At 70.7% G+C, this 54,342-nt stretch carries 56 protein-coding genes and 1 pseudogene (2 of these 57 cut by a window edge); 21 read left to right on the top strand and 36 right to left on the bottom strand.

The window, feature by feature from the left end; translation table 11 throughout:
* Window positions 1-412: the 3' portion of an NAD(P)-dependent oxidoreductase gene (locus tag ASG71_RS12585; RefSeq protein WP_056739708.1), read on the top strand. Its footprint begins 482 nt before the window's first position; only the last 412 of its 894 coding nucleotides appear in the window; its start codon lies beyond the left edge, outside the window; its stop codon occupies window positions 410-412.
* Between the two features lie 19 nt (window positions 413-431).
* Here the strand turns inward: ASG71_RS12585 and ASG71_RS12580 are convergent, their stop codons facing one another.
* The gene (locus ASG71_RS12580) at window positions 432-1,217 is read right to left on the bottom strand and encodes an isocitrate lyase/PEP mutase family protein (protein WP_056739706.1); all 786 of its coding nucleotides are present in this window, start codon (window positions 1,215-1,217) and stop codon (window positions 432-434) included.
* 136 nt (window positions 1,218-1,353) lie between these two features.
* Here ASG71_RS12580 and ASG71_RS12575 point away from each other — a divergent pair, with 136 nt between their 5' ends.
* Window positions 1,354-2,187, top strand: a complete 834-nt coding sequence (locus tag ASG71_RS12575) for a chitosanase (protein ID WP_056739704.1) — start codon at window positions 1,354-1,356, stop codon at window positions 2,185-2,187.
* Between the two features lie 51 nt (window positions 2,188-2,238).
* Here ASG71_RS12575 and ligD (ASG71_RS12570) read toward each other — a convergent pair whose 3' ends face one another.
* Window positions 2,239-3,462, bottom strand: a complete 1,224-nt coding sequence (ligD, locus tag ASG71_RS12570; RefSeq protein WP_056739702.1) for a non-homologous end-joining DNA ligase — start codon at window positions 3,460-3,462, stop codon at window positions 2,239-2,241.
* Window positions 3,463-3,546: 84 nt separating this feature from the next.
* Complete coding sequence (locus ASG71_RS12565; protein ID WP_056739700.1) at window positions 3,547-4,713, bottom strand: cytochrome P450; 1,167 nt, start codon at window positions 4,711-4,713, stop codon at window positions 3,547-3,549.
* A gap of 201 nt (window positions 4,714-4,914) precedes the next feature.
* On the opposite strand from ASG71_RS12565, the gene ASG71_RS12560 reads away from it, so the two are divergent.
* The 6 genes from ASG71_RS12560 to ASG71_RS12535 all read left to right on the top strand — a co-directional run bounded on the left by ASG71_RS12560 (window position 4,915) and on the right by ASG71_RS12535 (window position 8,043).
* Window positions 4,915-5,226: a rhodanese-like domain-containing protein gene (locus tag ASG71_RS12560; protein WP_056739698.1), complete on the top strand. Its 312-nt coding sequence runs from the start codon at window positions 4,915-4,917 to the stop codon at window positions 5,224-5,226.
* 2 nt (window positions 5,227-5,228) lie between these two features.
* Window positions 5,229-5,549 (top strand): metal-sensitive transcriptional regulator, encoded by a 321-nt coding sequence (locus tag ASG71_RS12555; RefSeq protein ID WP_056739696.1) that lies wholly within the window; start codon window positions 5,229-5,231, stop codon window positions 5,547-5,549.
* Window positions 5,550-5,613: 64 nt separating this feature from the next.
* Window positions 5,614-5,916, top strand: a complete 303-nt coding sequence (locus tag ASG71_RS12550) for a rhodanese-like domain-containing protein (protein WP_082575109.1) — start codon at window positions 5,614-5,616, stop codon at window positions 5,914-5,916.
* A gap of 152 nt (window positions 5,917-6,068) precedes the next feature.
* The gene (locus ASG71_RS12545; protein ID WP_056739694.1) at window positions 6,069-6,677 is read left to right on the top strand and encodes a rhodanese-like domain-containing protein; all 609 of its coding nucleotides are present in this window, start codon (window positions 6,069-6,071) and stop codon (window positions 6,675-6,677) included.
* On the top strand, window positions 6,674-7,438 hold the full coding sequence (locus ASG71_RS12540) for a sulfite exporter TauE/SafE family protein (protein WP_056739692.1): 765 nt from the start codon (window positions 6,674-6,676) through the stop codon (window positions 7,436-7,438). Before ASG71_RS12545 ends, ASG71_RS12540 begins: the two co-directional genes overlap by 4 nt.
* A gap of 158 nt (window positions 7,439-7,596) precedes the next feature.
* A complete protein-coding gene (locus ASG71_RS12535; protein ID WP_056739690.1) occupies window positions 7,597-8,043 on the top strand; it encodes a universal stress protein in 447 nt (148 codons plus the stop codon).
* A 109-nt stretch (window positions 8,044-8,152) separates the two neighbouring features.
* Here ASG71_RS12535 and ASG71_RS12530 read toward each other — a convergent pair whose 3' ends face one another.
* Window positions 8,153-9,577 carry an MBL fold metallo-hydrolase gene (locus tag ASG71_RS12530; protein ID WP_056739688.1) on the bottom strand — a complete coding sequence of 475 codons (1,425 nt, stop codon included), beginning with the start codon at window positions 9,575-9,577 and terminating at the stop codon, window positions 8,153-8,155.
* Window positions 9,578-9,833: 256 nt separating this feature from the next.
* On the opposite strand from ASG71_RS12530, the gene ASG71_RS12525 reads away from it, so the two are divergent.
* A complete protein-coding gene (locus ASG71_RS12525; protein WP_056739686.1) occupies window positions 9,834-10,244 on the top strand; it encodes a DUF302 domain-containing protein in 411 nt (136 codons plus the stop codon).
* A 232-nt stretch (window positions 10,245-10,476) separates the two neighbouring features.
* On the opposite strand, the gene ASG71_RS16720 is transcribed toward ASG71_RS12525, so the two are convergent.
* The 5 genes from ASG71_RS16720 to arsB form a co-directional block, all read right to left on the bottom strand.
* Entirely contained in the window at window positions 10,477-10,638 is a 162-nt protein-coding gene (locus tag ASG71_RS16720; protein ID WP_157366412.1) for a hypothetical protein, read from the bottom strand.
* Entirely contained in the window at window positions 10,635-10,829 is a 195-nt protein-coding gene (locus ASG71_RS12520; protein ID WP_056739684.1) for a hypothetical protein, read from the bottom strand. The genes ASG71_RS16720 and ASG71_RS12520 overlap by 4 nt, the downstream gene beginning before the upstream one ends.
* 18 nt (window positions 10,830-10,847) lie before the next feature.
* A complete protein-coding gene (locus ASG71_RS12515) occupies window positions 10,848-12,236 on the bottom strand; it encodes an FAD-dependent oxidoreductase (RefSeq protein ID WP_056739682.1) in 1,389 nt (462 codons plus the stop codon).
* A 96-nt stretch (window positions 12,237-12,332) separates the two neighbouring features.
* A complete protein-coding gene (locus tag ASG71_RS12510) occupies window positions 12,333-12,752 on the bottom strand; it encodes an arsenate reductase ArsC (RefSeq protein ID WP_056739680.1) in 420 nt (139 codons plus the stop codon).
* A 24-nt stretch (window positions 12,753-12,776) separates the two neighbouring features.
* On the bottom strand, window positions 12,777-13,868 hold the full coding sequence (gene arsB, locus ASG71_RS12505) for an ACR3 family arsenite efflux transporter (RefSeq protein WP_414826676.1): 1,092 nt from the start codon (window positions 13,866-13,868) through the stop codon (window positions 12,777-12,779).
* Between the two features lie 126 nt (window positions 13,869-13,994).
* On the opposite strand from arsB, the gene ASG71_RS12500 reads away from it, so the two are divergent.
* The 3 genes from ASG71_RS12500 (at window position 13,995) to ASG71_RS12490 (ending at window position 15,173) form a co-directional block, all read left to right on the top strand.
* Entirely contained in the window at window positions 13,995-14,345 is a 351-nt protein-coding gene (locus ASG71_RS12500; RefSeq protein ID WP_056739676.1) for an ArsR/SmtB family transcription factor, read from the top strand.
* Window positions 14,342-14,866, top strand: coding sequence for an N-acetyltransferase family protein (locus ASG71_RS12495; protein WP_414826671.1), 525 nt, complete (start codon window positions 14,342-14,344; stop codon window positions 14,864-14,866). Before ASG71_RS12500 ends, ASG71_RS12495 begins: the two co-directional genes overlap by 4 nt.
* 73 nt (window positions 14,867-14,939) lie before the next feature.
* Window positions 14,940-15,173 carry a hypothetical protein gene (locus ASG71_RS12490; RefSeq protein WP_056739674.1) on the top strand — a complete coding sequence of 78 codons (234 nt, stop codon included), beginning with the start codon at window positions 14,940-14,942 and terminating at the stop codon, window positions 15,171-15,173.
* Between the two features lie 14 nt (window positions 15,174-15,187).
* On the opposite strand, the gene ASG71_RS12485 is transcribed toward ASG71_RS12490, so the two are convergent.
* The 4 genes from ASG71_RS12485 to ASG71_RS12470 all read right to left on the bottom strand — a co-directional run bounded on the left by ASG71_RS12485 (window position 15,188) and on the right by ASG71_RS12470 (window position 20,110).
* Complete coding sequence (locus ASG71_RS12485; RefSeq protein ID WP_056740013.1) at window positions 15,188-16,750, bottom strand: long-chain-fatty-acid--CoA ligase; 1,563 nt, start codon at window positions 16,748-16,750, stop codon at window positions 15,188-15,190.
* Window positions 16,751-16,773: 23 nt separating this feature from the next.
* Complete coding sequence (locus ASG71_RS12480; protein ID WP_056739672.1) at window positions 16,774-17,970, bottom strand: acetyl-CoA C-acetyltransferase; 1,197 nt, start codon at window positions 17,968-17,970, stop codon at window positions 16,774-16,776.
* Window positions 17,971-18,020: 50 nt separating this feature from the next.
* Window positions 18,021-19,277, bottom strand: a complete 1,257-nt coding sequence (locus ASG71_RS12475; RefSeq protein ID WP_056739670.1) for an acyl-CoA dehydrogenase family protein — start codon at window positions 19,275-19,277, stop codon at window positions 18,021-18,023.
* A gap of 128 nt (window positions 19,278-19,405) precedes the next feature.
* Window positions 19,406-20,110 carry a TetR family transcriptional regulator gene (locus tag ASG71_RS12470; RefSeq protein ID WP_056739668.1) on the bottom strand — a complete coding sequence of 235 codons (705 nt, stop codon included), beginning with the start codon at window positions 20,108-20,110 and terminating at the stop codon, window positions 19,406-19,408.
* Window positions 20,111-20,427: 317 nt separating this feature from the next.
* On the opposite strand from ASG71_RS12470, the gene ASG71_RS12465 reads away from it, so the two are divergent.
* The gene (locus ASG71_RS12465; RefSeq protein WP_056739665.1) at window positions 20,428-20,928 is read left to right on the top strand and encodes a mycothiol transferase; all 501 of its coding nucleotides are present in this window, start codon (window positions 20,428-20,430) and stop codon (window positions 20,926-20,928) included.
* Window positions 20,929-20,946: 18 nt separating this feature from the next.
* Here the strand turns inward: ASG71_RS12465 and ggt are convergent, their stop codons facing one another.
* From ggt to ASG71_RS12435, 6 genes and pseudogenes are all read right to left on the bottom strand, one after another.
* Window positions 20,947-22,773 (bottom strand): gamma-glutamyltransferase, encoded by a 1,827-nt coding sequence (gene ggt, locus ASG71_RS12460; protein ID WP_056739663.1) that lies wholly within the window; start codon window positions 22,771-22,773, stop codon window positions 20,947-20,949.
* Window positions 22,774-22,869: 96 nt separating this feature from the next.
* On the bottom strand, window positions 22,870-23,343 hold the full coding sequence (locus ASG71_RS12455) for an NUDIX domain-containing protein (protein WP_056739661.1): 474 nt from the start codon (window positions 23,341-23,343) through the stop codon (window positions 22,870-22,872).
* Window positions 23,344-23,603: 260 nt separating this feature from the next.
* Window positions 23,604-24,539: pseudogene (locus ASG71_RS12450) on the bottom strand (hypothetical protein).
* A gap of 52 nt (window positions 24,540-24,591) precedes the next feature.
* On the bottom strand, window positions 24,592-25,095 hold the full coding sequence (locus ASG71_RS12445) for a GNAT family N-acetyltransferase (protein ID WP_157366411.1): 504 nt from the start codon (window positions 25,093-25,095) through the stop codon (window positions 24,592-24,594).
* Window positions 25,096-25,362: 267 nt separating this feature from the next.
* Window positions 25,363-26,406, bottom strand: a complete 1,044-nt coding sequence (locus tag ASG71_RS12440; protein WP_056739656.1) for an NAD(P)-dependent alcohol dehydrogenase — start codon at window positions 26,404-26,406, stop codon at window positions 25,363-25,365.
* 280 nt (window positions 26,407-26,686) lie between these two features.
* Entirely contained in the window at window positions 26,687-26,956 is a 270-nt protein-coding gene (locus ASG71_RS12435; protein ID WP_056739654.1) for a hypothetical protein, read from the bottom strand.
* A gap of 137 nt (window positions 26,957-27,093) precedes the next feature.
* Between ASG71_RS12435 and hrpB the strand changes: the two genes are divergently transcribed.
* The gene (gene hrpB, locus ASG71_RS12430; RefSeq protein ID WP_056739652.1) at window positions 27,094-29,769 is read left to right on the top strand and encodes an ATP-dependent helicase HrpB; all 2,676 of its coding nucleotides are present in this window, start codon (window positions 27,094-27,096) and stop codon (window positions 29,767-29,769) included.
* 15 nt (window positions 29,770-29,784) lie between these two features.
* Here hrpB and ASG71_RS12425 read toward each other — a convergent pair whose 3' ends face one another.
* From ASG71_RS12425 to ASG71_RS12415, 3 genes are read right to left on the bottom strand one after another with little or no spacing between them, the layout of a single operon-like run.
* On the bottom strand, window positions 29,785-30,006 hold the full coding sequence (locus ASG71_RS12425) for a hypothetical protein (protein ID WP_056739650.1): 222 nt from the start codon (window positions 30,004-30,006) through the stop codon (window positions 29,785-29,787).
* Entirely contained in the window at window positions 29,990-30,967 is a 978-nt protein-coding gene (locus tag ASG71_RS12420) for an amidohydrolase family protein (RefSeq protein ID WP_056739648.1), read from the bottom strand. The genes ASG71_RS12425 and ASG71_RS12420 overlap by 17 nt, the downstream gene beginning before the upstream one ends.
* The gene (locus ASG71_RS12415) at window positions 30,964-31,656 is read right to left on the bottom strand and encodes an alpha/beta family hydrolase (RefSeq protein ID WP_056739646.1); all 693 of its coding nucleotides are present in this window, start codon (window positions 31,654-31,656) and stop codon (window positions 30,964-30,966) included. The genes ASG71_RS12420 and ASG71_RS12415 overlap by 4 nt, the downstream gene beginning before the upstream one ends.
* A gap of 229 nt (window positions 31,657-31,885) precedes the next feature.
* Between ASG71_RS12415 and ASG71_RS12410 the strand changes: the two genes are divergently transcribed.
* The 3 genes from ASG71_RS12410 to ligD (ASG71_RS12400) are packed head-to-tail and all read left to right on the top strand — an operon-like array spanning window position 31,886 to window position 36,781.
* Window positions 31,886-33,169, top strand: coding sequence for an SAM-dependent methyltransferase (locus ASG71_RS12410; protein ID WP_056739643.1), 1,284 nt, complete (start codon window positions 31,886-31,888; stop codon window positions 33,167-33,169).
* On the top strand, window positions 33,169-35,715 hold the full coding sequence (locus tag ASG71_RS12405; protein WP_056739641.1) for a cation-translocating P-type ATPase: 2,547 nt from the start codon (window positions 33,169-33,171) through the stop codon (window positions 35,713-35,715). The genes ASG71_RS12410 and ASG71_RS12405 overlap by 1 nt, the downstream gene beginning before the upstream one ends.
* 43 nt (window positions 35,716-35,758) lie before the next feature.
* Window positions 35,759-36,781, top strand: a complete 1,023-nt coding sequence (gene ligD, locus ASG71_RS12400; protein WP_056739638.1) for a non-homologous end-joining DNA ligase — start codon at window positions 35,759-35,761, stop codon at window positions 36,779-36,781.
* Window positions 36,782-36,814: 33 nt separating this feature from the next.
* Here the strand turns inward: ligD (ASG71_RS12400) and ASG71_RS12395 are convergent, their stop codons facing one another.
* Complete coding sequence (locus ASG71_RS12395) at window positions 36,815-37,288, bottom strand: cupredoxin domain-containing protein (protein ID WP_082575105.1); 474 nt, start codon at window positions 37,286-37,288, stop codon at window positions 36,815-36,817.
* Window positions 37,289-37,485: 197 nt separating this feature from the next.
* On the opposite strand from ASG71_RS12395, the gene ASG71_RS12390 reads away from it, so the two are divergent.
* Window positions 37,486-38,154: a DedA family protein gene (locus tag ASG71_RS12390; protein ID WP_056739635.1), complete on the top strand. Its 669-nt coding sequence runs from the start codon at window positions 37,486-37,488 to the stop codon at window positions 38,152-38,154.
* 162 nt (window positions 38,155-38,316) lie between these two features.
* On the opposite strand, the gene ASG71_RS12385 is transcribed toward ASG71_RS12390, so the two are convergent.
* A complete protein-coding gene (locus ASG71_RS12385) occupies window positions 38,317-39,609 on the bottom strand; it encodes a Y-family DNA polymerase (protein ID WP_056739633.1) in 1,293 nt (430 codons plus the stop codon).
* Window positions 39,602-40,033: a LexA family protein gene (locus ASG71_RS12380; RefSeq protein WP_056739631.1), complete on the bottom strand. Its 432-nt coding sequence runs from the start codon at window positions 40,031-40,033 to the stop codon at window positions 39,602-39,604. Before ASG71_RS12380 ends, ASG71_RS12385 begins: the two co-directional genes overlap by 8 nt.
* Before the next feature lie 224 nt (window positions 40,034-40,257).
* Here ASG71_RS12380 and ASG71_RS12375 point away from each other — a divergent pair, with 224 nt between their 5' ends.
* Window positions 40,258-40,968, top strand: coding sequence for a class I SAM-dependent methyltransferase (locus ASG71_RS12375; protein WP_056739629.1), 711 nt, complete (start codon window positions 40,258-40,260; stop codon window positions 40,966-40,968).
* 74 nt (window positions 40,969-41,042) lie between these two features.
* Here ASG71_RS12375 and ASG71_RS12370 read toward each other — a convergent pair whose 3' ends face one another.
* From ASG71_RS12370 to ASG71_RS12325, 10 genes are all read right to left on the bottom strand, one after another.
* Window positions 41,043-41,663 (bottom strand): L-threonylcarbamoyladenylate synthase, encoded by a 621-nt coding sequence (locus ASG71_RS12370; RefSeq protein ID WP_056739627.1) that lies wholly within the window; start codon window positions 41,661-41,663, stop codon window positions 41,043-41,045.
* 89 nt (window positions 41,664-41,752) lie between these two features.
* A complete protein-coding gene (locus tag ASG71_RS12365; protein WP_056739625.1) occupies window positions 41,753-42,898 on the bottom strand; it encodes an XdhC family protein in 1,146 nt (381 codons plus the stop codon).
* A 9-nt stretch (window positions 42,899-42,907) separates the two neighbouring features.
* A complete protein-coding gene (locus ASG71_RS12360) occupies window positions 42,908-43,702 on the bottom strand; it encodes an SRPBCC family protein (protein ID WP_056739623.1) in 795 nt (264 codons plus the stop codon).
* Window positions 43,702-45,021: a vWA domain-containing protein gene (locus tag ASG71_RS12355; protein ID WP_056739621.1), complete on the bottom strand. Its 1,320-nt coding sequence runs from the start codon at window positions 45,019-45,021 to the stop codon at window positions 43,702-43,704. The genes ASG71_RS12360 and ASG71_RS12355 overlap by 1 nt, the downstream gene beginning before the upstream one ends.
* The gene (locus ASG71_RS12350) at window positions 45,014-45,937 is read right to left on the bottom strand and encodes an AAA family ATPase (RefSeq protein ID WP_200947986.1); all 924 of its coding nucleotides are present in this window, start codon (window positions 45,935-45,937) and stop codon (window positions 45,014-45,016) included. Before ASG71_RS12350 ends, ASG71_RS12355 begins: the two co-directional genes overlap by 8 nt.
* Window positions 45,934-46,563, bottom strand: a complete 630-nt coding sequence (locus ASG71_RS12345; RefSeq protein WP_056739619.1) for an NTP transferase domain-containing protein — start codon at window positions 46,561-46,563, stop codon at window positions 45,934-45,936. The genes ASG71_RS12350 and ASG71_RS12345 overlap by 4 nt, the downstream gene beginning before the upstream one ends.
* Window positions 46,547-47,509: an XdhC family protein gene (locus ASG71_RS12340; protein ID WP_056739616.1), complete on the bottom strand. Its 963-nt coding sequence runs from the start codon at window positions 47,507-47,509 to the stop codon at window positions 46,547-46,549. Before ASG71_RS12340 ends, ASG71_RS12345 begins: the two co-directional genes overlap by 17 nt.
* 1 nt (window position 47,510) lies before the next feature.
* Window positions 47,511-49,904 carry an aerobic carbon-monoxide dehydrogenase large subunit gene (locus ASG71_RS12335; RefSeq protein WP_056739615.1) on the bottom strand — a complete coding sequence of 798 codons (2,394 nt, stop codon included), beginning with the start codon at window positions 49,902-49,904 and terminating at the stop codon, window positions 47,511-47,513.
* Complete coding sequence (locus tag ASG71_RS12330; RefSeq protein ID WP_056739613.1) at window positions 49,901-50,461, bottom strand: (2Fe-2S)-binding protein; 561 nt, start codon at window positions 50,459-50,461, stop codon at window positions 49,901-49,903. The genes ASG71_RS12335 and ASG71_RS12330 overlap by 4 nt, the downstream gene beginning before the upstream one ends.
* A gap of 5 nt (window positions 50,462-50,466) precedes the next feature.
* Window positions 50,467-51,369: an FAD binding domain-containing protein gene (locus ASG71_RS12325; RefSeq protein ID WP_056739610.1), complete on the bottom strand. Its 903-nt coding sequence runs from the start codon at window positions 51,367-51,369 to the stop codon at window positions 50,467-50,469.
* 118 nt (window positions 51,370-51,487) lie between these two features.
* Between ASG71_RS12325 and ASG71_RS12320 the strand changes: the two genes are divergently transcribed.
* Window positions 51,488-52,468, top strand: coding sequence for a LysR family transcriptional regulator (locus ASG71_RS12320; protein WP_056739608.1), 981 nt, complete (start codon window positions 51,488-51,490; stop codon window positions 52,466-52,468).
* Window positions 52,469-52,599: 131 nt separating this feature from the next.
* The gene (locus tag ASG71_RS12315; protein ID WP_056739606.1) at window positions 52,600-52,917 is read left to right on the top strand and encodes a DUF6457 domain-containing protein; all 318 of its coding nucleotides are present in this window, start codon (window positions 52,600-52,602) and stop codon (window positions 52,915-52,917) included.
* A 354-nt stretch (window positions 52,918-53,271) separates the two neighbouring features.
* On the opposite strand, the gene ASG71_RS12310 is transcribed toward ASG71_RS12315, so the two are convergent.
* Window positions 53,272-54,342 carry the end of an FdhF/YdeP family oxidoreductase gene (locus ASG71_RS12310; RefSeq protein WP_056739603.1) on the bottom strand. 1,287 nt of this gene lie beyond the right edge of the window, so only the last 1,071 of its 2,358 coding nucleotides appear in the window; its start codon lies off the right edge, out of view — the gene reads right to left on this strand; its stop codon occupies window positions 53,272-53,274.

Below are 54,342 nucleotides of genomic sequence, written 5' to 3'. Positions count from 1 at the left end.
CGGACAGGACCCGGCCGCTGGCTCGGCAACCCGGCTCAAGCTTGTCGTCAACAGCTGGGTGCTCGCTGCTTCCAACGCGGCAGGGGAGGTCGTCGCCCTCGCCAAGGCCCTGGACGTCGACCCGGGCCAGTTCTTCGAACTGCTGGACGGCGGTGTGCTCGACCTGCCATTCCTGCGCGCCAAGGCGGACCTGATCCTCGAGGACCGGCTGGAGCCGGCGTCCTTCGCCGTCGATACCTCCCTCAAGGACGCCCACCTGATCCTGGCTGCGGCCCGCGAGCACGGCCTGCGGCTCGACGGTGCCGAGGCGTCCGCCGCGCGCCTGGAGCGGGCCGCCGCCCAGGGCCGCGGCAAGCAGGACCTGGCCGCCGCCTACTTCGCCAGCACCGGAACGGACCCCGGGCCGGCATAGCCGCCCTATTCCGGCCCGGTCAGTCCGCGGGCTGCTGGTGGAACGCTACGAGCCGCGCCTGCATCTCCCAGTACGACGTCGCTCCCGGCGCCGGCCTGCCGTCCCGCAGCGCGGTGGCCACGTTCACGGCAGCGTCGACGGCGGCCCGGTACGGCAGTGAGCCGGAACTGACCCGGCGGACCCCGAGCTCGCCCAGCTCCGCGACCGTCAGTACGGGATGAGCCAGCACGTTGACCGGCAGCCCGACGCCGGCGGTGACGCGTCGGATGTCCTCCGGAACCGCCAGCCCCGGGACGAAAATTCCGTCCGCGCCGGCGTCGGCGTACATCGCGGCGCGCTCCAGGACCGCCTCCACGGTGGCCTGCTCGCCGAACCAGATGTTGTCCACCCGGGCGTTGAGGAAAACCTCGGGGCTGCGGCGCTTCACGGCAGCCAGCTTCCCGGCGGCCACCACCGGATCCACCAGGTGCCCGTCCGCACTGTCCTCCAGGTTGACCCCGGCGACGCCGACGGCCGCCAGCCGGGCCACGAGGCCGGCGACCTCGTCCGGATCATCGGAGTACCCGTCCTCGATATCCGCGGTGATGTGGACCGGCAGGCGGCACAGCTGCGGCACCAGCGCGGCGGTCGCCGTCTGGCTGGCGCGGCCGCCGTCCGGGGCGCCGGCGCTGGCGGCGATCCCGAAGCTGGTGGTGCCGACGGCCGGGAACCCCGCCGCGGCGAAGGCCAGCGCGGAACCGACGTCCCAGGCGTTGGGAAGCACCAGCGGTTCACCGAGGTAATGAAGGTCCCGGAAAGTTGCCATCGTCGTGCCCCGTCTCTGCCGGCCAGGAGGTGGATTCCTGATCAGTGTAGCCGCGCTGCACAGGGCCGGAAGGTCCCTGTCGCCGGTGCCGGCGGGGCTGCTAGCCTCGCTGTCACAACGAACTCGGGAGGCCCTGATGTGGGAACGGTTGTGGGGACGAAAGAGCGGTCCGGAAAACGCTGAAACGCAGGGCGAGGAAACGCAAGGCCAAGAAGTCCAGGGCCGGGCCGGGCTCGCCGATCCGGTCTACAAGGAGATCGCGCTGCAGCTGACCTCCACCGCGGAAAACTCCACACCGGACTGGACCACCGCCTTCGCCTACATCGAGGACATCGACGACGGCAGGGGCTACACCGGCGGGCTGGTGGGCTGGTGTAGCGGCACCGGGGACATGCTCGAGCTGGTGCAGGCCTACACGGCCGCTGCCCCGGGCAACCCGCTGGCGCGCTACCTGCCGCAGCTTGAACAGATCATGGACGCGCCAGACAAGAAACGCCCCGCGCTGAGCCACCGGCTCCTGGACCCGTCCTTCCCGGCCGACTGGCAGGCTGCCGCTGAGGACCCGGCGTTCCGGCGGGCGCAGCAGGAAGAACGGGACCGCGTCTACTGGGGGCCGGCACTGGAAGCGGCGGCGCGGGATGGCGTCGGGCCCCTGGGGCTGGCCATCTACTACGACGTCTCGGTCAACCACGGACCGGGCGACGACGACGAATCGTTCGGCGGCATCCTGGCCACGGCCCGGAAAGCCCACCGGCCGCCCGCCGAGGGCGGGGACGAAGCGGCGTACCTTGCCGCCGTGGTGGACGCCCGGGTGGCGGTGCTCAAGAGCTGGGGCGACTACCAGAAGCACGGGCGGCAGGACATCCACAAGGGACTCCTGGAAGCCGGCAACCTCGGACTGGTCCCGCCCTTCAGCTGGTCCGTCTACGGCGACCGCTTCGAGCTCAGCTCAGCGCCGGCGCCCCGCTAGCCCCGCAAACCGCGAGCCTCAGGGCGCGCCGGACGGCCCTGCAGGCGCCGGCTACTCCTTGCCCGCCCACGGGTCGTAATCGGCGATGAGCGGCTCCTGCGCCGGCCGGTTGCCCTCGGGCACGTGCTGGAGATTCACCCGGACCCGGTACCAGAGCGAACTCGATCCGCGCATGCCGTCGATGAGGACGTCGGCCGGATGCAGGTCCGGGACGACGTCGGCGTGCAGGCCCTTCCATTCGTCGAGGGCCGCGAGGGCTTCCGGTTTCGTCTTGGTGCGCGCCACCTCGATGAGCGGCATCACCGACTGCCGGCGTCCGGAACCGTCGGCGCCGCGGGGCGGCTTCTCGGCCGGTCCGAGCTCGGCGGCCAGGGCGAGCAACGCGTCAAGTGAGCCGGCGGCGTCGTCGATGCCGCTGTGGGGGTCGCCGGCGTCGGCGTACCGTCCGGGAACGGTCAGGACCGTGAACTGCTCCGGCCGGGCCGAGCGGACCTCGGCCCAGGTCAGCGGCGCCGAGACCCGCGCGTCGGGCAGCGGCCGGATCGAATACGCGGAGGCCACGGTGCGGTCCTTGGCATTCTGGTTGAAGTCCACGAACACGCTCTCGCCGCGCTCTTCCTTCCACCAGCGCGCGGTGGCGAGGCCGGGTGCCCGGTTTTCGATCTCGCGGGCAAGGGTCTCGGCGGCAAGGCGCACGTCCCGGTAGGACCACCGGGGCGCGATCCGCACCAGGATGTGGAGGCCCCGCGAGCCGCTCGTTTTTGGCCAGCCCACCAGGCCGACGTCGTCGAGCACCTCCCGCGCCACGTAGGCGACGTCGACAATCTGGGACCAGCCGACGCCCGGCATCGGGTCGAGATCGACGCGGAGCTCGTCGGGGTGTTCCAGGTCCTCGGCGCGGACGGGGTGCGGGTTGAGGTCCAGGCAGCCCAGGTTCACGACCCACGCCAGGCCCGCGGCATCCCGGATGACGGCCTCTTCGGCAGAGGTCCCCGAGGCGTAGTGCAGCGTCGCCGTGTCGATGAACGCCGGGTGGTTTTCCGGGACGCGCTTTTGGAAGAACGGTTCGGCGTCGATCCCTTTGGGGAAGCGCTTGAGCACCATGGGCCGGCCGCCGGCGCCGCGCAGCGCACCATCGGCGACGGAGAGGTAGTAGCGGACCACATCGAGCTTGGTCAGCCCCGGCTCCGGGAAGAGCACCTTGTCCGGGCTGGAGATGCGCACCTCGCTGCCGGCCAGAGTGAGGATCTCCGCGGGCGTCTTTGACGGGCTCATGCCGCCACGCTAACAACCATCCACGGTCCGGGCCAGAGCCGCTGCGCCGGAAGCCGCCCGGTCCCGGGCGGGGGAGCGGTGCGCTCAGGCCGCCTGCCAGTTGACCGGCAGCGCCTTCAGGCCGTAGACGATGGTGCTGTCCATGCGTTCGAGGGGCGGGGTCGGGGCGACGGCCAGCCCGGGCAGCCGGGCGAGCGTGGCCTGCAGCGCGGTCCTGGCCTCGAGCCGGGCAAGCGGGGCGCCCAGGCAGAAATGGACGCCGTGGCCGAACGCGAGGTGCCGGTTCGGGGCCCGCTCGACGTCGAACTCGGCCGCCTGCGGAAACTGGCGTTCGTCCCGGTTCGCGGAGCCGATCCAGGCCACCATCGGGGCTCCGGCCGGGATGCGGACCCCGCGCAGCTCTGTAGCGGCGGCTGTTATCCGGTACATCGACTGGACCGGTGAGCGGTAGCGGAGCACTTCCTCGATGGCCTGGGGCAGCAGGGCCGGATCACGGCGGAGCCGTTCCATGGTGCCCGGAACCTCGGTGAAGCACAGCACGGCATTGCCGATCAGGTTGGTGGTGGTTTCGTTGCCGGCAACCAGCAACAGGCTGCAGAACCCGAGCAGTTCCGGGACGCTGAGCTTCTGGCCGTCGATGTCGGCGGCGAGCAAGCCGCTGACCAGGTCCGTCCCGGGCCGGCTGCGGCGCTGCTCGATCAGGGCCAGGAAGTACTCCGTCATCTCCCGGTTGGCCGCCTCGTGCTCCGCGGTCGGGGCGCCGGTGCGCGTCTGGCTGACGATCACATCCGACCACAGCTTGAAGCGGTCACGGTCCTCCGCGGGGACGCCGAGCAGCTCGGAGATGACAATGACCGGCAGCGGGTAGGCCAGCTCCTCGATCAGGTCGGCCGTGCCGCGGGCAGCGATCCCGTCCAGCAGGTCGTCGGCGAGCCGGGCGATGCGGGGCGCCAGGGCATCCACCGCCTTGGGGGTGAACGCCTGGGTCACCAGCGAGCGCAGCTGCCGGTGCCGGGGCGGGTCGGTGGTGATCAGGCTGGATTCGAAGAGGTGGCCGGACTCGGAAGGCTCGTCCGGACGCATCCGCGAGGAGAATGCGGCGTGGTCGGAGAGGACCCGCTGCACGTCCTCATACCGGAAGACGTGCCAGCTGCCGGACTCCTCGTCGTGGAAGACGGGGGCGGTATCCCGCATCCGTTGGTAGCGGGGAAACGGATCCAGCGGGTGTTCCCGGTCGGGGGTGGGGTCCATGGCCGGCCTTTCTGGCCTGCCGGGCGCGCCGCACCCGGCGGTGAAACCACTCAGCGGATCGGATGACCCGCGGTCCCGAGTCTACCGAGGGCCGGCGGCGGGGGACAGTGCCGCGGGCTGCCGGGTTTGCATAAATACCCCCAGGGGTATCACAATGGAGGGGTAGGCCCGGGCAGCCGGACAACAGGGAAGGACACCAGCATGAAGAGTATCTCCGTGGACGATCTGGCAGCACTCGGGCCCGACGTCTCCATCATCGACGTGCGCGAAGCGGAGGAGTATTCCGAAGCCTTCGTGCCCGGTACGCGGAACGTTCCGCTGTCCCGATTCCAGGAGTCCATGGGGGATGTCCCGATCGGGCGCACGGTTTACGTGATGTGCGCCTCCGGGGGCCGCAGCTCCCGTGCCACGGCGCAGCTCGGCCAGGCCGGCTACGACGCGGTCAACGTCATGGGCGGCATTACCGAGTGGTACCGCAACGGCCACCCGGTCACTTACCAGGCAGGCCGGTGAGCATGTCCGCCACCGTCAGCCTCCCGCCGTCGGCGCCTGGCGCCGGCCCGCGCCGCACCGTCAACCGCCTCAAGCGCGCCCGCGGGCAGCTCTCCGCCCTGATCGACGCCGTCGAGTCCGGCGCCGACTGCCGCAGCGTCGTCACCCAGCTGGCGGCCGTGCGCGGGGCCCTGGACAAGGCGGGCTTCGAACTGATTTCTTCGGCCATGCGCGAATGCCTGACCTTGCCGGCTGAGCCCGGCGCGGACGGGCAGGATCCCGACGGCGACGGCGGGCGGCCCACGCTCGAGGAAATCCGCGCCCTCTTCCTGCGCCTGACCTGACCCCGGCCGCCCCTCCCGACTTTCCCCTCCAGAGCAGCAGTCCTCCTACCGAAAGGCCCAGCCCATGGACATGACCCCTCAGCGGCTTGCAGAACAGCTCAAGACCGAAGGCACCCTCCAGATCGTCGATGTCCGTGAAAGTGGGGAGGTCGCCGAAGGCATGATCCCGGGTGCCAAGCACATCGCGCTGGGCGAACTGCCCGGCCGCATGGGCGAGCTCGACAAGACCGTCCCCGTCGTCGCCGTCTGCCGGAGCGGGCGCCGCAGCGCCGCAGCCGCGGACCAGCTCACGACCCAGGGCTTCACCGCCTACACCATGCCCGGCGGGATGCTCGACTGGACCGCTGCCGGCCTGCCCACCTCCTGATCCCCTGACGGTCCGGGCGGCGCGAACAGCGCACCGCCCGGGCTTCCACACGCCCGGCGCCGCCCCTGACAGGGCACGCCCGGCGGTGGATGGCGGACCCGCACCGCGGGACCGCCACTGCAATTGCTCCACGAGATATACCGAAAGAGATTATGACTTCTGTGAACACGACCAATGCCGTTGAGTCCCTGCCCCAGTCGATTGACGCAGCAACCCTCAAGACCTGGGAAGACAACCACGACGACCTGATGGTCATCGACGTCCGCAGCGGCGCCGAGTTCGAGTCGATGCACATCAAGGGCTCCTACCACGTGCCGCTTCCGATGCTCAGCGAGCACACCGAAGAATTCGCGGCCAAGATGGGGACCCGCGTGGTCCTCGTCTGCCAGTCCGGCAACCGCGCCGAACAGGCCCGCAAGCACCTCGACGCCGTCGGCCTGGGCAGCGCCAGCGTGCTCACGGGCGGCGTCCCCGCCTACGCCGCAGCCGGCGGAAACATCGTCCGCAGCTCCGGCCCGTGGGCGCTGGAGCGCCAGGTACGGATGGCCGCCGGCTCCCTGGTCCTGGCCGGTGTGCTGGGCAGCAAGTTCGTTTCTCCGAAGCTGGGCCTGCTGGCCGGCGGCATCGGGGCGGGCCTGACCTTCTCCGCCGCCACCGACAGCTGCGCCATGGGGCAGATGCTCTCCAAGATGCCGTGGAACCGTTCCGCCAACGAGCCCACGGCCCACCAGGCCCTGCAGAACCTGGACGCCCGGGCATGATTGTCTCCGCGGCGGCGTTCGGGCTGATCGTCGGCGCCCTTCTGGGCCTGGTCGGAGGCGGCGGGTCGATCCTGGCCGTCCCGGCCCTGGTCTACGGCGTAGGACTGCCGCTGGCCGCGGCGATCCCGACGTCGCTGGTCGTCGTCGGCGCGTCCTCCGCCGTCGCGGTGCTGCCCCGGCTGCGCCAGGGCGTGAACTGGCGTCTGGCGCTGATCATCGGCGCCGCAGGCACGGCCACTGCCTACCTGGGCGCGATGGTGAACCGGTTGCTCGATCCGAAAATCCTGCTGCTGGCGTTCGCCGCCATCATGGTCTTTGCCGGGGTCCGCATGCTGTTGCCGACCAAGTCCGCCGGCGGGTCCTGTGCGCTGCCCGGGGGCGGCGTCAACTGGCGCAGTTGCCTGCCCAAGGCGATCGCCACCGGCGCCGTCGTCGGGTTCCTGACCGGCCTGCTCGGCGTCGGCGGCGGATTCCTCATCGTTCCGGCGCTCACCCTGGTCCTCGGGCTTCCGATGGCCGTGACGGTGGGGACCTCCTTGGTCATCATCGTCATCAACTCCATCGCCGGCTTCGCCGCCCACCTGGGCGACCTGCAGATCGACTGGGCTGTCACGGCAGCCTTTGCCGGCGCGGCCATGCTGGCGTCGCTGGTCGCCGGCCGGATTGGCACCCGGATTCCGGACAAGGCGCTGAAGCGCGGTTTCGGCATCCTCGTACTCGTCATCGCCGTGTACGTGGCGCTGCAGGCTCTCTTCTCCTAAGAAGGGGGCTGGCGGCCCGACAAGAAGGCACCGGAGGCAATCGCCTCCGGTGCCTTCTTTGTGCGTCCTTTCGGCCCTTGATTCCCCGGGCCCTGGGGAGGATCGTGGTGTCCCGGCACGCCCGTCGTACCGGGCATCACCAACCTTCGAGGAGCGTCATGGCGGCCGAAGAGACCTTCAGGATTGTCGTAGGCGTTGACGGGTCCGGGCCGTCGCTGGCCGCACTTCACTGGGCGCTGAAGGAGGCCCGGCTGCGCTCGGGACAGGTCCACATCGTCACAGCCTGGCATTACCCCGTGATCGGCGACGCCGCCGGCCGGGCGCCGGACCATGAGGCTTTCGGGGAGAGCGCACGGCTGGTCCATGCCGAAGCGCTAAGGCAGGCCGACGGCGCCGGTGTGCCCGTCACCGGCGGAGTCGTCGAAGGCCATCCCGCACACGCCCTGCTGAGGGCGGCCGAGGACGCGGACCTGCTGGTGGTGGGGTCGAGGGGGCACGGCGGCTTCGCCGACATGCTCCTGGGCTCGGTCTCAAGCCACGCGGTGCACCATGCCCGCTGCCCCGTGCTGGTGGTCCGCGCCGGCGGGGACCAGGCGCGCCGGTGACGACGAGCGCCGTGCTGCAACCGGCGGGGGCAGCACTAAGGGCGGCGGCCCGGGTGTTTGACCCGGGCCGCCGCCCTCTGAACTGCTGTGCTGTTGTGTTGCCTGTGCCCTAGCTGGCCGGGACGGGCTCGGCGGCCTGCTGGCGTGCGGACTGTTCCTTTGCGGCCCACGCCGCGTAGCTGCCGTCGAGTTCGACGACGTCGTAGCCGGCGCGGCGCAGCGCGCTGGCCGCGACGGAGTTCCGGACGCCGCTCTGGCAGTAGGAGACGATGGTGCCCTCGGCCGGGAGTTCGTCCAGGTGCCACATGACGCGGCCGCCGCTGAGCTGGTAGGAGCCGGGGATGTGCCCGGCGGCGTGCTCGGTCTTGTTGCGGACGTCCAGGACCATGGCGGATTCGAAGCCTTCGAGCTCCTCGGGCTGGATCAGCCGCGGCGCGGAGATCGGCAGGCCCTCGAGTCCGGTGACGTAGCCGGCCACCTTGTCGATGCCGACGCGGACCAGGTGGTCCCACATCTCCATCGCGGAGGCCTGGTTCGGGGCCAGGAGCACCAGCGGGGCCTTATCCTTTTCGGGGTCGACCACCCAGGCGCCGAAGCTGGCGGTGGACTTGCCGGCCGGGATGTTGACCGAGCCGGTGACGGTGCCCTCGTGGACCTGGGCGTTGGCGCGGGTGTCCACGAAGATGACCTTGTCCGCGGCGAGATCCTTGGCGACGTCGGCGTTAGCCAGTTCGGTCAGGGGTGCGCGTTCGCCCATGACGGCGGGGCCTTCGCGGTTCTCGCGCTTCATGCGGGCGAAGTAGGCGTGGGCGTCAGGCTGGCCGTCGAGGAGCTCGTCGATGAAGCCCTGCTCGTCGTTGGCGGCGAGGTACGGACCCCACCAGGAGTAGAGGCGCTCGTAGCCGACGGTGCTGGACGGGATGGCGCCCAGGGCCTTGCCGCAGGCGCTGCCCGCGCCGTGGCCGGGGTGGACCTGGACGTGGTCGGGGAGGGTGAGGAACTTGTCGCGCAGGCTGGCGAAGAGCTGCTTGGCGCCCTCGAAGCGGGTGTCGACGCCGCCGGCGGCCTCGTCCAGCAGGTCAGGGCGGCCCAGGTCACCGGAGAACACGAAGTCGCCGGAGAGCAGGTAGCCGGGGGTATCGGCGAAGGCGCCGTCCGTGATCAGGAAGGACAGGTGCTCGGGCGTGTGGCCCGGGGTGTGCAGGGCCTTGATCGTGATGTTGCCCAGCGCTACCGTGTCGCCGTCGTTGAGGCGCTCGGCGTCGAAGCCGTACTGCCAGTCAACGCCACCCTCACCGGAGACGTAAGCGGTGGCGCCGGTAGCGGCGGCCAGTTCGCGGGTGCCGGACAGGAAGTCCGCGTGGATGTGCGTCTCGGTAACCGCCACGATCTTCATACCGTTGGCAGCAGCCAGGTTCTCGTAAACGGCAATGTCACGGCGGGGGTCGACGACGATCGCTTCACCCTTGGCCTGGCAGCCGATGAAATAGCTGGCCTGGGCGAGGTCTTCGTCGTAGATGCGCTCGATAAGCATTCGGGTGCTCCTTCGTGAGGTGGTCGGGGAAGGGATTCCTTCGTCCTCTGCTCTCAACAATAATACCCCCGGGGGTATCTTGCAACTGCTTCCGGGAAGCTTGGCAGGTCTTGCCCACCGCTTGCCTTTATACCCGCCGGGGTATAGCCGATGCAAAAGGAAGGCACGCCTTGCCCGCGTCCCCGTCTGCGGCAAGACTGGGGACCCGGGGGATACGTCCCGATCCGCCCGGACCGACTACAGCCAGGAGTGCTTCATGAGCTACACGCATACCGTCACCCTCCCGCTCGACTGGGATCAGGCCGTCCAGCGCACCCGCGAGGCCCTGGCCGCGCAGGGCTTCGGCATCCTGTCGGAGATTGACGTGCGGGCCACGTTCGAGGCCAAGCTGGGGTCCGAGGCGGCGGATGAACTGGGCGACTATGTGATCCTCGGGGCCTGCAACCCTTCCCTGGCCAGCCGGGCGCTGTCGGCGGAGCCGGATATGGGCGCGCTGCTGCCGTGCAACGTGGTGGTCCGCCGCGGCGCGGGGGATGCCGGCACCACGGTCCAGGCCATCGACCCGCAGACGATGGTTCAGCTCAGCGACAGCCCGGCGGTCCGCGACGTCGCCAACGACGCTGACACCCGCCTGCGGGCCGCGCTGGCTGCCCTACAGGCCGGCTAGGGGCGGGTCCGGAGGGAGACAGCGGCGGCGAGGACGACTGCCGTGCCGGCGAATGAGGTTCAGTGTCACGGTGTGCAGCCCAAGGCCGAGTAACACCATGAGAACTTGCAGGCCGAGAAATTCCGGACTGCGCCCGACGGGCCGAAGCCTGGCCCGGTGGTCCGTTGCAGGGCCCCGGGGGCTGGCCGGGCCCATTGACCGTTGAGCTAACGGGCGTGCAGCGGCACGGTGATCACGGCCAGGATCCTGCCAGCATGAGGAAAGCGCCACGCCAGCCGAACGCCCCTGCCAATGCGGCGGTAGCCGGGGCGAAGATGGTGGACGCGAACCCGGCGGCGAGGGTCAGGATGGTCAGGGGCCGGATGCGGGCGGGTCCATACCAGCGGCTGATCACGGTGAAGGCCGGCTGGTAGAGGACCGCCCGGTGACCACGGCCGCGTCCCAGCCGGTGTCTTCACTGATGGGCCGGACCGCGGCGACCAGCGCGTAGTAGAGCACGCCCCACCCGGTGGTCTGGGTGATGCACAACGCGGCGAGGCCGCCGCGCGGTGCACCCACGGCCACCAGGGAGCGGGATGGCGGCATGGCGCCCAGCCGGCGGGGTCAGTTCCCGCCGGAGCGGCCGTGGGCCAGCCCGGTCGGGAAGCCGACCAGGACCGGCTCGGGGGTTCTGCAGCAGCCGCCGGAGGTTTCGGCCACGAACCCCGCAGGTACCGCGGCGGGGACGTCGCAGCTGGTGCCGATATCCGAGGAGCAGACGCCGGTCTCCGGCAGTTCGAGCTGGACGGTGTCGGCGGCTTCCCGGTCCCCGGCGAGGGCTGCGGCGACAGAGCGGACCTGCTCGTAGCCGGTGGCCAGCAGGAAGGTTGGCGCCCGGCCGTAGGACTTCATGCCGACGATGTAGAAGTCCTGCTCCGGGTGGGCCAGCATTCTGGCGCCGTGGGGTTCGACGGTGCCGCAGGAGTGGAACTCGGGGTCGATCAGCGGGCCGAGCTCACGGGGTGCTTCCACGCCCGGGTCCAGTTCGAGCCGCAGTTCGCGAAGCATGTCCAGGTTGGGGCGGAACCCCGTGGCGGGCACGACGACGTCGGCTTCCAGGGTGCGGCCGTCGGTGGACGTCAGGATCACCGAGGCGCCGTCGCCTGCTGAGAGGGCGGCGATCCCGAATCCGGTGTGCAGTTCCACTCTGCCGTTTTCCACCAGGGCCCGGAGCCGGCTGCCAAGCTGGCCGCGGGCGGCGAGCCCGTCGGCGTCGCCGCCGCCGTAGACCTTGGCCGCCGAGGCGCCGCGGATTGCCCAGACGATCCTCGTGCCGGGGGCCTGGGCTGCGAGCTCGGAGAGGTTGATCAGCGTGTTGGCGGCGGAGTGGCCCGCGCCGATGACGACGGCGGTGCGCCGGGCGAAAGTTGCACGGTCCCGGCCCAGGACGTCCGGCAGGGGAGAGGAGATGTGGGCCGCCGCGCCTGCTTCGCCAACGGCGGGCAGGCCGGAGGTTCCCAGCGGGTTGCGGGTGGACCAGGTGCCGGAGGCGTCGATGACGGCGGCAGCTTGGTAGTCGCGGACTTCGCCGCCGGCGTGTTCGACCCGGACCACGAAGGGGGTGGTGTCGCGGTTCCGGCTGTGGGTCTTGTCCATGCCCTGCCGGGTGACGGCGATGACGCGGGCGCCAGTGTGCAGGCGTGGTGCGATTTCCGGAAGTGCCGCCAGCGGGGTGAGATAGGCATCGATGAGGTCACCGCCGGTGGGGAGTTCCGTCGGCTCGGGTGCTTCCCAGCCGCTCGCCGTGAGCAGTCGGACGGCGGCGGCGTCGGTGTTGTACTGCCACGGGGAGAACAGCCGGATGTGGCGCCACTGTTCGATCGCCGCGGCCGGGGCAGGACCGGCCTCGAGAATGAGCGGTTCGAGGCCGCGTTCGAGCAGGTGGGCCGCCGCGGCGAGGCCGATGGGCCCGGCTCCGATGACAGCTACGGGAAGGGTGTTGGTTGCAGCCATGGTGTCCTCTGTTTCATCCGGTGGGGTGGTGGGTTTCTTTCCGGGGGACCGGACGGTCCTCGTGGGACCGGCAGGCGGGCCCGGCGCCGCGGCGCGTTACGTGGCGGGGGTGAGGGAGACGATGAGCTCTTCGATGCGGGACTTGATCTCGTCGCGGATGGGACGGACCGCGTCCACGCCCTGCCCGGCCGGGTCCTCGAGTTCCCAGTCCTCGTAGCGCTTGCCCGGGAAGATCGGGCAGGTGTCGCCGCAGCCCATGGTGATGACGACGTCGGACTCCTTGACGGCCTCGGTGGTGAGGACCTTCGGGATTTCGGCCGACATGTCGATGCCGAGTTCGGCCATGGCCTCGACGGCGGCCGGGTTGACCTTGTCCGCGGGTGCGGAGCCGGCGGAGCGGACCTCGATCTCGCCCTTGCCCAGGGTGGTGAGGAAGGCGGCGGCCATCTGGGAGCGTCCGGCGTTGTGGACGCAGACGAAGAGGACGGACGGCTTCTTGGCGGTTTCGGTGCTCATGGTGTTCTCCTGAAGTGTGCGGGGCTAGGCGGAAAGGGGGCGGGAGGTGAAGAAGCGCTTGCGGGCCCAGAGGGCGACGTAAACCAGTGCAACAAGGACGGGGACTTCGATCAAGGGCCCGACGACGCCGGCGAGGGCCTGCCCGGAGGTGACGCCGAAGGTGCCGATCGCGACGGCGATGGCGAGTTCGAAGTTGTTGCCGGCGGCGGTGAAGGCCAGGGTGGTGGTTTTGGCGTAACCGAGTCCCAGCCACCTGCCGGCCAGCATGCCGGCGCCGAACACCACCAGGAAGTAGACCAGCAGCGGCAGGGCGATCCGGGCAACATCCAGCGGGCGGGAAGTGATGGTGCCGCCCTGCAATGCGAAGAGCAGGGTGATGGTGAAGAGCAGGCCGTAGAGCGCCCACGGGCCGAGCTTCGGTAGGAACGTACCTTCATACCAGTCCCGGCCCCTGGCCTTTTCGCCGACGGTGCGGGTGAGGAATCCGGCGAGCAGCGGGATGCCCAGGAACACCAGGACGGAGGCGGTGATGACCCAGAAGGAGAAGTCGGCGCTGGTGGTGGGCAGTCCCAGCCAGGACGGCAGGAGCTGAAGGTAGAACCAGCCGAGCGCTCCGAACGCGATGACCTGGAAGACGGAGTTGATGGCCACCAGCACGGCCGCAGCCTCGCGGTCGCCGCAGGCGAGGTCGTTCCAGATCATCACCATGGCGATGCAGCGGGCCAGGCCGACAATGATCAGGCCGGTGCGGTACTCCGGCAGGTCCGGGATGAAGATCCAGGCCAGCGCGAACATGAAGGCCGGTGCCAGGACCCAGTTGAGGACCACGGAGGTGATCATGAGTTTGCGGTCGCCGATCACGCGGTGTGCCTGGTCGTAGCGGACCTTGGCGAGCACCGGATACATCATCACCAGCAGGCCGATGGCGATCGGCAGCGAGACCTCGCCGATCTTGACGGCTTCGAGGGCGGTGTTCAGGCCCGGCACGAAGCTGCCCAGCAGCAGGCCCAGACCCATGGCCGCGATGATCCAGGCGGGCAGGAACCGGTCCAGGGTGGAAAGTTTGCCCACGACGGCAACCTCGCCTCCGACGTCGGGCAACGGGTCTGTCTGGATGCTCACGGAACTCCTGTACTGCGCCGGCACCGCCCGGCTCGGGCTGCTCGACAAAGATTGATGATTATCGATATGAAGTATTTCCAACTATATCGATGAATGTCAATCCATGTGCATAATAGACGCATGACTTCCCTGCAAAACCTTGAGCTGGCCGTCGACGAGGCCTGCTGTGCACCGTCAGGCCAAGCCGTTTTAAGTGCAGAGGATGCCCAGCGCAAGGCCCTGGTCTTCAAGGCCCTGGCCGACCCAAACCGGTTGCGGCTGCTCTCCATCGTGAAGGGCGCCGGGGGCGGGGAAGCCTGCGTCTGCGACCTGACCGAGCCGTTGGACCTGGGCCAGCCCACCGTGTCGCACCACCTCAAAATCCTGGTCGACGCCGGGCTGCTGCACCGCGAAAAGCGCGGCACCTGGGCGTACTACTCGTTGGTGCCCGGCGCCATCGAGCAGACTGCCGGGCTCCTGGCGTCCCTGTGAGCCGGGGCGCCACGCCGGACATCACCGTCAGGCCGATGCGGGAAGACGACTGGCCGGCTGTCCGGCAGATCTACCGCGAGGGCATCGCGACCGGGCAGGCGACGTTCGAGGTCGAGGCGCCGGACTGGAACCGGTTTGACTCTTCGCGCCTGGCCGCGCACCGCCTGGTAGCGGAGGCGCCCGGCGTCGGGATTCTCGGCTGGGCGGCGGTCTCCGCCGTTTCCGCCCGGCCGGTGTACGCGGGCGTCCTGGAACATTCCGTCTACGTTTCCGAAGCAGCCCGCGGCCGGGGCATCGGATCCCTCCTCCTCCGGTCCCTGATCGCCGCAACGGAACAGGACGGCATCTGGACCATCCAGGCGAGCGTTTTTCCGGAGAACGAGCCGAGCCTAAGACTGCATCTCGCCCACGGCTTCAGGGTGGTGGGACGACGCGAAAAGATCGCCCGCATGGCCCACGGGCCGGAAGTCGGCCAGTGGAGGGACACGGTCCTGATCGAACGGCGCACACAGGTCCTTTAGTTCTTGTGCCGGGCACAGGCCGGCCGGGATGGTTGTTCCAAAGACGCGGCAGCGTCACGGACAAAGGACACCCATGAACATCGAGACCCCCGCCACCCAGGACCGGTTGCGCGCCGTGCTGGAAAACATCAGGAAAGCCAGCGCAAACACCCGTCAGGCGATGGATTCGCCGGGCGACGAGAACTGGGTGCAGGACGGTGAGTCGGATGCCGAGTACCTGCGGGCGATCCAGCGTGACACGATCGCCAGGCTGGACGCTGCGGCCCGGGACCTCGACGCGCTCCTCGACCGGGGCCAGACGGGTTAGTCGACGGCGGCTGTCTACGCCTCCGCGGAGTCGGCGGCCAGGCTTCGCTTGAGGATTTTCCCGCTCGGGCCGAGGGGAAGTTCCGTGAGCAGCCGGATGACCCGCGGATACTTGTACGCGGCAAGCTGGGCGCTGGCGAACTCGATCAGTTCCTGCTCCGAGGCGGTCCCTCCGGCATCGAGCACGATGGCGGCCGCGACCTCTTGGCCGTGGACGTCGTGCGGGATGCCGTAGACGGCGGCGCTGACAACCTCCGGGTGGGTGAGCAGGATTTCCTCCACCTCGCGGGGGTAGACGTTGTAGCCGTTCCGGATGATCATGTCCTTCTTGCGGTCGACAATGGTGAGGTACCCGTCGTCGTCCTTGGTGCCAAGGTCCCCGGTGCGGAACCAGCCGTCCACGATCGCCTCCTCGGTGGCTTCGGGCCGGTTGAGGTATCCCTTCATCAGCAGGTGTCCGCGGACGACGAGCTCGCCCAGTTCGCCCGTGGGCAGCAGTTCGATGCTGTCGACCGTCTCGGCACGCGCAATTTCAATGTCGACACCCCAGATGGCCGTCCCGATGGTGCCGGGCCGGGGCTGGGTGCCCACATGGTTGAACGCGGCGACCGGGGAGGTTTCGGTCAGGCCATAGCCTTCGTGGATCTCCACCCCGAAGACGTCGCGGAACCGGTCCATCACGGCAAGCGGCAACGACGCCCCGCCGGAGATGCCGTAGCGGAGGCCGGTCGGGCGGGCGGCGTCGGTCTTCGCCGCCTCGAGGAGCGCCACGTACATGGTCGGCACGCCGAGGAAAATGTTGACGTTGTGCCGGGCCAGCAGCCGCAGCGCGTCTCCGCCGTTAAAACGCGGCATCAACACAATGGTGGCGCCCGCCCGCAGGCCGGCGTTGAGCACCACCGTCTGTCCGAAGGTGTGGAAGAGCGGCAGGCCGCCGAAGAGGACGTCGCCGGGCTTGAAGTCCATGACCGAGGTCAAGATGACGGAAGTCTGTTCCACTAGGGCGAAGTGCGTGCCGAGGGCGCCCTTGGGTTTGCCTGTGGTGCCGGAGGTGTACAGGATTGTGGCGGTGTCCGAGGGGCGGCAGGGCTCATAGCTGCGGATGGGTTCGGCCGCGGCGGACTCTGCCTCGAGCCGGGGCAGGGCGCCGTCGTCGGGCGCCATGACCGTCAGGAGGTCGACGCCGGCGCTGGCGGCGCCGGCGGCACCTTCTGTCAGCAGCGGGGCGGCGCAGATCAGCATTTTGGCGCCGCTGTCCTGCAGGACGTAGTCGATTTCGCGTGCCTTGAGCAGGGCGTGCACCGGAACCACGATGGCTCCCAGCGCCAGGACGGCGTAGTAGACGCGGGCGAAGTCCGGCACGTTGGGGATCAGGACGGCGACGGCGTCGCCCGGCCCGATGCCGCGGGCCCGCAGCGCCCCGGCGTAGGCACGGGTCTCCTTCCACAGCTGGCCGTAGCTGGTCTCGTCCTCCCCGACGATCAGGGCGATGCTGTCCGGTGTCCGCCGGGCGGATTCGGCCAGGATGGCGGCGACGGAGATTGTTCCGAAGCCCTCTGCGGTGCTGCTGTTGGTCATGGCCTGCTTCTTCGTCGGGATGGTCATGCTTTGAGGATCAGCGCGTCGCCCTGGCCGCCGCCGCCACAGAGGGCGACGACGCCGGTGCCTCCGCCGCGGCGCTTCAAGGCCAGGGCCTGGTGCAGCACCAGGCGCGCGCCGGAAGCCCCCACCGGATGCCCGAGGGCGATGGCGCCGCCGTCGGCGTTGACGGCCTCGGCCTGGATGCCCAGGTCGTTGGCGGACTGGATGAGGACGGAGGCGAAGGCTTCGTTGATCTCAACGAGGTCGAGGTCCTGCACGGCGAGCCCCTCGACCTTGAGGGCGCGTTCAATGGCGCGGGCCGGCTGGGAATGCAGGGAGCCGTCCGGTCCGGCGGTCTGGCCGTGGGCGCCGATTTCGGCAATCCACTCCAGCCCCGCTGCCTCGGCTGCGGCTTTGCTGGCGATGACCAGCGCGGCGGCGCCGTCGGAGAGCGGGGAGGAGGATCCGGCGGTGATGGTTGCCGCCTCGTCCTTCGAGAAAGCGGGCCGCAACTGGGCCAGGGATTCCGCGGTGGTCTCGGGGCGGATTCCCTCGTCGTGTTCGAGCGTGACCGCCGGTCCCTTGCGCTGCGGGACCTCGATCGGGGCGATCTCCTCGGCGAGTACGCCATCGGCGCGGGCCGCCGCGGCGCGCTGGTGGGAGCGGGCGGCGACCTCGTCCTGCTCGGTGCGCGCGATGCCCCGTTCGGCATTGCCGGCGTCGGTTGCGGTGCCCATAAGCTGCCCGCTCACCGGATCCTGCAGTCCGTCGTGGTTGAGCGAGTCGAGCATCGGCGCATCGCCGATCACGACGCCGGCGCGGAGACCGGGCACAAGGTGCGGCGCGTTGGTCATCGATTCCTGGCCGGCCGCGACGATGAAGTCGGCTTCGCCCGCGCGGATCATCCGGGCCGCGTCGATCACGGCGGTAAGCCCGGACAGGCAGAGCTTGTTGATCGTGACGGTGGGAACGTCCCAGCCGATGCCGGCGGCCAGGCTGGCCTGCCGCGCCGGTCCCTGGCCCGCTCCGGCCTGGATGACCTGGCCGACGATGACGGCGCCGACCTGCTCGGGGGCGACGCCGGTCCGGTCCAGCGCGGCGCGGATGGCGTGCGCGCCCAGCTCGCTGGATGAGAAGGCGGTCAGGCCGCCGCGGAACCGGCCGAAGGGTGTCCGGGCGCCGCCGAGGATGACGGGGATGTTGTCGTTCTGGTTCATGGAAGTCCTTTCGGGTCCGCGGGCACGGCGCGGGGTCAGGCGAGGGCGGGTCAGGCGAAGGCGGAGGTGCCGGTGATGCCGCGTCCGATGATGAGGGCCTGCATAGTCTCGGTGCCCTCGTAGGTGTGGATGGCTTCGATGTCGGCGAGGTGCCGGGCAACGCGGTTGGCCAGCAGGATGCCGTTGCCGCCGAGCAGGTCCCGGGCATTGGAGGCGATGCCGCGGGCCGTGCGGGTGCAGGTGTACTTGACCAGCGAGGCCTGCTCGGGAGTGAGCAGCCCTTCCTCGTCGAGGCGGGTCATCTGGACGACCATCAGTTGCATGGTGGCCAGTTCGCTGAGCATCCGGGCCAGCCGTTCCTGCACAATCTGGGACGCTGCCAGCGGCCGGCCGAACTGGACGCGCTGCTTGGCATACTGGACGGCGGTTTCGTAGCAGGCGGTGGCATGCCCGACGGCGGACCAGGCGACGCCCAGCCGGGTGGCCAGCAGCACCCGCGCCGTGTCCTTGAAGGTCCGCGCGCCCGGCAGGACATTCTCGTCCGGGACGAAGACGTTGTCGAGCCGGATGTGCGCCTGCCAGATGGCCCGCAGGGCCAGCTTGCCCTCGATCTTGGTCGCGGAGTAGCCGGGGGAGTCCTGCGGCACCAGGTAGCCGTGCACCTGGCCGTCCTCGCCGCGGGCCCACACCACGCTGACGCCGCCGACGGAGCCGTTGCCGATCCACTTCTTTTCGCCGTTAAGCAGGTAACCGCCGTCGGTGGCGGTGGCCGTGGACTCCAGGGCCACCGAGTCCGAGCCGTGGGTCGGTTCGGTCAGCGCAAACGCTGCGTACTCCGTGCCGGCCGCGATCGCCGGCAGCCAGCGTTCCTTCTGCTCCGCAGACCCGCACTCCGCGACGGAGCGCAGCGCGAGGCCGCCCTGCACCGCGATCATGGTCGCCACGGAACCGTCGCCCCGGCTGATTTCCATGTTCACCAGGCCGGCCGCCATGCTGCTCATCGCGGGGTACCCGTCGACCTCGACGCCGTCCCGCAGCAGATCGAGTTCACCGAGGCGCCGGAGCAGCTGCAGCGGGTACTCGGCTCGCTCCCAGTACCCGTCGATGACGGGCAGGACCTCGTCCTGGACGAAGCTGCGGGCACGATCCCAGTAGCCGCGGTCCTCGTCGCTGATGGTGGCGAACACGGAGGCGGGGTCCGTGCCGAGGGCATCGGTCAGCACGTAATCCGGTTCTACGGTGCCGAGCGGGAAGTTATCTACGGCCGCTGTGGCGGTGGGCCCGGAGTCGGGCGACGTCGTCGTCATGCGTTGTCCTCTGTCTGCGGTGCGGGTCTGGATCGCCCGCTCACTGTGGCTCGCGCCACATCGACTAAGGATGCATTGAAACGCAGTCCCACGTCAAGAAATTCAGTGCCACGAGGGCTGGTCCGGTGCTAGGGCAGGGCGTCCCGGACGGCCTGCAGTACGGCGTCGTTGCCAGCACCGGCCGCGAGGACGGTGACGACGACGGCGGGGGAGGCGTGCGCCGCACCGGAGCCCAGCAATGCCGGCCGGAAGATGTCCGAGAGGGCCTGAAGCTCCTTGGTGAGCGCCGCCGACCTGTCCCGGGCCTCCGTCTCCGCCCCCGGGGACTCCCCGCTGCGAAGCCAGCGCCGGAGGAAGGCATTGTGGACGGCCACGACGGCCGCGGCGAAGGAGACTGCCTTGTACTCACGCTGCTCGGCGTCGGGCAGCTTGTCCAGCAGGTGCTGGAGGAACGCCCTCTCGTACCGGTGCGAGGTGACCAGCTCCCGGTCCCGGAGCGCGGGAACAGCCTGCATCAGCCCGTAGCGCGCCCGGGACGTCTCCCGGTTCCGCAGGTGGTGGTTGAAAACCAGCAGGGCCGCGTCCACGATCGCTTCGAGGGGTCCCTGCATGGTCTCGGCCAGGCTGTCCGTCACCTGCCGGAGGATCCGATCGTGGTCGGCGAAGACGACGTCCTCCTTGGAGCCGAACTTCCGGAAGAAGGTGCTGCGGCTCATGCCCGCGGCGTCCGCGAGGTCGTCGACGGACGTGGCGTCAAAACCCTGCCTCGCCAACAGGCCGATAGCGGCGGCAGCGGGCGCGTCGGCATGATGGCGTGGCGGGTGCGAGGTCATGGGCCGAAATTTAGCACAGCGACGCCGGTGCCTTCTGCCGGACCGTGCGCTCCTGCCCAGTTACCAGGTCCGACACGCGCAGAGGCCGGTGTGTCCCCGGTGCAGCAGCGGCTTCGGGGGAGGTAACTGGGCAGGGGCGCAGCCCTTCAGCTCACTCCGCCGTGCTCCGAGCCGGTCCCGGCCTGATCAGCCGCCGGCGGCCCGTTGCCCTATCACTTGTGGTGCCTATGACCCCTCCTTGGCGCCCGGAAGTGATGGGGCAACGGGCCGTTTGTGTGCCAGCATGGGCGGACGAACGACGCCAGGAAGGGAACGGAATGGAAGCCAAGGACCTGCTGCTCGATGCCTTTGACCGGATCCACGAAACGGTGGCCGGCACGCTGGACGGGGTGGATGCCCGCACGCTGTCCCGCCGCCCGGGCGGGAACGGGAACTCGATGGCGTGGCTGGTCTGGCACCTGGGCCGGGTCGAGGACGCCCAGGTCGCCTCCGCGGCCGGACTCGCCCAGGTGTGGACCGCGCAGGGCTTTGCCGCCCGCTTCGGGTTGCCGCTGCCCGAACGGGACACCGGCTACGGCCACACTTCCGCGCAGGTCGACGCCGTCACGGCCGCGCCCGAGCTGTTGGCCGCGTACTACGACGCCGTGCACGAGCAGACGGCCGGCTTTATCCGGGGCCTCGACAGCGGAGACCTCGACCGCGTCGTGGACACCCGCTGGGACCCGCCGGTCACCCTCGGCGTGCGGCTGGTCAGCACCCTAGCCGACTGTCTGCAGCATGTCGGGCAGGCCGCGTACGCCAGGGGACTGGACGCCTGACCGGCGCCGGCCCGCGGGCTACCGCGCCGCGGTGAGTACCATCGCGGAGCCTCCGCCGCGCCGGACCGGCTCGGCCGCCGCGGTCATCCGCCCGCCCGGGCCGAACTCGATCGCCGTCGCTGCGCCGATTTCCGCCGCCGAGGTGAAGGCGTCCCCGGAGGGCGTGAAGGCGTGGCCGTAGCCGGCGAGCGGGCCGCCGTACGCGGTGATGAAGTCCGGTTCGGCGGTCACCTTCGCGGTGTTCCGCTGTGACGCCCGCGGGGCCGCGATCGCCTCGGAGATGGTCATGCCCAGGTCAACCCGGTTCAGGATGGTCTGCAGGACCGTGGTGATGATCGTGGACCCGCCTGGCGAGCCGAGGGCCAGGAACGGCGCCCCGTCCTTGAGGATGATGGTCGGCGCCATCGAGGAGCGCGGGCGCTTGCCCGGCTCGATCCGGTTCGGGTCCTTGGCGTCGTACACCGTGGAGAAGTCCGTCAGTTCGTTGTTCAGCAGGAAGCCCCGGCCCGGCACCACCATGCCGGACCCGCCGGTCTGCTCGATCGTGAGGGTGTACTCGGCCACATTGCCCCACTTGTCCGCGACCGTCAGGTTGGTCGTCGAGATGTTCTCGGTGTCCAACTCGGCCGCGGGGGCGGCGCTGGTGGCCGGGCACACGCCGTCGTACGCGGTGACGTCGCCGGGCGCGACCGGCTTGGCGGCGGCCCGCAGCGGATCGATCCGGCAGGCGCGCTCCTTGCCGAAGAGCGGGTCGGTCAGGGCGGCCGTCGGCACCTGCTGTCCGGCCGGGTCGCCGACGTACTTGCCGCGGTCGGCGAACGCCAGGGCGCTGGCCTCCAGGTAGTGGTGCAGGGCGCCGGCGGGCGGCATTGCCGCGAGGTTCGACGGGGTCAGGATGTTCAGGGCCTCGCCGACAGTGGTCCCGCCGCTGCTGGAGGGCGCCATGCCGTAGACGTCCAGGCCGCGGTACTCCACATGCGTGGGGTCCTGGTCCAGCGCCCGGTAGGCGGCGAGGTCCGCGGTCGTCATGGACCCGGCCGGCACGGGCAGGGCGGTACCGGCGGCTTTCGCCGGCGACTGGACCGTGGCAGCGATCTCCGCCGCGAGCGGGCCGCCGTAAAAGCCGTCCGTGCCCTGCCGTGCGAGGAGCCGGTAGGTGGCGGCGAGGTCGTGGTTCTGGAAGAGACTGCCGACGGCGGGAGCGTCGCCGCCGGGAAGGAAGAGGGCGCTGGTGGCAGGGAACGCCGCGAAGCGGGCCTTATTGTCGAGGGTCTGCTGGCGGAAGGTGCTGTCGACCACGAAGCCGCGCGTGGCCACCTTGATGGCCGGCCGGAGGGCCTCGGCCAGGCCCAGGCTTCCCCAGCGTTCGAGGGCCCGCTGCCACGTCGCCGGGGTGCCCGGGACGCCGACGGCGACGCCGCTGGTGACCAGTTCGGGGGTGAACCGGTAGGGCTGGCCGGTTCCCTGATCGATGAAGGCGTCGTGCCGCATGCCTGCCGGCGCGGTTTCACGTCCGTCCACCGTGCCGACGCGGCCGGTCTTTGCGTCGTAGTAGACGAAGTAGCCACCTCCGCCGATCCCCGCGCTGTACGGCTCGGTCACGCCCAGGGTAGCGGCGGCGGCGACAGCGGCGTCGGCCGCATTGCCGCCCTTCCGCAGCACCTCCAGCGCGGCCGCCGAGGCCTCGGGGTCCACGGTGCTCACGGCGCCGCCGTAGCCGGACGCCGTCGCGGTCTTCTCGGTCTCCCGCGGCGCCGCGGAGGCGGGGGATGCGACGGCGGCGCCCGCCACGCCCAGGGCCAGGGCTGCGGTGGCAGCGGACAGGCGGCGTCCAACAGATTGCATGGTTGCTCCCCGATTCAGGTGAATGACAAGTTCTGTCACACTACCTGCGCCCGCTGTGACGTGGCAATGCGAAGGTTGTCACGAATAATGCCCTGCTCAGCCAGCCTCCTCGAGGTGGCGCAGCAGGGCGTCAAGGACCGGGAGCTGGCCCCGGACCAGCTTCGTGCGGGCGTCCGCGACGCCGAACCAGGCCGCGTCGTCGATCTCCGGATAGCTGCGGATCCTGCCGGAGCCCTTGGGCCACTCCAGCGAAAAGGTGTTGCTGGCGATCCGCTCGGGCTTGAAGTCGGCCTCCGCCGCAAAAACGGTGATGACCTTGCCCGAGGACTGCCGGAAGCTGCCGAGCGGGAAGTAGTCCGCCAGCGGCGGCGGGCTCCCGATCTCCTCGGTGAACTCGCGCCGGGCGGCATCCAGGGCATCTTCGTCCTCGGCGTACTCGCCCTTGGGGATGGACCAGGCGGCGGCGTCCTTCCGGGCCCAGAAAGGTCCGCCCATGTGGGCGATCCAGACTTCCGGCTGCTCCGGCGCGTTCCGCCGGTACAGCAGCAGGCCCGCGCTCCGGACGGTCATGGCCGGCCCCGCGGGCCTACCAGTTGGCCGGATCGTTCCGGCTGCAGCTCTGGCTGCTGCACTGCCGCGCGCTGACCTGCCAGTCCGGCTGCCGGTCGCTCACGGAGCGTTCGTCCTTCCAGGTCGGCACCACCCGTGAGCCGCACGCCGGACAGGGCGGCTCGGTGTGTGCGCGTCGTTGCGCCTTGTTCATGGTTCCCCCAATGGATTCTGCTGCGTAGGGCCCAATCTAGCCATAATTCCATCGAAGTTACAAACACCTAGGCGTCTCCGGCCCAGCGCAGGATGCGCAGTGCACGCAGCGTATTCCACCGGCTGGGAAGGCCGTCGCCGGCGTCAAGCGGGAAGTGGCTGCGGCCCGGATGGCTGTTCTCCAGCAGCCAGGTTCCGTCCGGCCGGCGTTTGCCCCGTACCAGCGCCAGGGCCTCGGCGGCCCGGGAATCCGGCGCCCTCCCGGCAGCCCGGAAATAGTCGAGGCCGCGGAGCACGTCGTAGTGCCAGCGTGTCGGGTGGGAGAACTGCAGCCAGGCCGGGTCGATCAGCTCCCCGGTGCTCTTGCGGCGGAACAGGCGGCGGTCGAGCAGGTAGTTTTCGCCGCGCCGCCGGGCTGCGGCCACGTCGGGCGTGTCGCCGGCGGCGCGCCCGTATTCCAGCAGCCCTTCCAGGACGTTGATCGTGGTGTCGAAGGAAGACCGGGTCGAACCGCGTTCGGCCTCACAGTTCCATCCGCCGTCGTCGAGCTGTTCGTCGAGGAGCCGGGCGACGATGCCGTCGACGTTTGCGCCGAAGTAGGCACCGAGGGCGACGGCCATGCCGTTGATGCAGGGCTCCACCTCGCCGTCGAAGAACCGCTGTCCGCCTTCCTCCCAGCGGCTGCCCTCCCGGACGCACGCGACGGCGGTCCGCGCAGCCGCGCTCTCCGGGTCAAGGCCGAATTCCCGGAGCAGCAGCAGGCTGTAGGTCGTCGCCGTTCAGGGCTGGCCCGGTTCGGAGTCGTCGTAGGGCGAGGGGTAGTAGGTGCCGCCGTCCCACTGCCCGTCCTCGCCCTGGAGTGCCAGCAGGCGCGCGCCCCAGCCCTCGGTTTCGACGCGGGCACGCTCGGCCGGCAGCTGGTCCGCCGGGGCGTCCGTGAGGTCGCGCAGGACCTGCCAGCGGAGGGCAGGATCGGAGTCGAGCAGCCAGTCGAGGACGTCCATCCGGACAAGCTAGCACCGCCGCCGCCCGGCCGGAAGGAACCTGCCCGGCCGCTCAGTCGGCGTCGTCGACGGTGGCCCGGCGGAAATCGCGGGAGAGGTAGAGGGCCAGGGCCGCCGAATTTCCGCTGTCCACGGTGACTGCCACGCGGTGTCGGCCCACTGCCTGCAGGGCCTGAAGGCAGTGGGCCAGCAGTTCTTCGGCGAGTCCCTGCCGGCGGTGGTCGGGGTGGGTGAACAGTTCGGCGATCACGCTGTCCCAGTCGCCGTCGCTGCCGGGGGCGGGCTCGGTAACGATAATGGCGGCGGCCAGCGTGCCGTCGGGGCCGGCCTTGACCGCGGAGGCCTCCGGGAGGCGCCGGCCCCGGGTTCCGGCCAGCAGGGCGTCGATCCAGCCGACCGAGCGGTCCGCCGGCTGCGGCAGGCCCTCCTCGTACGCTTCCCGGTACATGCGGGACAGCGAGGGAAGGTCGTCGGCGTGAATCGGCCGTATCGAAGTGCCGGGGCGGCTGCCCTCGGGCGCGCCGGTGGGGGCGGTCAGGATGATCAAGGGGTTCACGGCGGCCCTGCTCTCTCTAGCAACCTCAGATAACGGCACACCCCGCGGGCGTGTCTTCCAGCTTGGACCCGCCCTGTTGCGGGTGTGTTTCGGGATGGTGATATTCGGGCGACGGAACGGCGGATGCAGGGTTAACGCCTGCTGACCGCCGGGGGTTCCGCCGCCGCTGCGGTTCCCGACCTGCGCTACCGGAACGGACCGGGGCTGCGGGGATCCCCGCAGCCCCGGTCCGTTGGCGCGCCGCCCGTCCGGAACGGCCGCGCGGGACTAGCTCAGGGTCGCCGCGTCGATGACGAAGCGGTAGCGAACGTCGGAGGCCAGCACGCGCTCGTAGGCCTCGTTGATCTTCTCCGCGGGAATGACCTCGATCTCCGCGCCGATGCCGTGTTCGGCGCAGAAGTCCAGCATTTCCTGGGTTTCCCGGATGCCACCGATCATCGAACCGGCGAAGGAGCGGCGCCCGGCGATCAGCGCGAATGCGTTGACCGGCAGTGGCTCGGCCGGGGCGCCGACGTTCACCATGGCGCCGTCGAGCTTCAGCAGCTGCAGGTAGGAGCTGATGTCGATCGAGGCACTGACCGTGTTGACGATCAGGTCGAAGCTGCCGGCCAGCTCCGAGAAGGTGTTCTCCTCGCTCGTGGCGTAGTAGTGGTCGGCGCCAAGCCGCAGGCCGTCCTCCTGCTTCTTCAGCGACTGGGACAGGACCGTGACCTCGGCGCCCATGGCGTGCGCGATCTTCACGGCCATGTGGCCGAGCCCGCCGAGACCGACGACGGCGACCTTCTTGCCGGGGCCCGCGTTCCAGTGGTGCAGCGGGGAGTAGGTGGTGATGCCGGCGCAGAGCAGGGGAGCGGCGACGTCGAGTTCCAGGCCGTCGGGGATGGACAGCACGAAGTCCTCGGTTACGACGACATGGGTGGAGTAGCCGCCCTGGGTGATCGTGCCGTCGCGGTCGACCGCTCCGTATGTGCCGGTGTTGCCCTTGAGGCAGTACTGCTCCTCGCCGGCCTGGCAGTTGGCGCACTCGCCGCAGGAGTTCACCATGCAGCCGACGCCGACGCGGTCACCGACGGCGTGCTTGGTGACGGCCGAGCCGACCTCGGTCACGATGCCCGCGATCTCGTGGCCGGGGGCCAGCGGGTAGGACTGGGGGCCCCAGTCGCCGCGGACGGTGTGGATGTCCGAGTGGCAAATGCCTGCGAACTTGATCTCAATCAGGACGTCATGCGGTCCGACGTCGCGGCGCTCAATGGTGGTGGGGACCAGGTCCTCGGTGGCGGACGGGGCAGCGTATGCGTTTACGGTAAGCATTCTTCTCCAGTAAGAGTCGTTGGGCTCGTTGCCATCGGGGAGAGGAAAAGTTTTCCGGGACTTGGGGGCGCCTCGGAAACCTTCCGGCCCGCGGTGGCGCGGTGGGCGGACGCTGTTTCTGTCCGGGCCACAGTGGGCGACAACCGCGGACCGGGCCGGTTTGTTCCGCTGGGCGAGATTTTTTTCGCGGCCGTCCTTCGCCGCCGCCGGACGCCGGGCGTTTCCACGCGGCCGGCAGGGCAGGCAGCGGTCAGGGGCCGGGGCGGCGGGGCGGCGGGGCCTAGCTTCCGGCGATGCCCGGCTGGACGCGGACGAACTCGATCTTGTTGCCCGGGTCGACGCGCTTTTTGGGGGCGCGGGAGTAGCCCTTGGCGTCCAAATGGTTCTGCGCGCGGTAGTCGGCGAGCGCGGCGTCGTAGGCCGCGTTCAGCTGCCGGCCGGTGACCTGCTCGGTCGAACCGTCGGCGAAGGTGATGGTGATAGGCGTCCCGGCAGGGAAGTGCCGGTTCATGCGGATGAAGCCTTCGTCGTCCTGCTGCAGATTGATCACGGGGTGCCGCCTTCGTGTTTGGGAAGTACCCAGTCTTCCGTAGTTTCCACCCGGCCGCCTCCAGCGGCCGGCGGCGCCTCGCCCGCCCTGCCGGCCGGCGCGGCGTGGCGGTCCGCGCGGGCGGGGACAATGGAGGGGTGACTTTATCCGTGCAGACCCCGGAGCCCGGGCCGTTCGATCTCGCCACCCTCGGAGCGGGCCTGGTCTTTGCCGAGGCACTGGACCGGCTTACGGCGGCCCTCGGCGCACGCGGCACGGACGGTCCCGGCGGGACCGCCGTGGTCGAGGCGCCGCCGGGTACCGGCAAGACCACCCTGGTGCCTCCGCTGCTGGCCAACCTCGCTGCCCGGGGCGCCGCCGCGCCCGGGCGCGTGGTGGTGACCCAGCCGCGCCGCGTCGCCGCGCGTTCCGCGGCCAGGCGTCTGGCGGCCCTGGACGGCAGCCCACTCGGCGCACGCGTGGGGTACACCGTCCGCGGCGACCGGCAGGCGGGCGCCGGCACCCTGGTTGAGTTCGTGACTCCCGGCATCCTGCTGCGCCGCCTGCTGGCGGACCCCGGGCTGGACGGTACCGGCGCCGTGGTCCTTGATGAAGTCCACGAACGGGGGCTGGAGACCGACCTGCTGCTCGGCATCCTCGCCGAGGTCCGCCAGCTCCGAGGCGACCTCACCCTTGTCGCGATGTCGGCCACGCTCGACGCGGGGCGGTTCGCCGCCCTGCTCGGGGACGCGTCGCCGGACCGGGGGCGCGAAGGGGACGCGGCGTCCGACGGCGGCGGCGCGGCCCCCGTCGTCGGCTGTCCGTCCGCGCTGCACCCGCTCGAGGTGGAGTGGGCCCCGGCGCGCTGCCCCCGACTGGATGACCGCGGCGTGACCCGGGCCTTTCTCGACCACGTGGCGTCCACCGCGGCGGAGGCCCACGCCGCGGCGTTCGCCGCAGGGCAGGACATCGACGCGCTGGTCTTCCTGCCGGGCGCGAGGGAAGTAGCGCATGTTGCGGCCGCCCTGCGGGGACGGACCCGGGCCGAGGTGCTGGAACTTCACGGCCAGGCCGACCCGGCGATGCAGGACCGGGCCGTATCCGGCCGCGGCCCGGCGGACCGCGTCCGGATCATCGTCTCCACGACGCTGGCGGAATCCTCCCTTACGGTCCCCGGGGTCCGGCTCGTCATCGATTCCGGCCTGGCCCGCGAGCCCCGGCGTGACGCCGCCCGGGGCATGACCGGCCTGGTGACCGTTTCCTGTTCCCGGGCCTCCGCCGAGCAGCGCGCCGGACGGGCCGCCCGCCTCGGTCCCGGACGCGTGGTGCGGTGTTACGACCAGAAAAGCTACGGCGCGGCCCCGGCCCATCAAACCCCGGAAATCGCCGTCGCCGACCTCACCGCCGCGGCCCTGGTGCTGGCCTGCTGGGGGTCGCCGGGCGGCCGCGGCCTGGCGCTGCCGGATGCCCCGCCCCGGGGTGCGATGGACGAGGCCGTCGAAGTGCTGCGGGAACTCGGGGCAGTGGGAGCCGGCGGCCTCGCCACCGAGCTCGGCAGGACGCTGGCCCGGATCCCGGCGGACCCCCGGCTGGCCCGTGCCCTGCTGGACGGCGCCGCCGCCGTCGGCAGCCGCTCCGCGGCGGAGACGGTCGGCGCGGTTTCAGGCGGGCTGCGGGTCCCCGGCGCCGATCTGCCCGGGCTCCTTAACGCACTGCGGTCCGGCGCCGATCCGGGATCCCGCCGCTGGGCCGACGACGTCCGGCGGATGGACGCGCTCGCCCGCCAGGCAGCGCCCGCGGACGCGTCCGAGCTGCCGTCCCGGGCTGCCGGGCCGCGGAGCCCGGAAGCGACGGGACTCGTCGTGGCCCTCGCGTTCCCGGACCGGGTGGCCCGGCGGGTCCCCGGGGCGGGGGAGCAGTACCTGCTCTCCTCGGGCACACGGGCGGGGCTCCCGGCCGGCAGCCGCCTCGCGGGCCGGGAATGGCTGGCCGTCGCGGAGGTCTCCCGCGCGGAGGGGCGCGACGCTGCCGGTACCGGCGCCGTGATCCGGTCCGCCGCCCCGCTGTCGGCGGAGGGCGCCGAGGCCGCCGCGCAGCATCTGCTCAGCGACACCGTCACGGCGTCCTTCAGCGGCGGCAAAATCACCGCCCGGCGCGAGCGCCGGCTGGGCGCGATCGTGCTGTCCTCGACCCCGGTGCGGCCGTCCCCGGCCGAGGGCCGCGCGGCCGTGGCCCGGGCCCTGGCGCAGGCCGGACTGGGCGCCATCGGCTGGTCGGCCGCGGCGGACGCCCTGCGGCGGCGGCTGGCCCTGCTGCACCGGGAACTGGGCGCGCCGTGGCCGGACATGTCCGAGCCGGCCCTGCTGGCCCGCCTGGACGACTGGCTCGCCCCGGAACTTGAGGCCCTGGCCGCCGGGGCCCCCGCGCGCAGCATCGACCTGGCAGAACCGTTGCGCCGGCTCCTGCCCTGGCCCGACGCGGCCCGGCTCGGGGAGCTGGCCCCGGAGGCGCTGGAGGTGCCCAGCGGGTCCCGGGTCAGGATTGACTATCCGGAGGCCGGGGACGACGGCGGCCGTCCGGTGGTCGCGGTCAAGCTGCAGGAGTGCTTCGGCTGGGACCGGACGCCGCGGCTGGTGGCCGGGCGGGTGCCCGTGCTGTTCCACCTGCTCTCACCGGCGAGGCGTCCGCTCGCCGTGACCGACGACCTTGCCTCGTTCTGGTCGGGTCCCTACGCGCAGGTCAGGGCCGAGATGCGCGGCCGCTACCCCAAGCACCCGTGGCCGGAGGACCCCTGGACTGCGCGGGCGACGGCGAAGGTCAAAAACCGGATGTGACCGAAACGCGGGGTGTCAGCCCGCGTCGTTCCCGTCCCACGCCACATGGACCCAGCGCTGACCCTCGTCGTCCCACGACTCGGAGTGGCCCAGCAGGGCCAGGTCCTGGAAGCTGACCTCGATGCCGTCCTGCTGCAGGTCCTCGCTCAAGGCACGGGTGGCCTCGCGGACGGCCGATGCGACGGCTTCGGGATTGTCGGACTCGACGGGCCGGGAGGCTTCATATGTTTTGCTCATGGGCACCATCCTTGTGCCTCACGCCCGATAAGGGAACCGGCGGCCCGCCGATCAGCCGCTCCCCGTTGGCCCAGCAGACGGCACGCAGCCAGTCGTCGTCGAGGCGGGGCTCCTTGTCGCGGAGCCGCTCGAGGGCCTCAAGCTGGTGGGCGTAGGGGTAGGGGATGTTGGGGAAGTCGCTGCCGAGCACGATCCGGTCCGCGGCATCCGCCAGCTGCGGGAGCAGCCGGGGCGGGAACGGCGCCACGTCCTCAAAGAAATGAGTGAACGCCATCGTGGTGTCGAGGTGGACGCGCGGATACCGGTCGGCCAGCGCCAGGAATTCCCCGTATTCGGGTGCGCCAAGGTGCGCGACGACGGCGGTCAGGGCGGGGTGCCGGCGCAGCACGCCGGCGAGCTTGTCCGGGCCGGTGAACCCGGGCCGGGGAACCGGGCCGCTGCCGACGTGCACCACCACCGGGACGGCAGCGTCGGCCAGCAGGCCCCACACCGGGTCCAGGACCGGCTCCCTGAGGTCGAAGCCGCCCACCTGGGCGTGGATCTTAAAGACCCGAGCGCCCCGGCGAAGCACCTCCTCGACCTCCGCCAGCACGCCGTCCTCGGGGTAGAACGTGGCGCTGGGAACGCAGTCGGGTTCCGCCGCAGCCAGGCCCAGAGTGAAGTTGTTGAGGTCAGCGGCCATCCCCGGCCGGTGCGCGTAGGCCAGGGCGGTGAAACGGCGCACCCCGAGCGTCCGGAGCCGCTGCAGCCTGCTGTCCTGGTCGGTGCGGTAGGTGATCGGCCACGGCCTGCCCACGAGCGGTCCGGCCGCATCGAAATGGGCCCAGACGCGCCGCAGCATCCGCTCCGGCAGGAAGTGCGTGTGGATATCGATCAGACCCGGCAGGCCCAGCCGCTGCCACCAGGCGGGAACATCGTCGTCCGCGAGGGGACCGGTAGCATCCTCTTCCCCCGCCGTCACCGCGCTGCCGTCCCGGCGGCCGGTGCGGGGTGGGACCGGATGAACTCCGCCACGGGATCGGCCAGCGCGGCGCCGATTTCCTCGGGGGCCCGCTTCCTGCCCGCCACGGCGAAGGAATGGTCCCCGCCCTCCTGCCACTGCAGCGTCGCGCCTGGCCCGACGCGGTCCACCACGGACTCGAGCAGCCCGGGAGTGGCGAAGGTGTCCCGTGTGCCCTGCAGGAACAGCATCGGCACGGTGATGCCGTACAAGTGCTCGTCCCGCAGCTTCTCCGGCTTGCCCGGCGGGTGGAGCGGATACCCCAGGTACACCAGCCCCGCAGCCGGCATGCCCTCGGCCACCGCCATCGACGCCATCCGGCCGCCGAAAGACTTTCCGGCCGCCCAGACCGGCTCGCCCTCGGAGCGGGAAGCGGCAGCGGCCATCACGGCCCGCCACGTCGCAATGGCCACCGGCGGCCGGTCCGGAAACTTCCGGCCTGCCTCCCGGTAGGGGAAGTTGAAGCGCAGCGTCGCGACGCCGTCGTCGTTCAGCGCCGCGGTGAAGCCCCGCATGAAGGGGTGCTCCATCCCGGCTCCGGCGCCGTGGGCCACCACCAGGGTCGCTATTGGATGTGCGGGCCGGGCATAGACGCCGGAGACGGCAGTTTCGCCGACGTCGATGGCCAGCGGAAGCTCAGCGGCTGCCACGCGGCACCCCCTGCCCCGGCGCCCCGGCGCCAGCCCGTGTCACAGCGTCCACGAGGGACGTAAATGCCTCAGCCATGCCAGCCACCCTAACCAGCCTTCCCGCGGATCACCATCGCGGCCCGCCGGGACACCCCGGGAGCATGCGTCCGGGACGTCCGGCCCCTGTGCCGGCGCGCCGGCTGCCCCCAGAATGGCCGTGGGGGCAATGCCGGCTGAGAGGGAGATGACTATGCGGAGGACTGCTGGAGCCGCGCCGCGGCTGGCCGGAGCGCTGGCCATTGTGCTCGGCACCAAGGACATCCCGCTGCGGCTGCGCGCTTGGGACGGCTCGGAAGCCGGACCCGCTGGCGCCCCGCTGCTGGTGGTCCATTCGCGCCGGGCGCTGCGGCGGATCCTTTTCTCACCCGGCCAACTGGGCCTGAGCCGGGCGTACGTCGCCGGCGAGATTGAGGCACCGGGCGACATTTTTGCCAGCTTCGGCGCCCTCAGTTCCGTGGGGAAGTTCGCCGAGTCCGGGCCGTTCCGCCGGCCCACGTTCCGGGAACTGGGCACGCTGGCCGCCGCCGCGGTGCGGCTCGGCGCGGTGGGGCCGAACCCGGCGCCGCCGCCCGAGGAGGCCCGCGTGGCGCGGAAGGGCCGACGGCACTCCCGGAAACGGGACGCGGCCGCCATTTCGCACCACTACGACGTCGGCAATGATTTCTACGCCCTCATCCTGGGTCCGTCGCTGGTCTACTCCTGCGCGGTCTGGGACAGCCCCGGCACCGGGCTGGACGCGGCGCAGGAGGCCAAGCTCGACCTGGTCTGCCGCAAACTCGGGCTCCAAGCCGGGATGCGGGTCCTCGACGTCGGTTGCGGCTGGGGCAGTTTCGCCATCCACGCCGCCCGCCGCTACGGTGTGGACGTCGTCGGTGTGACCCTCTCCGCCGAGCAGGCGGAACTGGCGCGCAAACGGGTTGCGGAAGCGGGCCTGACGGACCGGGTTGAGATCCGGATCCAGGACTACCGCGACGTGGAGGACGCCCCGTTCGACGCGATCAGCTCGATCGGCATGTCCGAACACGTGGGCCGCGAGCAGATCGGCCGGTACGCGTCCCGGCTGCACGCGCTGCTGCGCCCCGGCGGCCGGCTTCTGAACCATGCCATCTCCTGGAACGCCGGCCCCGCCGCCTCCGACCCGGACTCCTTCATCCCGCGCTACGTGTTTCCCGACGGGGAGATGCTGAGCCTGGCGGAGATGGTCGGCGCCCTGGAGGGCGGCGGCTTCGAAGTGCTCGACGTCGAGGCGCTGCGCCCGCATTACGCCCTGACCCTGCGGGCCTGGGTGGACAATCTGGAGCGCCAATGGGACGAGGCCGTGCGGGCCAGCAGTCCGGGCCGGGCCCGGGTGTGGCGGCTCTACATGGCCGCCAGCGCGCTGGGCTTCGAGGCCGGAACGACGGGCGTCAACCAGGTGCTGGTCCGGCGGCCCGGCGGCGCCGAACCTCCGTTGCGGCGGACCGCCTGGCTCTGATGAACCCCGGCCCGACAGCCGCCGTCGCGGAGGGACTCTCCGCGGCCGAGGCGTCGCAGCGGCTGGCGGCCGACGGCCCCAACGAGCTGCCCACCGCGAAACCACGGAACCTGCTGCAGCAGACCTGGGCGGTGGTCCGCCAGCCCATGCTCCTGCTCCTGCTGGTCGCCGGCACCGTGAACTTCCTGCTGGCCGAACTGCTGGACGGCGTGCTCCTGCTCTCCTTCGTCGTCGTCGTCATCGGTATTTCCATTTACCAGGAGCGCAAAACCGAGAACGCGCTGGCCGCGCTGCGGGACCTGTCCTCGCCGCGGGCCCTGGTGATCCGGGACGGGGAGCAGCTGCGCATCCCCGGCCGTGAGGTGGTGCGCGGGGACCTGGCCCTGCTCGCCGAAGGAGACCGCGTACCCGCCGACGCCGTCCTGCTCGACTCACGGAACCTCACCGTGGACGAATCGGCCCTGACCGGGGAATCGGTCCCGGTGCGGAAGGCCGCGGACCCGGCAGCCGCCGCCGGACCGATGGGACGCCCCGGCGGGGACGCGACGCCCTGGGTCTTCTCCGGGACCCTGGTGGTCAAGGGCCACGGGCTGGCCCGGGTGACCGGCACCGGAGCGGGAACGGAGCTGGGCCGGATCGGCTCGGCGCTGCGCTCCATCGAACAGGAGCCCACCCCGCTGCAGCGGGAGGTCGACCGCCTGGTCCGTTACCTCGCCGCCTTCGGGGTGGCGGCCGCCGCCGTCGTCGCCGTCGTTTACGGCCTGACCCGCGGCAACTGGCTGGAAGCGCTGCTGGCCGGCATCGCAACCGCGATGGCCATGCTGCCGGAGGAGTTCCCGGTGGTGCTCACCGTGTTCCTGGCCCTGGGGGCCTGGCGGATGTCGCAGCAGCACGTGCTGACCCGGCGTTCCCCGGTGATCGAGGCCCTCGGCGCTGCCACCGTCATCTGCGTGGACAAGACCGGCACGCTGACCATGAACAGCATGAGCGTCAATGAATTGGTCGTGGGCGGCGAACGCTGCCTGGTCGATGACAGCCCGCTCCCCGCGGCCTTCCACACCATCGCCGAGTACGGGGTGCTGGCCTCCCCGGTGGACCCCTTCGACCCGATGGACAAGGCCTTCAAGGCCGTCGGCACCAAACACCTCGGCGGCACCGGGCGGCTGCACGCGGACTGGGAACTGGTCCGGGAGTACCCGCTGTCCGAGAAACTGCTGGCGCTCTCGCACGTCTGGCGCGTTCCCGGCGGGAACCACTACGCGGTGGCGGCCAAGGGCGCCCCGGAAGCCATCGCCCGGCTCTGCCGCCTGGACGCGAACCAGCAGGCGGCGCTGCTGGCCGAGGTGGAGACCGCGACCGCCGGCGGCCAGCGGGTGCTGGCCGTCGCGCGCGCCTCGTTCGACCGTGCCGGCGACCTCCCGGAACTGCAGGCCGACTTCGAGTTCGAGTACCTGGGCCTGGTTGGCCTGCACGATCCGCTGCGGCCCGGGGTGGCCGCCGCGGTGGCCGCGTGCGCCCGCGCCGGGGTCCGCACGGTGATGATCACCGGCGACTATCCGGGGACCGCCTTGGCGATCGGCCGCGCGGTCGGCCTGGACCACGGCGCGGGTGTGATCACCGGACCGGAGCTCATGGCCATGCCCGACGAGGAGCTGGCGCGGCGCATCCGCACCGTCAGCGTGTTCGCCCGGATGGTCCCGGAACAGAAACTCCGGATCATCCGGGCGCTGAAGGTCAACGGCGAGGTGGTCGGGATGACCGGTGACGGGGTCAACGACGCACCGGCGCTGCGCGCGGCGGACATCGGCATCGCGATGGGCGCCCGCGGGACCGACGTCGCCCGGGAATCCGCGGATCTGGTCCTCACGGACGACGACTTCAGCTCCATCGCCGGCGGTATCCGCCAGGGCCGCGGGATCTTCGACAACCTCCGCAAGGCGCTGGCCTACACGATCGCCGTACACGTCCCGATCGTCGGCATGTCCCTGCTGCCGGTCTTTGTCAGCGACTGGCCGCTGGTCCTGCTCCCGGTGCAGATCGCTTTCCTGGAGCTCATCATTGACCCGGCCTGCTCGGTGGTGTTTGAAGCGGAGGAGATCGATCCGGCGATCACGGACCAGCCGCCGCGCCGGCCGGGCCAGGGCATTTTCGGGCGCCGGGTGCTTGCCATCGCCGCCTGCCAGGGGCTTTCCGTGCTGGCCGTCGTCGTCGGGGTCTACCTCTGGACCCTCAGAAGCGGCAGGCCGGACGACGTCGTCCGCTCGGTGTCGTTCGCGACCCTTGTGGTCGGTAACCTGTGCCTGATCCTGGTCAACCGGTCCTGGCGGCTGCCGTTCTGGCGGACCTTCCGCGAGCGCCGCAACCGGACCCTGAAGTGGGTGGTCGGCGGCGCGGCCCTGTTCCTCGTGGTGTTGCTGAACGTTCCGGGACTGCGGGGCGCGTTCAACCTGGGGCCGCTGGCGCCGGCTGACTGGCTCCTTGCGGTGCTCGCGGGCGCGGCCGGGGTGGCCTGGTTCGAAGTCTTCAAATCCGTCCGCCGCTCCTGATGCGTCCTTTCCTTAGGCAGCGCCCGCGGGTAGCTTGATCCTCATGGCACGGGAAGAAACCATGGTCGCCGTCGAGGGACCCCACGGCAGCAGGGAAGTCAGGATCTCGAGTCCCAGCAGGCTGCTGTGGCCTGAAGCGGGCCTGAGCAAGCTCGACCTCGCCCACTACATGGTCGCCGTCGGGGACGCGTTCCTGGCCGCCAACGGCGGCCGCCCCGTCACGCTGCAGCGTTTCTCGGGGAACGTCGACGGCGAACAGTTCTTCTCGAAGAACCCGCCCAAGGGGGCCCCGGAGTACGTACGGGCCGTGGATGTGGTCTACCCGAGCGGCCGGTCCCATCCCCAGCTGGTGATCGACGAGATCGCGGCCGCGGTGTGGGCGGTACAGATGAACACGGTGGTCTTCCACCCCTGGGCCTCCCGGGCCACGGACCCGGACAACCCCGACCAGCTGCGGATCGACCTCGACCCGCAACCGGGCACCGGCTTCAAGGATGCGGTGCCCGCTGCCCACGAGCTGCGCGCGGTCCTGGCCGAGGCGGGACTGACCGCCTTCATCAAGACCTCGGGCAACCGCGGCCTGCACGTCTTCGCCCCGATTGAACCCAAGCACGAATTCCTGGACGTGCGCCACGCCGTGATCGCCGCCGCCCGCGAACTCGAACGCCGGATGCCGGAGCAGGTCACCACCGCCTGGTGGAAGGAGGAACGCGGTACCCGGGTCTTCGTCGACTTCAACCAGGCCAACCGTGACCGCACCATGGCGGGCGCCTACAGCCCGCGCGCCTTGCCCGCCGCGACGGTCTCCTGCCCGCTGGCATGGGAGGAGCTGGATGCCGCCGACCCCAAGGACTTCACCGTCGCGACCGTTCCCGGCCGGCTCCAGTCCCTGGGGGACCCGTGGGCCGGCATGCACGACCGGCCCGGCTCCATCGAGGCACTGCTGGGCTGGTGGGAGCGGGACCTGGCCGAGGGCCTGGGCGAGCTGCCCTTCCCGCCGGACTTCCCGAAGATGCCTGGCGAACCGCCGAGGGTGCAGCCCAGCCGGGCCAAGGCCGCCGACTAGCTGCACCGTTCCGGCTCACTTGACTGTGGCGGCTCACTTGACCGTCAGGGTCCCGTGCATGGAGGGATGGAAGGTGCAGTGGAACGTGTAGGTGCCCGGTGTGGCCGGCGCCGTGAAGCTGGCCGTCGCGCCGCCCTGGACGTCGACGTTGAACGCTGCACCGTCGTCGGCGGTGACGGTGTGCTCTGCGCCGTCGGCATTGGTCACCGTCACCGTCGCGCCCGGACGCACTTCCAGCGGCGGCCCGAAGGAGAAGTCCCGGATGGTGATGGCGGCGGCTGCGGGGACCGCGCTGGAGACGCCAGCGCTGCCCGAGGCGGGTGTGGACGCTCCGCTGCTCATCTGCATCTGCCCGCCCGCAGGGGTAGTGGCAGGGGTTCCCGCCGGTGCGCTCGCCGGTGGTGATGTGGTGGGCGGGGCCGTTGCGCTGCCGCCGGCGCCGCATCCGGCGGCGCCCAGCAGGGCCGCCGCCAGCAGCAGTGATGCCCGTGTCTGGCCAGTGTTCATGGCGCACCCCGATCTTCCCTCGCGTGGCATTGGGGATCCCTGTTCTTAATTCTGCTCCCGTTAGCGGGTAAAGGCGCCGGGCGGCCTGGTCCGATTGTGGACAGCCCTCGTCCTTCGTACCGCGGCCGACGCGCGCGGTCGTGTCCGGTGTGGCAGTCTGGAACTGTCCGCGTCCCGCCATCCCTGGAGTTCCGACCATGACCGTGCCCGCACTGGTGGCAGCAGCCTCCGCAACGCAGGACCTCACCGGAATCGTGGGGGTCGCCGCCCGCTCCATTGACGCGCTGGGCGAATGGGGCGTCGGGCTGTTCACGCTCGCCGAGACCGTCTTCCCGCCGATCCCGAGCGAGGTGATCCTGCCGCTGGCCGGTTTCCTGACCCGGCAGGGGACCATGAGCCTGGTGCTGGTTTTCCTCACCAGCACCCTCGGTGCCTACCTTGGTGCGCTGCTGCTGTATTGGCTGGGTGCCCGGCTGGGGCTCGAGCGGTCGATCCGCTGGCTCTCCAAGCTGCCGCTGGTGGACCGGGAGGACTTCGAGAAGGCGGCCCACTGGTTCGACCGCCACGGGAGGCCTGCCGTGTTCTTCGGGCGGCTGATCCCGGGGGTGCGGAGCCTCATCAGCCTGCCCGCGGGCGCGCAGAACATGAACCTGCTCAGTTTCACCGTGTTTACTCTGGCCGGCAGCGGGCTGTGGAACGGCCTCCTGATTGGCCTGGGCGCTGCGCTCGGGGCACAGTACGAGCTAATCGACCAGTATTCCCGCTACCTCAACTACGCCGTCTACGCGGCGCTGGCCGCGGTGCTGGTTTGGTTCGTGGTCCGGGCGGTTCGCCGCAGGAAGGCGGGCAGCGGCGGAGCGCCGTAACCCGGCCCTTGCGTAAACCGGCCGGCTACCTGTCTGTGGGAATGACTACCTGCCTTTCCACCCGGACGCTCACTCTAGGCACCGGGCGCACGTACGTGGCTCACCGGCTCCGGCGGATGCGTGCCGGCGGCCGCCTACCTGCCCGCACCCGCAGGCACGCCGTTACGCAGCCTTGACCACCGGCAGTTCGTCCCAGTGCGTCGTGTAGCGCGGGGACAGCATGTCGCGCTTCATCGTCCAGTCCGGTCCGCCGCGGATGCCGGCGTGGCCCAGCCCGATGGACCCCCGGCCGTACCTGCGGCTGACCTCCTCCAGCAGGGGTCCGATGCCGCGTTTCTCGTGTGGGTTCTCGAAGACGGCCAGCGGGGCCTGGGCCGCGGTCGGGCGCAAGTCGGTGACCATGATGCCGGCCCGGGCGTACCGGGCGTCGTCGACGAGCCGGGGGAGCAGGGCGTAGGCCGCCCGTGCCAGCAGCACCGGGTCCGCGGTGGGCATTGGCAGCGGGACGCAGACCGAGGGATGGGAACCGTCCCGTGGGTTGTAGTGGGATGTGGCGGCAAAGGCGGTCAGGACCTTGGACTGCAGGCCGTGCCGGGCCAGCCGCGCGCTGGCCTGCTGGGCGTAGATGCCGAGCACCTGGCGCATGCCCGCCGTCGAGGTCACCGGGGTGGCGAAGGACCTGCTGAAGATCAACTGATCGCGGCCCACCCGTTCCTCCTCGAGCGGAATGCACGGCGTTCCGCGCAGTTCCAGCACCGTGCGCATCAGCACTACGGAGAACCGGTCCCTGATCATGACCGGATCCGCCCGGGCCAGGTCCAGGACGCTGCGGATGCCCAGAGCGTTCAGCCGCTTGGTCAGGCGCGTTGACACGCCCCAAAGTTCGATCACGGACAGGCCGGCCATGAGCTGCTCCTGCCGCGCGGCCGGGACCGAATCCCAGTGGCAGACGCCGTCGAATCCCGGGTTGTGCTTGGCCCACTTGTTCGCCAGCTTGGCGAGGGTCTTGGTGCCGGCGATGCCCACACAGACCGGGACGCCGACGTTCCGCCGGACCGCGGTTTTCATCGCGTGGCCCATCCGCAGCAGTTCCCCGGGGTCGCCCCGGACGCCGAGGAAGGCCTCATCGATGCTGTAGACCTCAAGCCACGCCGAGTACCGGCCAAGGAGTTCCATCACGCGGGCGCTGATGTCCCCGTAGAGCTCATAGTTGCTGGATTTGGCGACCAGGCCCCATTCCTTGGCCCGCGGCGCGATCTTGAACCAGGGTTCCCCGAGCGGGATGCCCAGCGCCTTCGCCTCGGCCGACCGGGTGACGGCGCAGCCGTCATTGTTGGACAGGACCACGACCGGCCGTCCCTCCAGCGAGGGGTCGAAAGCGCGCTCGGCGCTGGCGTAGAAGCAGTTGACGTCCACGAGTGCGATGCTGTCGCGCCCGCGGGGAGGTTCAGACATGGTGCAGGCACCGGGTGGCGACGCCCCAGATGACGAGGTCGGAGAGCGCGGGGACGCGGATGTCCGGGTAGCGGGGATTGTCGGCCTGGAGTACCACCCCGGCCGGGGTGACGCGGAGGCGTTTGACCGTCAGTTCGCCGTCGAGGACGGCCACGACGACGCAGCCGTCGCGCGGCTCCAGTGCCCGGTTGACGATGAGTTCGTCCCCGTCGCTGATGCCGGCGCCCTCCATTGAGTCTCCCGAGACCCTGACGACGTACGTGCTGGTGATGTCCTTGATCAGGTGCTCGTTGAGGTCAATGCGCCCGTCAAAGTAGTCCTGCGCGGGCGAGGGATAGCCGGCAGCCACCGCCACCGGCGAGATAAGTACCGACAGGAGGGAAACGCCCGCATCTATCACGCGGGGCCCGACAACAACGCCCACAACACACCCTTTTTCGAATATATGTTCGAATTTGAGTCTACCGCGTGGCGCCGACATTTGACCCCGGCGGAGGGACATTCCCTCGCTTCGGCAGCTGCTCCGTGGGTTCCCGACGCCCTGTTCCCGCGACCGCCACGGCGGCCGCCACCCCGGTACGGTGTGGTTGAATCGGAAACGATCGCCCGAAGGAAGGGCGCCGTCTGCGCACTTGTTCTTGGGGGAACGTGAAAACGAAAACCAGCAACTACGACGAATTTGCCGAGAGCTACTCCGCCGAGAACGAATCCAGCCTCCTCAACGCCTTTTACGAACGACCGGCGATGATCGCGCTCGCCGGCGACGTGGCGGGTCGCCGGATCCTCGACGCAGGGTGCGGCTCCGGGCCGTTGTCCGCGGCGCTGGGCGCAGGAGGCGCCGTCATGACCGGCTTCGACTCCAGTCCCGCCATGCTTGAATTGGCGAGGCGGCGGCTGGGAGCGACCGCGGACCTGCACCTGGCCGACCTCGGCAAACCGCTTCCTTTTGCCGATAGCTCCTTCGACGACGTCGTTGCGTCCCTGGTCCTGCACTATTTGGAGGACTGGTCAGCGCCGCTTACCGAGCTGCGCCGGGTATTGAAGCCCGGCGGCCGCCTGATCTTGTCGGTCAACCACCCCACGGTCAGCTTGATCAACCACCCAACGGAGGACTACTTCGCTCTCCGGCAGTACTCGGAGGATTACGAGTTCGACGGCGAGCCGGCGGTCCTGACCTTCTGGCACCGGCCGCTTCACGCGATGATGAACGCTTTCACGGCCGCGGGATACCGCATAGCCACCGTGAGCGAACCGGCACCATCTCCGCAAACGCCGCCTGAACTGCTGCCGCCCCGCATCCTGAACGGTGAGAGGACAGCGTTCCTGTCCTTCATCTTTTTCGTCCTAGAAGCCGGCTGAGGGGCCCAACGGATCCGCACCGATTCGAACAACCGGGGTTTGGCGGCATGTACCCGCCCGCCGGGCCGGCGGGTCTACTCGAACCGGGACGGGTCTCCCATGCCGTGGCGCGTTACCTCGGCCACCCCGCTGGAGAAGTCGATGACCGTCGTCGGCTCCGCCCCGCAGTCACCGGAATCAATGACGGCGTCGACCACGTGGTCCAGCCGTTCCTTAATCTCCCAGCCCTGGGTCATGGGCTCTTCCTCATCCGGGAGCAACAGGGTGCTGGAGAGCAGTGGTTCGCCGAGTTCAGCCAGCAGGGCCTGGACGACCTTGTGGTCCGGGATGCGCACGCCGACGGTCTTCTTCTTCGGGTGCAGCAGCCGCTTCGGCACCTCCTTGGTGGCCGGCAGGATGAACGTGTAGCTGCCCGGCGTGACCGCCTTGATGCTGCGGAAGACGTCATTGTCGATCTGGACGAACTGGCCCAGCTGGGCGAAGTCCTTGCAGACCAGCGTGAAGTGGTGCTTGTCATCCAGGTGCCGGATGGCCCGGATCCGGTCCAGGGCGTCCCGGTTGCCCAGCTGGGCGCCCAGGGCGTAACAGGAATCCGTCGGGTAGGCGATCAGGCCGCCGGATTTCAGCAGGTCCACCACCTGCGTGATGGCACGGGGCTGCGGGTTATCGGGGTGCACATCGAAGAATCTCGCCATGGCATGAGCTTACGCCCGGCGCCGGCAAGCGGGGCGCCGCAACGGGGGAGTCGCGGACAGCAGCTGCCGTCCGGCAGCCTGACCGCGCCCTAGGCCTGCTGCTGCTCGCGGTCCTGCTCGTCGTGGTGGATCCGCGCCCCCAGCCGGTGCAGCGGCTCGCCGCTGCCCTTCCACTGCTTGGCGATGATTTCCGCGGCGATGGACACCGCCGTCTCCTCGGGGGTGCGGGCGCCGAGGTCCAGGCCGACGGGGCTGTGCAGCCGGGCCAGCTCGGTCCCGCCCAGTCCCGCCTCGCGCAACCGCCGGATCCGGTCCTCATGGGTACGGCGGGAGCCCATGGCTCCGACGAACGCCACCGGCCGGCCTCGGAGGGCCACCTCCAGCAAAGGGATGTCGAACTTCGGGTCGTGGGTCAGTACGCAGATGACGGTCCGTTCATCGACCAGTCCCTGCTCCTGCTGCCCGGCGAGGTAGCGGTGCGGCCACTCGTTAACCACCTCGGCGGCGTCGGGGAACCGGGCCGGTGTGGCGAAGACGGCGCGGGCATCGCAGACCGTGACCCGGTAGGCCAGGAACGACCCGAGCCTCGCCAGCGCCGAAGCGAAGTCGATCGCGCCGAAGACCAGCATCCGCGGCGGCGGCGCGTAGCTGGTGAAGAACACCCGCATCCCGCTGTCGAGGCGCTCGCCGTCGGGGCCGTAGCTGAGGATTCCGGTCCGGCCCGCAGCCAGGTAGCCCTGGGTGTCGTCGCCGACGGCGCTGTTGGCCCGTTCGGAGCCAAGGTCGCCGTTGACGCCGTCCGGCCGCACCACCAGGTGCCGGCCCAACCAGGTGCTGTCCGGGTGCTCGATCACGGTGGCAACCCCCACCCGCTTTTCGTCCGCAATGTCCTGCCGGACGCCGTCGAGCTCCGCGAAGCGCTGCTGAGAGACCGGTTCGACGAAGATGTCGATGATGCCTCCGCAGGTCAGGCCGACGGCGAACGCATCGTCATCGCTGATGCCGTACCGCACGAGCTCCGGGACGCCGCTGTCCCGGACCTCGCTGGCCAGTTCGTAGACGGCGCCCTCGACGCAGCCGCCGGACACCGACCCCACCGCCTCGCCCGCCGCCGTGACCAGCATGGACGCCCCCGGGAGCCGGGGAGCGGATTTGAAGGTGTGCACCACGGTGGCCAGGCCGGCGGTCCTGCCCTCCCGCCAGTCCGGCATGATGGCTGCCAGGACGTCTCGCACCGGCGCTGCCTAGAGCCGTCCGCAGAGCCGGAGCATGCGGAATGCCGACCGCCGTCCGGCCCAGTAGGCCATGCAGGCCACGGCGGCCACCAGGCCGAGGACCTTGGCGGGGCTGCTGAGCTGGTCGGCGGCGATGCCTTTGGCGAGGCTGAAGGCGTCGAAGCCGCCGCCCGCCGGTGGTTCGGCGCCCCCGGGGAGAATGCCGGGTGCGGGCGCGCTGCCAGGCGTGGACGCCCCACCGGCCGTGGGCGTGGTCGACGCCGGCACGGGCCCCGCCGGCACGTGAGCCGCCGGTGCCCCGGCTTCCGTCCCCGGCGCGGCTGCCGCCGTCGTCCCGGCTCCGGGCTCCGCCGGCCCGGCTTCTGCCAGCATGGCCTGCAGGTTGCCGGCAAAAAGCCCCATCATCTGCTCGGTGACGCTGCCGATGACACTCTTTCCCATGGCCGCAGCCTTGCCGGACAGGGAGAGATCCGCGCTGACCGTACCGCGCGTCGTCGTGCCCTCTTCCGTCAGTGCCAGGGTGACCGTCGCCTCCGCCGTCCCTTGGCCCCGGGTCTCCTGCGCCTTGCCCCCGAGGACGGCCCGGTGCTCGGCGGCGTTGCGCTCCAGGACGTTGAGCAGCCCCTTGTACTGCATGTTCACCGGACCCAGCTTGACCGTCATGCCCACCTGGTAGGCGTCGTCGGAGAGTTTGTTGAGGATCCGGGCGCCCGGCAGGCAGCCGGCCACCCGTTCGAAATCCATCAGGGTGTCCCACACCTTGCCGATCGGTGCGACCACCGAAAAACTGCTGTCAATCTGCATCAGCTGCTCCCTTGCCTTGCGATCCTGTCACTTCCCACAGTGGGTCTCTCCGGGGCGTTCGGGCCGCCGTCGCGGATGGCCGCCGCAACCTCCGCCAGCGCCGTGTAGCTGTGCCCGCTGACGAACGCGTCGCAGTACGGCAGGGCCGCCGCGATGCCTCCGACCAGGGGCCGGTAGCCCGGCGCGGCCTTGCGCGGGTTCACCCACACCACGCGGTGCGCGAGCCGGCGCAGCCGGGCCATCTGGGCCGCCACCTGCTCCGGATCCTCCTGGGCCCAGCCGTCGGAAAAGACCACCACCACCGCTCCCCGGGCGAGCCCGCGGCGGCCGTGTTCATCCAGGAAGCGGCGTAGGTTCCCGGCGATCCTGGTGCCGCTGGCCCAGTCCGGGGCGGTGGCCGCGGCCCGCGCCAGGGCCAGATCAGGATTGCGCTGGGCCAGCTGGCGGGTCAGGCGCGTCAATCGGGTGGAGAAGACGAAGGCCTCCGCGCCCGCGGAAACGACGGCGCCCTGCAGCAGTGAAAGGAAGACCCTTGAGTAAGGCTCCATCGATCCGGACACGTCGCAGAGCAACACCAGCCCGCGTTTTTGCCGCAGGCGCCGGGCATACAGGAGCTTCGGGGCGTCGGAGCCGGACCGGCGGGCCGCGCGCACGGTGGCCCGGATATCCAGCCGCGCACCGCTGTGCGGCGAGGTGCGGGTCCGCCGGCTCAGGCGGACCGGGGTGGCCAGCCGGATCCGGGCTGCCAGCCGGCGGACCTCCGCGGCTTCGGTTTCGGAGAGTTCCGCGAAGTTCATGCCGTGCAGGTGCTCCTCGGGGGAGGCCATTGCCAGGACGGCCTCGCGCTCCGGCCCGGTGCTCCCGGCGTCGTCCCGCTCGGCGGCCACCGCGGGATGGTGCGGCGCCCCGGCGCGGCCCGGCTGGGTGGGGCGGCCGGGACCCGCGGCGGGCCGGGTGCGGGAGGCCTCCCCGGGCGTCGGCGCGGCCGGGACGGGTGCGGATTCACCGGGCCGGCGGGACAGCGCGGCGGCCGGATCGAAGCCGCCCCGGAAGACGGCGTCAAACACGGCGTCGAACACCGGAAGCTGCCCCTGGCCGGAAACCAGCACTACCCGCAACGTCCAGTAGAGCCGTTCCAGGTCCGACGGCGGCGCCAGCCGCAGCGCCGCGGCGAGCCGCGCCGCACGGTCCGGTGAACAGCTCAGGCCCGCGCCGCGCAGGGCGGTGATGAAGGCCGCCGCGAGCGAGGCAGCTTCCACGACCGGCGGTGCTGCCGCAGCCTTGCCGGGAGCCGGGGCCGACGGCGTCGAATTACTCATCGGGGCCGCCCACCAGCCACGCCGCGCCGCGGGAGCCCACCAGTTCGAGGTCGTCGCGGTTCTTCACGATCGAACCCCAGGTCTGCTCGGCCGTGGCGGCGTCGATCCGCTCGATGCCCAGCACCGCCAGCGCCGAGACCCAGTCGATCGCCTCGGCAATTCCGGGCGGCTTGGCCAGGTCCAGGGTCCGCAGCCGGGTGATGGCTGCGGCGGCCTGCAGGGCCAGCGGGCCGCTGCTCTCCGGCACCCGGCGGCGCACAATCTCGGCGATCCGGCCCGGCCCCGGGTAGTCGATCCAGTGGTACAGGCAGCGGCGGGTCAGCGCGTCGTGCAGGTCCCGGGTGCGGTTGGAGGTCAGCACGACGATGGGCGGATGCGTGGCCCGGATGGTACCCAGTTCCGGGATGGTGACGGCGGACTCTGCGAGCAGTTCGAAGGTAAAGGCCTCGAACTCGGCATCGGCCCGGTCGATCTCATCCAGCAGGAGTACGGCCGGCCGCGGCCCCGGGTGTTCGATGGCCTGCAGCAAGGGCCGGCGGAGCAGGTACTGGGGGCCGAAGAGCTCGCTTTCGGTGACCTCGGCGTCCCGCGCCTCGGCCAGCCGGATGCCCAGCAGTTGGCGCTGGTGGTTCCATTCGTAGAGCGCCTCGGACGCGTCGATGCCTTCGTAGCACTGCAGCCGGTACAGCGGGGTGTCCAGCAGCCGGGCCAGCGTCTTCGCAGCCTCGGTCTTGCCCACCCCGGCCTCGCCCTCGAGCAGGATGGGCTGGGGCAGCCGCACGGCCAGGAACAGGGCGGTGGCGAGCCCGGTATCGGCCAAGTAGTCGTGCTGGTCCAGGGCCGCCGTCAGGGAGGCGACGTCGGGGATCCGCCGCCGCACCTCGTCCTCCGCCCCGGTCCGGGCCGCGGTGGTCACCCGGCCCCCTGCAGCTCGGCCAGCACCCGCCGGTAGTCCTCCTCCGTGTCGACGTCGAGCGGCACGGGCCCCGGCGTGGGGACCTCGACGACGTCGTCCGCGTGCTGCTCCAGCAGTTTCCACACGGCCTTGTCCCCGTGCAGCGCGGCCAGTTCGGGAAGCAGCCGGCGGCTGAACGCGAGCGGATGCCCGACGGCGTCGTCGTAGCGGCACACCGCGGCCGCGGCACCGTCATCCCCGGCCAGGGCACGCAGCAGCGGGGCCACGCTTTCGGCGCGGACACCGGGCTGGTCGCCCAGCAGCAGCACCACGGCCCCGGTGTCCGGCCGCAGCAGCCGCAGCGCGGCGGCGATTGAGGACGAACAGCCCTGCCCGTAGTCCGGGTTCAGCGCCACCTCGCAGCCCGCGGTGTCCACCGCGCCGAGGACCTGCTCGGCGGATCCGCCCAGCGCCAGCACGGTCTGGGCAAACCCGCAGCGCCGGGCGGTGGCGAGGACGGCGTCCAGCAGCACCCCGCCTCCGTACGGCAGCAGCTGTTTGGGCCGGCCCAGCCGCGACGAAGAGCCGGCCGCCAGGATGATGCCCGCCGTACCCGGCGGCAGGAGGGCGTCAGATGCTGAGGGCATAGCGCTCCGGATCCTTGCGGAAAGCGGCCCGGCAGCCGGGGGAGCAGAAGTAGACGGTGATGCCGTTGTGCTCGAGCTGCAGGGAAGACTCGACCGCCGGGACGGACATGCCGCACACCGGGTCCACCGCAGTGGCCGGCTGCGGGGTGGACGGCGCCGGAACCCCGCCGGCCTGCGCAGCGTTCTGTGCAGTGTTCTGCGCAGCGTTCTGGGCGTGGGCACGGGCCGCGGCCCGTGCCTGGACCAGCTGGGCGAGGATGGACAGGGCGATTTCGCCGGGGCTGCGGGCACCGAGTTGCAGGCCCGCCGGGGTGTACACCCGCGAGCACAGCACGTCGTCGACGTCGAGGGAGTCCAGCACGGCAGCTCCCCGGGTCTCGCTGGCGACCAGGGCGACGTAGGGCACCCCGGCGCGCAGCGCCGCTTCGAGCGCGCCCTCCTCGGCCTTGCCGTGCGAGGCGACGATCAGGGCGGCATCGTCCGGTCCTGGATCGGCCGCGTCCCCGTCGGCGAGCTCCACGTCGAACCCGGCGCCGGTGCCCAGGACCGCGAGTGCCTGCGCCACCGGCGTCGAGCCCACCACCACGACCCGCGGCGCGGGCAGGCGCGGCTGCAGGAAGATCTCGATCGCACCGCCGCTCAGGCACGGGTTGGAGACCTCGACGGCGCCCTCCTCGGTGTGCCGGGACGGTTCCCCCGGCAGCACGCGCAGCAGCAGGGGTTCCCCGGAGGCGAGCACCTGCAGGCTGTAGTCCCGGACCGAGGACTCCACGCAGTTCCCGCCCACGAAGCCCTGGATTTCGCCGCCCGGCAGCACCAGGGCGGTGTCCCCGGCGCGGGCGCTGGTGGGGTGCGCGGCGCGGACCACGGTGGCATGCACGAACGGCTCCCGGCGGGCGGCGAGTTCGCCGGCGCGGGCAGCGAGGGAGTCTGCGGCGGTGGTCATCTCAGATCGGTGGCGTTGCCCGGCCCTGCATGGCGGCCCAGACCCGGGCCGGCGTGCACGGCATGTCCATGTGGGTGACCCCGAACGGTGCCAGAGCGTCGACCACCGCGTTCACGATCGCCGGCGGCGAACCGACCGTGGCGGACTCTCCGATGCCCTTCGCGCCGATGGGGTGGTGCGGGGACGGGGTGACGGTGAACCCGGTCTCCCAGTCCGGCACCTCCATGGCGGTGGGAATCAGGTAGTCCATGAAGGACCCGCCCAGGTTGTTGCCGTCCGCGTCGAACTCGATGATCTCCATCAGGGCCATCCCGACGCCGTCGGTGAGGCCGCCGTGGACCTGGCCCTCGATGATCATCGGGTTGATCCGGGTGCCGCAGTCGTCCACGGCGATGAAGCGCCGCACCAAAACGCGCCCGGTGCCCGGGTCGACGTCGACCACGCAGATGTAGGCGCCGAACGGGAAGGTCAGGTTCGGCGGGTCGTACGTGACCTCGGCGTCGAGGTTCCCGTCGACGCCCTCGGGCAGCGTCAGGGTGCCGTGGGCGGCCATGGCGATGTCCTCGATGGTCTTCCCGGCCGTCGGGTCGCCCTTGACGAACCAGCGGCCCTTCTCCCACTCGAGGTCCTCGGGGCGGGTCTCCAGCATGGCCGCGGCGATCAGCTTCGCCTTCTCCCGCACCTTGCGGGCCACCAGCGCCACGGCGCCGCCGCTGACCGGCGTCGAGCGGCTCCCGTAGGTGCCCAGGCCGAACGGGGTCTGGTCCGTGTCGCCGTGGACGACGTCGATGTTCTCCGGCGGGATGCCGAGTTCCTCCGCGACGATCTGGGCGAAGGTGGTCTCGTGACCCTGCCCCTGGCTTTGCACGGACAGCCGGACGACGGCCTTGCCGGTGGGGTGCACCCGCAACTCGGCGCCGTCGGCCATGCCCAGGCCGACGATGTCGAAATGCTTGCGCGGCCCGGCGCCCACGACCTCGGTGAAGAAGGACAGGCCGATGCCCATCAGCTCGCCCTTGGCCCGTTTCTCCTGCTGCTCGCGCCGCAGCTCCTCGTAGCCGGCCAGCTCCATGGATCTCCGCATGGCCGCCTCGTAGTTGCCGGAGTCGTAGACCCAGCCGGTCTTGTTGGCGTAGGGGAACTGCTCGGGCTTGATGAAGTTCTTCAGCCGGAGCTCCGCGGGGTCCATCTCCAGCTTCCTGGCCAGGACATCGACCATCCGCTCCACGAGGTACACGGCTTCGGTGACCCGGAACGAGCAGGCGTAGGCCACCCCGCCGGGTGCCTTGTTCGTGTAGACGCCGGTGACCTTGCAGTGGGCGGCCTGCAGGTCGTAGCTGCCGGTGAAGATGGAGAAGAAACCGGCCGGGTTCTTGGTGGGCTGGGCGGTGGCGTTGAAGGCGCCGTGGTCGGCCAGCACATTGGTGCGCAGCGCCAGGATCTTCCCGTCCTTCGTCGCGGCGATCTCGCCCTGCATGATGTAGTCGCGGGCGAAGGAGGTGGACATCAGGTTCTCGGAGCGGTCCTCCATCCACTTCACCGGCCGGCCGGTGACGATGGAGCCGACGACGGCGAGGATGTAGCCGGGGTAGATGCCGACCTTGTTGCCGAAGCCGCCGCCGATGTCGGGGGAGACGATCCTGATCTTGTGCTCCGGGATGCCGGCCACGATCGCGAACAGGGTCCGGTGCGCGTGCGGCGCCTGGGTCGTCTCGTAGAGGGTCAGCTTGCCGTCCACGGGGTCGAAGTCGGCGACGGCGCCGCAGGTCTCCATCGGGGCCGGGTGCACGCGCGGGTAGACCATTTCCTGGCTGACCACGACGTCGGCGCCCGCGAAGACCGCGTCGGTCTCGGCGGCGTCCCCCATCTCCCAGTCGAAGATCCTGTTGTCCGTCCGGCCCTCCATCTCGTCCCGGATCAGCGGCGCGTCGGCGTCGAGGGCCCTACGCGCGTCGACCAGCGGCGGCAGCACATCGTATTCGACGTCGATCAGCTCCAGCGCGTCCCGGGCGGCGTAGCGGTCCTCGGCCACGACGAAGGCCACCTCCTGGCCCTGGAACCGGACCTTGTCGGTGACCAGGACCGCCTGCACGTCGGCGGAGAGCGTGGGCGCCCAGGCAAGCTTGAGGCCCTCCAGGTCCTTGCCGGTGATGACGGCATGCACCTTGGGGTGGGCCAGGGCGTTGGTGGTGTCGATCGACACCAGCCGGGCGTGGGCCACGGGGGCGCGCAGCACCGCGCCGTGGAGCATGCCCGGCAGGACGATGTCGTCGAGGTAGTGGCCCTTGCCGCGGACGAAGCGCGGATCTTCCTTACGCTGGATGCGGCCGTAGCCGATGGGCCGGTCCGCGTCGCCGGCGGCGGGGTTGCTTTCCCGCTCATGGATGACAGTCATGCCTTCACCTCTGAGTCTTCGGTTTCCGTGGCGACGTCCTCCACCACGGTGTCGGTCCCGTCGAGGACCTCGTCGGCTTCGCCCAGGCCGGCGCCGGCCGCGGGATGTGCCGCGGCCCACTGCACGGACCGGACGATCGTTGCGTAACCGGTGCACCGGCAGATCTGTCCGGAGATGGCCTGCCGGATCTCCTGCTCGTCCGGGTGCGGGTTCTTGTCCAGCAGGGCACGGGCGGTCAGCATCATGCCCGGGGTGCAGAACCCGCACTGCAGGCCGTGCTCCTCCATGAAGCCCTGCTGCACGGGGTCCAGCGTCGTCCCGGACGCCAGCCCCTCGACAGTGCGGACGTCGTGCCCGGCCGCCATCGCCGCGAGCACCGTGCAGGACTTCACCGGCTGGCCGTCCAGCAGGACCACGCAGGTTCCGCAGTTGCTCGTGTCGCAACCCCAGTGCGTGCCGGTCAGGCCGAGCACCTCGCGGATGTAGTGGACCAGGAGCACCCGTGGTTCGATGTCGCTGGTGACTTCGTTGCCGTTCACGGTCATGCTGATCTGCATGCGCTTCAGCCTTCCTGGGTCGGGGTAGCTGGCTGGTCGGGGTGCCCGGCGGCCCGGGCGCAGGCCCGCCGCAGCACCCTGCGGGTCAGTTCATCGGCGAGGTGCCGCTTGTAGTCGACCGGGCCGCGCTGGTCGGCGACCGGGTCGCAGGCCTCGGCGGCGAGCCGGCCGGCGTCGGCGAACAGTTCCTCGGACGGGCGCTTGCCCCGCAGCAGCCCGGCGGCTTCCTCGACGGTGTGGTCCAGGCCGAGCGCGGTCAGGCCGACGGCGGCGTCGGCGATGCTGCCGTCCTCCGCGAGGGTCACGGACGCGCCGGCGGCCCCGACGGCCCAGTCGCCCACGCGGCGTTCCACCTTCTCGTAGGCGCTGGCGGAGCGGGCCCTGATGGGGAGCCTGACCTCGCAGAGCAGCTCGTCCGGGCCGACGGCGGTCTGGTAGGGGCCGCGGTGGAAGTCGTGCATGGACAGGGTGCGCTCGCCGCCTGGGCCGCGGACCACGGCGATGGCGCCGAGGACGGCGCAGACGGTGGAGAGGTCCTCGGCCGGGTCGGCCTGGCAGAGCGAGCCGCCGATTGTGCCGCGGTTCCGCACCACCGGATCCGCGATCACCAGTTCGGCGTCGCGGACGATCGGGAACAGCCGGTGGACTTCGTCCGATTCCAGCAGCGTGGTGTGCCGGGTCAGGGCGCCGATGCGCAGGTCCTCCCCGTCGCGCAGGATGAAGTCGAGTTCGAAGAGGTCGTTGATATCGATCAGCCACTCCGGGCGGGAGAGCCGGAGCTTCATCATCGGGAGCAGGCTGTGGCCGCCGGCGATGATCCGGGACTCGGGTCCGTGGCGCGCCAGCAGCTCGAGCGCGTCCTCTACCGTGGTGGCACGGACATAGTCGAAAGGAGCCGGAATCTGCATAGTCCCACCTCACTCCAAGGCGCCGGCAACGTCGCAGGGCGCCGATTGAGGCCAGTCTTGCCCCGGCCCGAAGGGGGTGTCAATATCGTCATAAGCGAAAGGTTATGAGCCCGTGCCGATGACGCTGAGCCAGTTGCGGACGTTTGCGCTGGTGGCACGCCTGGGCTCGCTGCACGCGGCTGCGGCAGCGCTTGGAGTCAGCGAGCCCGCGGTCTCGGCCGCGCTGGCGGCGCTCCGCCAGGACCTCGGCGATCCCTTGTTCACGCGGTCAGCGGGCGGCATCGCGCTGACCCCCGGTGGCCGGGCCCTGGCCGACTACGCGCAGGACATCGTCGGCCTCGCCGACCAGGCCCGCTGGGAGGTCGCAAACGCCACGAACGACGCCGGGCGGCTGAGGATCGCGGCCACCGCACCCTTTGCCGAACACGCCGCCGGGCGGTTGCTGGACTTGTTTACCCGCCGGTTCCCCGGCGCATCGGTGGATGTGGTGGCCGAACCCGCCGAGGAGCTCGCCGCGCTGCTGCTGGAACGGGCCTATGACATCGCCCTGGGTGCCAGGCCGCCGTCGCCCGGCGGGAGCCCGGCCGCGGTTCCCGGCATCGACTCCGTTCCATTCCTGCGCTACCAGCGGGTCCTCGTCGCGGCGGCGAAGGATCCGCTGGGCCGCCTGCAGGTCCCGGCCGCCGTCGAACGCCTGCCGCGAAGGCCGTGGTTCGCCGGCCCGGCGGGCATCCTGGCCAGCTCGGAGGAGGGCCGTTGGCTCGCGGCCCGCCGCGCGGCGCCGGAGGTCATCCGGCTCAGCAGCGAAACCGACGCCCTGGCGGCCGTGCGGGCGGGCGAGGGGCTCATGCTGGCCCTGGGCCACGTTGTCCGGCCGGAAATCGTGGGCGGCTCCCTGGTGCGGGTGCCGGTGGCCGGGACACCGGTGCCGGGCCTGTGGTGGGCCAGCACCCTGGACCAGCACCGGACCACGACCATGGCCAGGGCGCTGAAGCGCTTCGTCGCCACCGCCGACGCCACGGCGGCGATGGTCGCGCCCGGCGGTTCCCGCGGACTGGAGCGCCGGGGCTCGAAGTTCCACGTCGCTTTGTGGAGCTGAGCCCGGGGGACCGGCTAGTTGGCCCGGGTGCCTGTGTCGCGTTGCACGTTGGCCGGAATCGGTGCTACCCCTTGAGGGACAGCGGATCGACCGGTACCTGCCGGAGCAGCACCTGACTAGAGGAGTAGCCCATGACTTTGCCCCGAGATGAAGACAGCGCGCTGCGGCACTGGAGTGCCCGCCTGATCCAGGCGTTGCAGATCCTGGACCTGGAAGTCGACCACGAGAAAATCGTCGAGGTCGCGGAGGAGTCCCGGAAGGCCGTCGGGCCCCACGCGGACGCCATCAGCGCGTTCATTGTCGGCTTCGCGGCGGGAACCGCGGCCACCAACGGCCGCAAGAGCACTCAGGAAGCGGTCCACGCCGCGTCCGACAAGGTCATGGAACTGTGCGAACACGGCGAGTCCGGCGGCCCGGACGAAAAGGGCTGGGCCAAGCGCGCCCAGTAGCACCTGCACCGCACAAACTGCAGCACACAAAGGAAGGCCGCGCCCCGTTGGGACGCGGCCTTCCTGCGTGCCGGGCCCCGTCCGCAGGCCCTTACCTTAATCGGACATGCTCATTCGCGAGACCTGGGGATGGGCATGTCGCGTTATGTCCACTCCTGGCGGCGACGGACGGGCATGTCCGGCGGTGCCCCGCTCGTGGTGTGACCCAGCCGAGGACCGGACATGCTCATTCGCGAGACCTGGGGATGGGCATGTCGCGTTATGTCCACTCCTGGCGGCGACGGACGGGCATGTCCGGCGGGCCGAACGTGTGCCGGCCCCGCCCGGAGCCCCTTCCCCGCCCGGGGCCCTCGCCTAGGCCGGGGTGGGGACGCCCGGGGCCGCGTGCAGCCGGGCCGGGCTGTCCGGGGACTGGTCCAGGCTGGGTTCGAGCCGGACGATGACGGCCTTGGACACCGGGGTGTTGCTGCCCTCGGCCGTGTGGTTCAACGGCACCAGGACGTTCGCTTCCGGGTAGTACGCGGCGGCGCAGCCGCGGGCGGTCGGGTAGGAGACCACTCGGAACTTGCGCAGCACACGGTCGACGCCGTCCTGGTACTGGCCGTGGATGTCAACAAACAACCCGTCCGCGAGCCCGAGTTCCTCGATGTCATCCGGGTTGATGAAGACCACGTGGCGGCCCTTCTTGATGCCCCGGTAGCGGTCGTTGTGCCCGTAGATGGTGGTGTTGAACTGATCGTGGGAGCGCATGCTCTGCAGGATCAGGGTGCCCTCGGGCCGTTCGACGTGTTCGAGCTCGTTGACCGTCAGCACCGCCTTGCCGGTCGGCGTCGGGAACGTGCGCGAATCGCGCGGGCCGTTGGCGAGGATGAAGCCGCCCTCCTGGCGGATCCGCTCGTTGTAGTCCTCGCAGCCGCCCACGACCCGGGAGATGTGGTCCCGGATCAGGTCGTAGTTCTTTTCGTAGCCGTCCCAGTCGGCCTTGATTTTGTCGCCCACGAGGGCCTTGCCGAGCCGGCTGATGATGGCCGGTTCGGAAAGCAGGTGGTGGGAGACCGGCTCGACGCTGCCACAGGAGGGGTGGACCGCGCAGACGGTATCCTCGACCGAGACGAACTGTTCGCCGGATTCCTGGATGTCGATTTCGCTCCGGCCCATGGTGGGGAGGATGAGGGCCTCGGCGCCGGTGACGACGTGCGACCGGTTGAGCTTGGTGGAGACCTGGATGGTCAGGTCCGTCCCGGCCATCGCCGACTCGGCGGCGTTCGTGTCCGACATGGCCGCGACGAAGTTCCCGCCCATGGCCATGAAGACCTTGATCGCTCCTTCCTGCATCCGGTTGATCGTCTCGACGGCGTCCACGCCGTGCTCACGGGGCGGCTCGAAGCCGAACTCCTCGGAGAGGGCGTCCATGAACGACTGCGG

The organism is Arthrobacter sp. Soil763, assembly GCF_001428365.1.
GTDB lineage: Bacteria > Actinomycetota > Actinomycetes > Actinomycetales > Micrococcaceae > Arthrobacter.
Note: the sequence above shows the minus strand (reverse complement) of the source record. Positions and strands in the feature narration are given on the sequence as shown.

Excerpts from the sequence above, each read along its gene's own strand:
- ASG71_RS12580 (WP_056739706.1), bottom strand. The coding sequence starts at position 1,217 with ATGGCAACTTTCCGGGACCTTCATTACCTCGGTGAACCGCTGGTGCTT.
- ASG71_RS12575 (WP_056739704.1), top strand. The coding sequence starts at position 1,354 with ATGTGGGAACGGTTGTGGGGACGAAAGAGCGGTCCGGAAAACGCTGAA.
- ligD (WP_056739702.1), bottom strand. The coding sequence starts at position 3,462 with ATGAGCCCGTCAAAGACGCCCGCGGAGATCCTCACTCTGGCCGGCAGC.
- ASG71_RS12565 (WP_056739700.1), bottom strand. The coding sequence starts at position 4,713 with ATGGACCCCACCCCCGACCGGGAACACCCGCTGGATCCGTTTCCCCGC.
- ASG71_RS12560 (WP_056739698.1), top strand. The coding sequence starts at position 4,915 with ATGAAGAGTATCTCCGTGGACGATCTGGCAGCACTCGGGCCCGACGTC.
- ASG71_RS12555 (WP_056739696.1), top strand. The coding sequence starts at position 5,229 with ATGTCCGCCACCGTCAGCCTCCCGCCGTCGGCGCCTGGCGCCGGCCCG.
- ASG71_RS12550 (WP_082575109.1), top strand. The coding sequence starts at position 5,614 with ATGGACATGACCCCTCAGCGGCTTGCAGAACAGCTCAAGACCGAAGGC.
- ASG71_RS12545 (WP_056739694.1), top strand. The coding sequence starts at position 6,069 with ATGACTTCTGTGAACACGACCAATGCCGTTGAGTCCCTGCCCCAGTCG.
- ASG71_RS12540 (WP_056739692.1), top strand. The coding sequence starts at position 6,674 with ATGATTGTCTCCGCGGCGGCGTTCGGGCTGATCGTCGGCGCCCTTCTG.
- ASG71_RS12535 (WP_056739690.1), top strand. The coding sequence starts at position 7,597 with ATGGCGGCCGAAGAGACCTTCAGGATTGTCGTAGGCGTTGACGGGTCC.
- ASG71_RS12530 (WP_056739688.1), bottom strand. The coding sequence starts at position 9,577 with ATGCTTATCGAGCGCATCTACGACGAAGACCTCGCCCAGGCCAGCTAT.
- ASG71_RS12525 (WP_056739686.1), top strand. The coding sequence starts at position 9,834 with ATGAGCTACACGCATACCGTCACCCTCCCGCTCGACTGGGATCAGGCC.
- ASG71_RS12520 (WP_056739684.1), bottom strand. The coding sequence starts at position 10,829 with ATGCCGCCATCCCGCTCCCTGGTGGCCGTGGGTGCACCGCGCGGCGGC.
- ASG71_RS12515 (WP_056739682.1), bottom strand. The coding sequence starts at position 12,236 with ATGGCTGCAACCAACACCCTTCCCGTAGCTGTCATCGGAGCCGGGCCC.
- ASG71_RS12510 (WP_056739680.1), bottom strand. The coding sequence starts at position 12,752 with ATGAGCACCGAAACCGCCAAGAAGCCGTCCGTCCTCTTCGTCTGCGTC.
- ASG71_RS12500 (WP_056739676.1), top strand. The coding sequence starts at position 13,995 with ATGACTTCCCTGCAAAACCTTGAGCTGGCCGTCGACGAGGCCTGCTGT.
- ASG71_RS12490 (WP_056739674.1), top strand. The coding sequence starts at position 14,940 with ATGAACATCGAGACCCCCGCCACCCAGGACCGGTTGCGCGCCGTGCTG.
- ASG71_RS12485 (WP_056740013.1), bottom strand. The coding sequence starts at position 16,750 with ATGACCAACAGCAGCACCGCAGAGGGCTTCGGAACAATCTCCGTCGCC.
- ASG71_RS12480 (WP_056739672.1), bottom strand. The coding sequence starts at position 17,970 with ATGAACCAGAACGACAACATCCCCGTCATCCTCGGCGGCGCCCGGACA.
- ASG71_RS12475 (WP_056739670.1), bottom strand. The coding sequence starts at position 19,277 with ATGACGACGACGTCGCCCGACTCCGGGCCCACCGCCACAGCGGCCGTA.
- ASG71_RS12470 (WP_056739668.1), bottom strand. The coding sequence starts at position 20,110 with ATGACCTCGCACCCGCCACGCCATCATGCCGACGCGCCCGCTGCCGCC.
- ASG71_RS12465 (WP_056739665.1), top strand. The coding sequence starts at position 20,428 with ATGGAAGCCAAGGACCTGCTGCTCGATGCCTTTGACCGGATCCACGAA.
- ggt (WP_056739663.1), bottom strand. The coding sequence starts at position 22,773 with ATGCAATCTGTTGGACGCCGCCTGTCCGCTGCCACCGCAGCCCTGGCC.
- ASG71_RS12455 (WP_056739661.1), bottom strand. The coding sequence starts at position 23,343 with ATGACCGTCCGGAGCGCGGGCCTGCTGCTGTACCGGCGGAACGCGCCG.
- ASG71_RS12440 (WP_056739656.1), bottom strand. The coding sequence starts at position 26,406 with ATGCTTACCGTAAACGCATACGCTGCCCCGTCCGCCACCGAGGACCTG.
- ASG71_RS12425 (WP_056739650.1), bottom strand. The coding sequence starts at position 30,006 with ATGAGCAAAACATATGAAGCCTCCCGGCCCGTCGAGTCCGACAATCCC.
- ASG71_RS12410 (WP_056739643.1), top strand. The coding sequence starts at position 31,886 with ATGCGGAGGACTGCTGGAGCCGCGCCGCGGCTGGCCGGAGCGCTGGCC.
- ASG71_RS12405 (WP_056739641.1), top strand. The coding sequence starts at position 33,169 with ATGAACCCCGGCCCGACAGCCGCCGTCGCGGAGGGACTCTCCGCGGCC.
- ligD (WP_056739638.1), top strand. The coding sequence starts at position 35,759 with ATGGCACGGGAAGAAACCATGGTCGCCGTCGAGGGACCCCACGGCAGC.
- ASG71_RS12395 (WP_082575105.1), bottom strand. The coding sequence starts at position 37,288 with ATGAACACTGGCCAGACACGGGCATCACTGCTGCTGGCGGCGGCCCTG.
- ASG71_RS12390 (WP_056739635.1), top strand. The coding sequence starts at position 37,486 with ATGACCGTGCCCGCACTGGTGGCAGCAGCCTCCGCAACGCAGGACCTC.
- ASG71_RS12385 (WP_056739633.1), bottom strand. The coding sequence starts at position 39,609 with ATGTCTGAACCTCCCCGCGGGCGCGACAGCATCGCACTCGTGGACGTC.
- ASG71_RS12370 (WP_056739627.1), bottom strand. The coding sequence starts at position 41,663 with ATGGCGAGATTCTTCGATGTGCACCCCGATAACCCGCAGCCCCGTGCC.
- ASG71_RS12360 (WP_056739623.1), bottom strand. The coding sequence starts at position 43,702 with ATGCAGATTGACAGCAGTTTTTCGGTGGTCGCACCGATCGGCAAGGTG.
- ASG71_RS12355 (WP_056739621.1), bottom strand. The coding sequence starts at position 45,021 with ATGAGTAATTCGACGCCGTCGGCCCCGGCTCCCGGCAAGGCTGCGGCA.
- ASG71_RS12345 (WP_056739619.1), bottom strand. The coding sequence starts at position 46,563 with ATGCCCTCAGCATCTGACGCCCTCCTGCCGCCGGGTACGGCGGGCATC.
- ASG71_RS12340 (WP_056739616.1), bottom strand. The coding sequence starts at position 47,509 with ATGACCACCGCCGCAGACTCCCTCGCTGCCCGCGCCGGCGAACTCGCC.
- ASG71_RS12335 (WP_056739615.1), bottom strand. The coding sequence starts at position 49,904 with ATGACTGTCATCCATGAGCGGGAAAGCAACCCCGCCGCCGGCGACGCG.
- ASG71_RS12330 (WP_056739613.1), bottom strand. The coding sequence starts at position 50,461 with ATGCAGATCAGCATGACCGTGAACGGCAACGAAGTCACCAGCGACATC.
- ASG71_RS12325 (WP_056739610.1), bottom strand. The coding sequence starts at position 51,369 with ATGCAGATTCCGGCTCCTTTCGACTATGTCCGTGCCACCACGGTAGAG.
- ASG71_RS12320 (WP_056739608.1), top strand. The coding sequence starts at position 51,488 with ATGACGCTGAGCCAGTTGCGGACGTTTGCGCTGGTGGCACGCCTGGGC.
- ASG71_RS12315 (WP_056739606.1), top strand. The coding sequence starts at position 52,600 with ATGACTTTGCCCCGAGATGAAGACAGCGCGCTGCGGCACTGGAGTGCC.